Source organism: Streptomyces sp. NBC_00122, from assembly GCF_045160845.1.
In the GTDB taxonomy this organism is placed as follows: Bacteria; Actinomycetota; Actinomycetes; order Streptomycetales; family Streptomycetaceae; genus Streptomyces.
Map to the genome: position 1 here is coordinate 1,356,947 of NZ_CP108191.1, position 54,807 is coordinate 1,411,753.

Below are 54,807 nucleotides of genomic sequence, written 5' to 3' on the forward strand. Positions count from 1 at the left end.
CCGCGAGCCATGCCGTCCTCGCGATGTCCCCCGCCTGCGGCCCCACCGTGTCGAGGCAGCCGAACACCACGTCCTCCACGGCGGCCGGGTCGACGCCGGACCGCTCGACGAGCGCCCTCAGGACGTGCGCGCCGAGGTCGGCCGGGTGGATCTCGGCCAGCCCTCCCTTGCGCCGGCCGACGGGGGTGCGGACCGCTTCGACTATGTATGCCTCGGGCATCGGAACTCCTCGGGTCGGGGTCAGGCGCGTACGGCGATCCCGTCCAGCACCATCGACAGGTACTGGCGGGCGATCTCCTCGGGGCTGTGCTGGCCGCCCGGCCGGTACCAGGACGCCGCCACCCACACCGTGTCGCGCACGAAGCGGTAGGTGAGGCGGATGTCGAGGTCGGCGCGGAAGACCTTGGCGGCGACCCCCCGCTCCAGCGTCCCGAGCCAGGCCTTCTCGAACTTCACCTGCGAGTCGGAGAGGTAGTGGAAGCGGGGCTGGGCGGAGAGGGTGCGGGATTCCTTCTGGTAGATCGCGACGGCGGCGCGGTGCCGGTCGATCTCCCGGAACGATTCGGTGACGAGGGCCTCGATGGTCTCCCTGGGGCCGAGACCGGCCGCGAGGACGGTGTCGTAGCCCTCCCACAGTTCGGTGAGGAAGGCGGAGAGGATCTCGTCGAGCATCGATTCCTTGGAATCGAAGTGGTAGTAGAGGCTGCCGGCGAGCATCCCGGCGGCGTCGGCGATCTTGCGGACGGTCGTGGCGTTGTAGCCCTGCGCGGCGAACACCTCGGCGGCGGTGTCGAGGAGTTCGCGACGCCGTTCGGGCGTGGCCGTCACCTGCGGCTTCTTCTTGGCTGTCGGCTTGTTGGTTGGCACGCGTCCATTCTCGGCCTACGGGTGCTGGCTGCTGACCGACACGGTCTCGCCGGTCATGTACGACGAGTAGCCGCTGGCCAGGAAGACGATGACGTTGGCGACCTCCCAGGGCTCGGCGTAGCGGCCGAAGGCCTCGCGGGCGGTGAGTTCGGTGAGCAGGGCCTGGCTCGTGACCTTCACCAGGTGCGGGTGCATGGCCAGGCTCGGGGCGACCGCGTTGACCCGTACGCCGAACTCGGCGGCCTCCAGCGCCGCGCAGCGGGTCAGTGCCATCACCCCGGCCTTGGCGGCGGCGTAGTGGGCCTGCCCGGTCTGGGCGCGCCAGCCGACGACGGAGGCGTTGTTGACGACGACCCCGCCGGTGCCGGACGCCTTGAGCGACCGCAGCGCGGCGCGGGTGCAGCGGAAGGTGCCGTTCAGCGTGACGTCGAGGACGCGGGACCACTGTTCGTCGGTCATGTCGACGAGGTCGCAGGTGCCGCCGAGGCCGGCGTTGTTGACGACGATGTCGAGGCCGCCGTGGGTCTGCTCGGCGAGCGCGAAGAGGGCTCCCACCTGGTCCTCGTCGGTGACGTCGCAGGGCAGGGAGGCGACGCGACCGGCCCCGAACTCTGCGGCGAGCGCCTTCTCGGTCTCCTCCAGGCGGCGGGCGTGGGCGTCGCCGATGACGATGCGGGCGCCCTCCTCCAGGAAGCGGCGGGCGGTGGCGCCGCCGATCCCGGCGCCGGCGGCGGCGGTGATGACGGCGGTGCGGTCCTCCAGCAGGTGGTGACCGGCGGTGTACCGGGGCTCGTTCATGCGAACTCCTCGACGCTGCTCATGGTCGTACGTTAACCTACCAAACACTTGTTAGGGAAGTTGTCGCGGAGGGGGCGAGCACCTGATGGACCTGACCCAGACGGCGGAGGTGGAGGCCTTCCGGGCCGAGGCCCGGGCCTGGCTGGCCGCCCACGTGCCCGCCGTGCCCCTGCCCTCCCTGGAGACCGAGGAGGGCTTCGCCGCCCACCGGGAGTGGGAGGCGCTCCTGCACGCGGACCGCTGGTCGGTGGTGTCCTGGCCGCAGGAGTACGGGGGCCGGGACGCGGACATCGTGAAGTGGCTGGTGTTCGAGGAGGAGTACTGGGCGGCGGGCGCGCCGGGCCGGGTCTCGCAGAACGGCATCAGCCTCCTGGCACCCACCCTCTTCGACCACGCGACGCACGAGCAGCGGGCGCGGGTGCTGCCCTCCATGGCGAGCGGCGAGACGGTCTGGGCCCAGGCCTGGTCGGAGCCGGAATCGGGCTCCGACCTGGCCTCGCTGACGTCGCGGGCGGTACGCACCGAGGGCGGCTGGCTGCTGTCCGGGCAGAAGACCTGGTCCTCGCGGGCCGCGTTCGCCGATCGCGCCTTCGGCATCTTCCGGACGGACCCGGACGCGCCGAAACCGCACCAGGGGCTCACGTACCTGATGTTCGACCTGCGGGCGCCCGGGGTGACGGTGCGGCCCATCGGCCGCCTGGACGGCAAGCCGGCCTTCGCGGAGCTCTTCCTAGACCAGGTCTTCGTACCGGACGGGGACGTGATCGGGGAGCCGGGGCAGGGCTGGCGGATCGCGATGGCCACCACCGGCAACGAGCGAGGGCTGACACTGCGCTCGCCCGGCCGTTTCCTGGCCGCTGCCGACCGGCTCGTCGCCCTGTGGCGGGCGCAGGGCGATCCGTCCGACACCGCGCTGCGCGACCGGGTCGCGGACGCGGTGGTCGGGGCGCGCGCCTACGAGCTGTTCACCTGGGCGGGCGCCTCCCGCTTCGCGGCGGGCGGTGGGGGCACCCCCGCGCGAGCGGAGCCGAGAGTGGGGGACATCGGCGCCGAGTCCAGCCTGAACAAGGTGTTCTGGTCCGAGTACGACATCGCCCTGCACGAGACGGCCCTGGACCTGCTGGGTCCGGACGCGGAGCTCGCCGGGGGCGAGTGGGCCGAACCGTGGGTCTTCTCGCTCGCGGGGCCCATCTACGCGGGGACCAACGAGATCCAGCGCGACATCATCGCCGAGCGGCTGCTCGGCCTTCCGAAGGGCCGCCGCTGATGCGCTTCCTGCCGACCGACGAGCAGTCGGACTTCGCCCGTACGCTGCGCTCCCTGCTGGGCTCGGCGGACGTCCCGGCGGCGGTACGGGCCTGGGCGGGCGGCGGGCACGGACCGGGGCGGGCGCTGTGGGCGCGGCTCGCCGGTACGGGCCTGTTCGCGCTGGCCGTGCCGGAGGCCTGCGGCGACGCGGGAGGCCTGGGACCGCTCCCGCTGGAACTGGCCCTCGGCTTCGTGGAGCTGGGCCGGGCCGGGATGCCGGGGCCGGTGGTGGAGACGGCGGCCGTGTCGGTGCTCCTGTCCGAGCTGGGTGACGAGGGGCCGGCGAAACGCTTCCTCCCGGGGCTGGTGACGGGCGAGGCCTCGGCGACGCTGACGCTGCCGGGCGCCAGTCCGTACGCCCTGGACGCGGACGCGGCCACGTACTGCTTCACCGTGTCGGCGTCGGGCGAACTGCGCCTGGCGGACACGGCGGCGGGCGCGGCGGCGGCCTCCCTGGACCCGGCCCGCAGGCTCTCGGTCCCGTCGGGCGGCGGGGAACTGCTCGCGGCGGGCCCGGCCGTCGCGGCGGCCGCGGAGGCGGCGGGGCGCTGGGCCCGGCTGCTGACGGCGGCCCAGTGCCTGGGCGTCGGCGAGACCCTGCTGGACCGGACGGTGGAGTACGCGAAGCAGCGCACGCAGTTCGGGACGCCGATCGGGTCGTTCCAGGCGGTCAAGCACCGCCTGGCGGACACCCTGCTGGGCCTGGAGTTCGCCCGGCCCCTGCTCTGGGCGGCGGCGCTGACACTGACGCCGGGCGACGTGGCGGCGGCGAAGCTCACCGCGGGCGAGGCCTCGTACGCCGCGGCGCGGACGGCCCTCCAGCTGCACGGCGCGGTCGGCTACACGGAGGAGCTGGACCTGTCCCTGTGGCTGCGCAAGGCCCGCCCGCTGCGCGACGCGTGGGGCACTCCCGCGGCGTGCCGGGCGGAGGTCCTTCAGCCGCGGGTGCGGCGGTAGGCGGTGGTAGCTCCCTTGGCGGCGAGTGGGGAGCCGGCTCAGAAGACGGCGACGCGGAGCGTGACGACGTAGGACTCCTCGACCGTGCCGTCCGGAAAGAGGGACTCCAGCCGTGCGCGCTCGGCGTCGACGAACGCGCGGGTGCCGTCCTCGCCGAGCAGCAGGAACGCGGAGTGGCTTGTGAGGTTGGCGAGGTGCGCCGCCAACGGGACCCTCCGGGACCACCGCACTTCGCGGGTGGTGACGTCCAGCCCTGGCGACTGCCGCGCGGGGAGCCCGCTCACCCCGAAGAAGGCCCGGAGCCGCTCGTCCTGCTCGGCGATCCAGGGGACGGACATGTCCGGGTCGTTCCACCAGAGCGCGAGCGCGCCGCCGGGGCGCAGGACGCGGCGGGCCTCGGGGACGGAGCGCTCGGGGTCGGTCCAATGCCAGGCCTGGGCATAGGTGAGCAGGTCGAACGCCCCGTCGGCCAGCGGCAGTCGGTCGCCGTCCCCGCGCACGAGGGCGATCCCGGGGTTCACCCGCCGGAACTCGGCGGCCATCCCGTCCCCGGGCTCCACGGCGACGACCTCGGCCCCGCGGGCGTGCAGCAGGGCGGTGGCGATCCCGGTCCCCGCCCCCACGTCGGCCACCCTCGCCCCGGCGAGCGGCCGCCCGGCGAGTTCCTCGACGGCGTCGAAGAGCGCGGCCGGGTACCCGGGGCGGTAGGCCTGGTAGAGCTCGGCGGCGGCGTCGAATGAACGGGCTCGTTTCGTCATACGGTCATTGTTTTCGATCACGCCCTCCGGCACCAAGGTGAATAGTCGGCAGGGGATGTGATGGGATCTCCGGACACGATCGACGGATGACGCGGAACGAGGTTCGGGGACCATGCGAAGGACGATGACCGGGATGACGCTGTGCGCCGCGGTGGCGGTGCTGCTCACCGGCTGCGGAAGCGGCACCCCGAAGGCCGCCGCGGAAGGCGGCAAGCCCGCGGCGGCGTCGCAGAGCCCCGCGTCGGCGCCTGCGGCCAAGGCCGGCGGCACGACGCACGAGGTGACCCTGGAAGTCGGCGGCACGGGCAGGACGGCGGTCATGTACAGCGGCGTCGACAGCGGGTTCGAGCAGCAGACGCTGCCGTGGACGAAGACGGGCACCGTCGAACTCACCGCCGCGGAGCAGAAGGTGGGCTACCTCGTGAACGTCGTCCCGGGCACGGTCACGGGCCCCGACGGCAAGCTGCAGCAGGCCCCCTGTGTCATCAAGGTCGACGGCAAGAAGGTCGCGGAGAGCGACGGCGTCAAGACCGCGAAGGGCTGCTCTTACACCATCAAGTAGGGCGGAACTCGCGCACCACTTCGATGCGGCCGACGATGTGCGCGTTGAACTCGTCGAGTTCCTCCGCCGGGACCCACAGCTCCAGGATGGTCTCGCCGCCGGCCTGCTGCACCGGGTACCGGGCCAGGAAGGCCGAGTCGACCTCGAAGCGGGTCACGAAGCCCACCCCGGAGTGCTTGACGTTCCAGTCGCGGGCGATGCGGATCGCGTAGTCCTCGTTCAGGACCGGGTAGAAGATGGGCTGCTCGGGCAGGCGCGGCGGCCAGGCCCGCCAGTCGAGGGCGCGGACCAGGTCGAGCTCGACGGGGCCGGTGGGCCGCCAGAGGGTGGTCGTGGACATGCGGCGACCCTAGAGCCATGAGCAATGCGTCGACCAGCGGCTTTCACGCCCTGGGGCGGCGCAGCGAGAGCCGGCCGAGGGTGAGCGTCTGGAGCAGGAGCAGGGCCCCCGTGCCGACCGCGTGCCAGACCGGCGGGGCCGGGCGGGTGCCCACGGCCCAGGCCGGGCCGTCGGGGTCCGCCGTCACCGTCACGCGGGCGCCGACCGCGAGGTCCAGGGACACCGGGCCGGGCAGGTCGCGGCCGGCCGCCGTACGCAGGCGCAGCGACGGGGAGCGGCCCGAGCCGTCCTCCACCATGGTGCGCGAGGCGACCACCGCCGCCTCCTCGCGGCCCCGGTCGTGGAGGGTGTGCCGGTCCCAGGTGATCCCGCCGAGCACCGCGACGCCGACCGCGACGAGCGCGACGGCGGTGCGGGCCACGAACTCCGCGTCCGTGCCGTGCGGTACGGCGGCGCCGACGACGAACACGGCCAGCAGGACCGGGATCCAGGCGCCCTCGGGGCCCCGGAGCAGCCAGATGGCGCCGGACTCCGCCGCCAGGAGCAGGCAGTTGCGGAGCAACGCCCCCGTCACCCTCCGCACCAATTCAGTCATGGACACATCATGCCCGGGGTCCGGGCGGGAACCCCGCCCGGCCGTCATCCCGCCGTCATCCCGCCGTCCACCGCGAACTCCGCGCCCGTCACGTACGAGGACGCGTCCGAGCAGAGGAAGAGGACCAGCTCTCCGACCTCCTGCGGCCGCCCCATCCGCCCCAGCGGTACGTGGGACCAGTCCCGGCCGCAACCGCGTCGGCCACCATCGGCGTGTCGACGGCCCCCGGGTGCACGGAATTGACCCGGATCCGGTCCCCGACGCTCGCCCTCAGGTGGGCCGAGCGGTACTACGCCTCCGAGCGCGACCTGGCCGCCCGCATGCTCGACGACATCGAGGAGCTCGGCAAGCGCCCGTAGGCACGCTGCCGGGCCTCCCGTAATCTCGGCCGCATGACGGGCAGTGCGATCAACCTCCGCAAGGTCGAGGAAACGGCTCCGGCGCTCGTGAGCCTCTACAAGAGCGCCGGGGTCTCCCTGCGCAAGTACGGCCTGGAGGGCGGGCGCGCCGCCGTCTACCTGGTGCTGGACTACTCCGGTTCGATGCGCCCGTACTACGAGGACGGCAGCGTGCAGGCCCTCGCCGACCGGGTGCTGGGCCTGTCCGCGCACCTGGACGACGACGGCCGGGTGCCGGTGGTCTTCTTCTCCACGGACGTCGACGCGGTGGAGGAGATCACCCTCGCCGGGCACGCCGGGCGGGTCACCGAGATCGCCTCCCGCCTCGGCCACATGGGCAAGACGGCCTACCACGCGGCGATGGACGCGGTGATCGACCACTACCTGGACTCGGGGTCCGCGCAGCCGGCCCTGGTCGTCTTCCAGACCGACGGCGGGCCGGTCAACAAGCTCGCCGCGGAGAAGTACCTGTGCAAGGCGGCCCGCCTGCCGCTGTTCTGGCAGTTCGTCGGCTTCGGCAACACGCGCAGCACGCAGTTCGACTTCCTGCGCCGCCTGGACGAACTGCCCGTCCCGTCCCGGCGCGTGGTGGACAACGCGGGCTACTTCCACGCGGGGGCGGATCCGCGTGCCGTCCCCGATCCGGAGCTGTACGACCGCCTGGTCGGCGATTTCCCGGCCTGGCTGGCGGCGGCGCGCGGAGCGGGCATCGTGCGCGCCTGAGCGGCGGCCGTCGGACCCACACGCTTTGATGGACGCATGACGACGAACAACTGGGCAGCATTCGAGAAGGCGGAGCCGGAGTTCGCGGCGGCCGTCCGGGCCCGCTTCGCGCAGTTCCCGCACCACGTCCTGGCCACCCTGCGCAAGGACGGCTCCCCCCGGGTGGCCGGGCTGAATGTCGACTTCCGGGGCGGGGAGCTGTGGCTCGGCATGATGGCGGGCTCGATGAAGGCCAGGGACCTCCAGCGCGACCCGCGGTTCGCCCTGCACACCAATCCGGGCGCGGGCGAGGAGATGCCGGACGGCGACGTACGGATCTCCGGGCGCGCCATCGAGATCGTGGACCCGCCGGAGCTGCACCGGTACGCGGAGGAGACGGAGAGCCCCCACCCGTTCCACCTCTTCCACGCCGACCTGACGGAAGTCGTCCACATCGGCGTGGAGGGCGATGACCTGGTGGTGCGGTCGTGGACCCCGGCGCGCGGCCTGCGCACCATCCGCCGGGGCAACGACGACGAGCCGCCGCGCGAAGACCCGGCGCCGGGCGCCGGCCTTGAGGCCTAGCTGAGCGGGAAGACGGCGCCGGTCCCGAAGGCGGAGGGATCGACGTCGACCCAGTTGCGGTCGATGTTGATCCTGACCCCGCCGTAGGCCGCGTCGTGGTCGCCGCGGAACTGGTGGGCGCGGCGCGGCCCGTGCCACTGGGTCGTGCCGTTGGGCAGGCCCATGTCGGCATCGGTGACGGAGGCCGCGCCGTTCCAGCGGGCGACCCACAGTACGTCCGGCATGGCCTCGGGGGCCTGGTCGTGGTGGGCGCTCAGCGCCTGCGCCCCGGAGCTCGCCGAGACGTAGGCGGCCGAGCGGTAGCCGAGCTCGTGCAGCCGGACCGTCCAGGCGGTCAGGTAGGCGACGACGGGGGCGTCCCAGGTGTCGCGGTCGGTGTAGTTCTCCAGGTCGTTGTAGAGCACCGTGCCCGCTTCCAGGCCCAGCGACCCGGCCGCGGCCGCCGCCCCTTCGGCGGCGGACCGGCCCTGCTCGTCGGCCTCGGAGGGATCGGTGGACAGGCCGGTGCCGGAACTGTTCCAGGGCTGTCGGCCCACCCAGATCGGCATGAGGTGCCAGCCCGCCTCGGCCTGCCGGCGCACCCACGCGGCCGTGAGCTGCGGCTGGGCGCAGGCACGGGCGCCGCCGCCGATGTAGATGCCGACCGCGCCGAAGGGGGAATCGGCCCGCCAGGTGTCCATGGACTCCTGGGTCGGGGCGGTACAGGCGTCGAAGCCCTCGCCGGTGAAGGGCTCCTGGGCGTTACGGGTCCGCGCGGCGCCGGTGGCCAGTGCGGGGGCGGCGGGACGCGCGGGGGCGCCGGGGGCGGCGGGCGCGTCGGCGGACAGGGCGCGGGCGCGCGACAGGACCCTGCGGACGGCGTCGGGCGCGTCCCCGTACGAAACGGTGGCCATGACCCGGGGCCGGAGCAGGGCGTACCGCAGTTCGTTGCTGTCGGTCCGGGCCGGGGCCTCGGGCAGGGCGTCGGCGGAGTCCACGGCGACGGTGGGGATGTCGGCGCGCGGCGGGGCCGTGTCGAGGGGTTCGAGATGCAGGGTGTCGGCGCGGCGGGCGACGGCCCGGCCGGTGCATTCCGCCTGGGTGCCGGCGTGGCCGAGGTACAGGGTGGGCAGGTCGAGGCGCAGGCAGGCGCCGGGCTCGCGGTCGAGGTCGACGACCCGCCAGTCGGCGGGGACGGCCAGGCGCAGCCCGTGGTAGTCGACGGCCCGCGCGTCGGCGGCGGCGGTGGCGGCCGGCAGGACGGGGAGCAGCAGGGCGGCGCCGAGCAGCACGCTCAGCATCGTTCGGGTGGGCATGTGGCCCACTGTTACCAGACGAAATCCGCCTCAACTGCACGCATCCGCCGGGCACATGCCCCGTTCGGCCTAGCCCTTGCCCAGCACCCGTCGGCCACCTCGGGGCAGCTCCGCTGCTGGGGCTCCGGTCCGCCCCGGCGGCCAGGCCCAGTTCGTCGAGAGCCCACTGCCACCCGAACGAGGCGCCTCCCTTGCCGGGGCGCCGGTATGGTCGAGGGGCGGCCGAAGCCAGTTGCGTTGGCTTCGGCCGCCCTTCCCCCTCACCCCGCCATCAGGAGGAACGTGAGCAACTGCGCCTCGGGCCGGGCGAACCGGTGCGCCGTCCGGCCCACATCGCCTACGACGTGATGGTCATGCAGGCGGGGCGTCAGCAGTTGCGGTACGAGATCAGGCTTGAGCCTTCACAGCCCGGATGAACGGAGCCCACGCGTCCGCCGGGAACACCAGCACCGGGCTGAGGCCGGCGAGCTTGCTGTCGCGGACGGGGACGACACCGCGGAGGTCGTCGGACACCTCGACGCAGCTGCCGCCCTCTCCGTTGCTGTACGAGGACTTCCGCCAGGACAAGCCGTTCACGTCTGCGTGCATGCCGCGTACTCCTCCGCCACCGACTCGATCAGGGTCAAGGACGCCTCCGGCGACAGCGCAGCGGCCCTGGCGAGATCGTATGTTTTCCAGTGGCGTTGGACCAGGGCCGGGTAATCGAGCAGCTGCCCGGCGTGAGGCCCTTCCGTATAGGCCACGTCCGGCGCATCGGCGAACTGCATGCTGGTCATCATCGAACCCGGGGCCCCGTGGGCACCGGCCGAGAACGGCACGACCTGCGCGGTGATCCGGTGGGCCCGGACGTACGACGAGATGTGGCGCAGCTGAGCGGCCATCACGGCAGGCCCCCGACCGCCGTCCGCAGCACCGACTCGTGCAGGACAACCCACACGCCGTTCTCCATCTGTCCGACGTACGACCCGGTGGTGAAGATCCGCTCGCCCAGCCCCTCCTGGGTCAGCCCGGCCGCCTCGCGTCGCCCCCGCAGTTCCTCGCGGGCGAACTCCTCCGGTGTCTGAGCTCCACCCTCGCCCTTCGGATCAGCCATGAGCCAACTCCCCGCTTCCGCAGTGCCCTCGCTCCACGAAAAGCGTAGTCCTCGCCACCCGGAGCAGGCAGCGGAACGCAATTGGTACGGCTACGGAACGCCACAGCGCCCGCCACCCCTGGTCGGGGACGTGGCGGGCGCTGTGTCAGAGTTCCGTACGCCGTTGTACGGACCGTATGAGGGGTCTCCCCGGAGGGAGGGGCGACGGGGTTACACCGTCAGCGAGCGGTCCGTCGGCTTGACCGGGTACGGCAGGGCGCTCGCGCCCGTCAGGAAGCGGTCCACGCCGCGGGCGGCCGAGCGGCCTTCCGCGATGGCCCAGACGATCAGCGACTGGCCGCGGCCCGCGTCACCGGCGACGAAGACGCCGTCCACGTTGGTCGCGTACGAGGCGTCGCGCTCGATGTTGCCGCGTGCGTCCAGCGCCAGGCCGAACTGCTGGACCAGGCCGTTGGCCTGGTCCGTGCCCGTGAAGCCCATCGCCAGGGTGACCAGCTGCGCGGGGAGGGCGCGCTCGGTGCCGGGCTTCTGGACGAGCTTGCCGTCGACGAACTCCACCTCGACGAGGTGCAGTGCCTTGACGTTGCCGTCCTCGTCGCCCTCGAAGTGGGTGGTGGAGACGGAGTAGACCCGCTCGCCGCCCTCCTCGTGCGCCGAGGTGACCTTGTACAGCATGGGGAACGTCGGCCACGGCTGGTTGGCGTTACGGTCCTCGCCGGGCTTCGGCATGATCTCCAGCTGCGTGACCGAGGCCGCGCCCTGCCGGTGGGCGGTGCCGACGCAGTCCGCGCCGGTGTCGCCGCCGCCGATGACGACCACGTGCTTGCCCTCGGCCGTGATGGGGGGCGCCATGAAATCGCCCTCCTGGACCTTGTTCGCGAGCGGCAGGTACTCCATCGCGAAGTGGATGCCGTTCAGCTCGCGCCCCGGGACCGGCAGGTCGCGGGAGACCGTGGCACCGGCCGCGACGACGACCGCGTCGAACCGCTTGCGCAGGTCGGTGGCCGTGATGTCGCGGCCGACCTCGACGCCGGTGCGGAACTTGGTGCCCTCCGCGCGCATCTGCTCGATGCGGCGGTTGATGTGCACCTTCTCCATCTTGAACTCGGGGATGCCGTAGCGCAGCAGGCCGCCGACACGGTCGGCGCGCTCGTACACCACGACGGTGTGCCCGGCCCGGGTCAGCTGCTGGGCCGCGGCGAGACCCGCCGGGCCGGAGCCGATGACGGCGGCCGTCTTGCCCGAGAGGCGCTCGGGCGCCTGCGGGGTGACGTTGCCGTTGTCCCATGCCTTGTCGATGATCGAGACTTCGACGTTCTTGATCGTGACGGCCGGCTGGTTGATGCCGAGCACGCAGGCGGATTCGCAGGGCGCCGGGCACAGCCGCCCGGTGAACTCCGGGAAGTTGTTCGTGGCGTGGAGACGCTCGGACGCGGCGCCCCAGTCCTCGCGGTACGCGTAGTCGTTCCACTCCGGGATCAGGTTCCCGAGCGGGCACCCGTTGTGGCAGAACGGGATGCCGCAGTCCATGCAGCGGCCGGCCTGCTTGCTGATGATCGGGAGCAGCGAGCCCGGGACGTAGACCTCGTTCCAGTCCTTCAGCCGGTCGGCCACGGGACGGGTACAGGCGGTCTCGCGCGGGGTGGTGAGGAAGCCCTTCGGGTCAGCCATGGGTCGCCGCCTCCATCATCTTCTCGGTGGTCTCGGACTCCGAGAGTCCGGCCAGCTCAGCGGCGTCCTTGGCGGCGAGCACTGCCTTGTACGTGGTCGGGATGATCTTGCTGAAGCGATCCGCCGCGACGGACCAGTCAGCCAGGAGCTTCGCGGCCACGGTCGAGCCGGTCTCCTCCTCGTGGCGGCGCACCACATCGTGCAGCCACTGCTTGTCCGTGTCGGACAGGGCGGTCTCGACGGCGCCGGCGTTGCCGACGTTGACGTTGTCCGGGTCGAGGTCGATGACGTACGCGACGCCGCCCGACATGCCGGCCGCGAAGTTGCGGCCCGTCTCGCCGAGGACGACCGCGTGTCCGCCGGTCATGTACTCGCAGCCGTGGTCGCCCACGCCTTCCGAGACGACCAGGGCGCCGGAGTTGCGGACGCAGAAGCGCTCGCCGGTACGGCCGCGCAGGAACATCTCGCCGCCGGTGGCCCCGTAACCGATGGTGTTGCCGGCGATGGTCGAGTACTCGGCCAGGTGGTCGGCGGCGCGGTCCGGGCGGACCACGATCCGGCCACCGGAGAGGCCCTTGCCGACGTAGTCGTTGGCGTCGCCCTCCAGGCGGAGGGTGATGCCCTTCGGCACGAAGGCGCCGAAGGACTGGCCGGCGCTGCCGGTGAAGGTCAGGTCGATGGTGTTGTCGGGCAGGCCCGCGCCACCGAACTTCTTGGTCACCCGGTGGCCGAGCATGGTGCCGACGGTCCGGTTGATGTTGCGGATCGCGACCTGGGCGCGGACCGGCTGGGCGCTCTCGGCGGAGTCGGCGTTCAGCGCGTCGGCCGCGAGCTCGATCAGCTCGTTGTCGAGGGCCTTCTCCAGGCCGTGGTCCTGCTCGATCAGGGCGTGGCGGACCGCGCCCTCGGGCAGCTCGGGCACGTAGAAGAGCGGCTCCAGGTCGAGGCCCTGCGCCTTCCAGTGCGTGACGGCCTTGCTGGTGTCGAGGAGCTCGGCGTGGCCGACGGCCTCCTCGATCGTGCGGAAGCCCAGCTCGGCGAGGAGCTCGCGCACCTCCTCCGCGATGAACTCGAAGAAGTTGACGACGAACTCGGGCTTGCCGGAGAACCGGTCGCGCAGGACCGGGTTCTGCGTGGCGATGCCGACCGGGCAGGTGTCCAGGTGGCAGACGCGCATCATGACGCAGCCGGAGACGACGAGCGGCGCGGTCGCGAAACCGAACTCCTCGGCGCCGAGCAGCGCGGCGATGACCACGTCGCGGCCGGTCTTGAGCTGGCCGTCCGTCTGGACCACGATGCGGTCGCGCAGCCCGTTGAGCAGCAGGGTCTGCTGGGTCTCGGCGAGGCCGAGCTCCCAGGGGCCGCCCGCGTGCTTCAGCGAGGTGAGCGGGGAGGCGCCCGTACCGCCGTCGTGGCCGGAGATGAGGACGACGTCCGCGTGCGCCTTGGAGACACCCGCGGCGACCGTACCCACGCCGACCTCGGACACGAGCTTCACGTGGATGCGCGCGGCCGGGTTGGCGTTCTTGAGGTCGTGGATCAGCTGAGCCAGGTCCTCGATGGAGTAGATGTCGTGGTGCGGCGGCGGGGAGATCAGGCCGACGCCCGGGGTGGAGTGCCGGGTCTTGGCGACCCACGGGTAGACCTTGTGGCCGGGCAGCTGGCCGCCCTCGCCGGGCTTGGCGCCCTGCGCCATCTTGATCTGGATGTCGTCCGCGTTGACCAGGTACTCGCTCGTCACGCCGAAGCGGCCGGAGGCGACCTGCTTGATGGAGGAGCGGCGCGCCGGGTCGTACAGGCGGTCCGGGTCCTCGCCGCCCTCACCGGTGTTGGACTTGGCGCCCAGCTGGTTCATGGCGATGGCGAGGGTCTCGTGCGCCTCCTTGGAGATGGAGCCGTACGACATGGCGCCGGTGGAGAAGCGCTTGACGATGTCGGCGACCGACTCGACCTCGTCGATGGAGATCGACGGGCGGTCCTCGCTCTTGAACCCGAACAGGCCGCGGAGCGTCATGAGGCGCTCGGACTGCTCGTTCACCCGGTCCGTGTACTGCTTGAAGATGTCGTAGCGGCGGCCGCGCGTCGCGTGCTGGAGACGGAAGACCGTCTCCGGGTCGAACAGGTGCGGCTCGCCCTCGCGGCGCCACTGGTACTCGCCGCCGATTTCCAGCGCGCGGTGCGTGGCCGCGATGCCGGAGGCCGGGTACGCCTTGGCGTGGCGCGCGGCCACCTCCTTGGCGATGACGTCCAGGCCGGCGCCGCCGATCTTGGTGGCGGTGCCCTGGAAGTACGCCCCGACGAACTCCTCGTTCAGGCCGACGGCCTCGAAGACCTGGGCGCCGCGGTAGGAGGCGACGGTGGAGATGCCCATCTTGGACATGACCTTCAGGACGCCCTTGCCGAGCGCGTAGATCAGGTTCTTGATGGCCTGCTCCGGCTCCAGGCCGGACAGGAAGGTACCGGCGCGCAGCAGGTCCTCGACGGACTCCATGGCGAGGTACGGGTTCACGGCCGCGGCGCCGTAGCCGATCAGCAGCGCGACGTGGTGGACCTCGCGGACGTCACCGGCCTCGACCAGCAGACCCACCTGGGTGCGCTGCTTGGTGGCGATGAGGTGGTGGTGCACGGCGGAGGTGAGCAGCAGCGACGGGATCGGCGCGTGCTCGGCGTCCGAGTGGCGGTCCGAGAGGACGATCAGGCGGGCGCCGGCCGCGATGGCCGCGTCCGCCTCGGTACGGATCTCCACGAGCCGCGCGGCGAGCGCCTCGGCGCCGCCCGAGACCCGGTAGAGGCCCGAGAGGGTGGCGGCCTTCATGCCCGGCATGTCGCCGTCGTGGTTGATGTGGATGAGCTTGGCCAGCTCGTCGTTGTCGATCACCGGGAAGGGCAGCGTGACGCTGCGGCAGGACGCGGCGGTCGGCTCCAGCAGGTTGGACTCCGGGCCGATCGAGGACAGCAGCGAGGTGACGAGCTCCTCGCGGATGGCGTCCAGCGGCGGGTTGGTGACCTGCGCGAAGAGCTGCGTGAAGTAGTCGAAGAGCAGCCGGGGGCGCTCGGACAGGGCCGCGATCGGGGAGTCCGTACCCATGGAACCGAGCGGCTCGCCGCCGGTACGGGCCATCGGCGCGAGGATGACGCGCAGCTCTTCCTCGGTGTAGCCGAAGGTCTGCTGGCGGCGGGTGACCGAGGCGTGGGTGTGCACGATGTGCTCACGCTCGGGCAGGTCCGACAGCTCGATCTCGCCGGTCTCCAGCCACTCCGCGTACGGGGCGGCCGCGGCCAGCTCGTTCTTGATCTCGTCGTCCTCGATGATCCGCTTCTGGGCGGTGTCGACGAGGAACATCCTGCCGGGCTGGAGGCGGCCCTTGCGGACGACCTTGGCCGGGTCGATGTCGAGCACGCCGACCTCGGAGCCGAGGACGACGAGGCCGTCGTCGGTGACCCAGTAGCGGCCGGGGCGCAGACCGTTGCGGTCGAGGACCGCGCCGACCTGGGTGCCGTCGGTGAAGGTGACGCAGGCCGGGCCGTCCCAGGGCTCCATCATCGTGGAGTGGTACTGGTAGAACGCGCGGCGGGCCGGGTCCATGGAGGTGTGGTTCTCCCACGCCTCCGGGATCATCATCAGCACGCTGTGCGGCAGCGACCGGCCGCCGAGGTGGAGCAGCTCCAGGACCTCGTCGAAGGAGGCCGAGTCGGAGGCGTCCGGGGTGCAGATCGGGAAGATCCGGTCCAGCACGCCGTCGCCGAAGACGTCCGACGCCAGCTGGGACTCGCGGGCCTTCATCCAGTTGCGGTTGCCCTTGACCGTGTTGATCTCGCCGTTGTGCGCGACGAAGCGGTACGGGTGGGCGAGCGGCCAGGACGGGAAGGTGTTCGTCGAGAACCGCGAGTGGACCAGGGCGAGCGTCGACGCGAAGCGGCGGTCGGAGAGGTCCGGGAAGAAGGGCTCCAGCTGGCCGGTGGTCAGCATGCCCTTGTAGACGATGGTGCGGGCGGAGAGCGACGGGAAGTACACGCCGGCCTCGCGCTCGGCGCGCTTGCGCAGCACGAAGGCCTTGCGGTCCAGCTCGATGCCGGTGCTCCCGTTGCTGACGAACAGCTGCGAGAAGGCGGGCATGGTGGCGCGGGCGCCGTTGCCGAGCAGGTCCGGGCTGACCGGGACCTCGCGCCAGCCGAGGACCGTCAGGTTCTCCTCGGTGGCGATGGCCTCGATCTGCTCCACGGCGACGGCCTGTGCGGCGGCGTCGGCGGGGAGGAAGGCGATGCCGACGGCGTACGCGCCGACCTCGGGAAGATCGAAACCGGCCACCTCGCGCAGGAAGGCGTCGGGCACCTGGGACAGGATTCCGGCACCGTCGCCCGAGTCCGGCTCGGAGCCGGTCGCGCCGCGGTGCTCAAGGTTCCGCAATACGGTCAGCGCCTGCTCAACGAGGGTGTGGGTCGCCTCGCCGGTGAGGTTCGCCACGAAACCGACGCCACAGGCGTCCTTCTCGTTGCGCGGGTCGTACATGCCCTGCTGGGCGGGGCGACCGTCCATGGGCGACCAGGCGGTGGTGCTGAGGCCGGTCGCGGAGTGCGTGGATGCGGAACGCATCGGCTCTCCCGTCGTCGTCGTGGCATATGTGCATAGCCGAGGGACGACGTTGGCCCTCTGCGAAATTTCGTGCAGATTACATGATGACGACTATCCCGAGAACTGGATATGCCATTCCAACATGCGGACACTGCGCGAGGCAGAAAAGGGGGACCTTCGGGAACGTTTCACGGTTTCACGGGAACGAAGGTCCGGACGCGAGGCGGGCATCATTGCCCGGGCGCCATGGTGTGATGCCCGGCGGACACGCGATCGAAACCGCCGGGTAACGGACTACTTATGTTGCGTACCGCATAGTGTCTCACTCCGCGCCCGGTCAGCCTATGGCTCCGCCGATCCAGGTTCCCAGGACGTACGTCACACCGGCGGCCGCACCACCCAGCCCGAGCTGGCGCAGACCGCTGAACCACCAGGACCGGGCCGTGACCCGCGAGACGACCGCGCCGCAGGCGAAGAGCCCGGCCAGCGCCAGCAGCACCGCCGGCCACAGGGACGTGGCACCGAGCAGGTACGGCAGTACGGGGAGCAGCGCGCCCAGGGCGAAGGAGCCGAAGGACGAGACGGCGGCGACGAGCGGCGAGGGCAGGTCGTCGGGGTCGATCCCGAGCTCCTCGCGGGCGTGTATCTCCAGCGCCTGCTCGGGATCGCGGGACAGCTGCATGGCGACCTCGCGGGCGAGCGCGGGCTCGACGCCGCGGGAGACGTAGAGCTCGGCCAGCTCCTCCATCTCGTCGACCGGATGCTTGCGCAACTGCTGGCGCTCCACGTCCAGTTCGGCGAGGACCAGCTCACGCTGGGAGGCGACGGAGGTGTACTCGCCGGCCGCCATGGAGAAGGCGCCGGCCGCCAGGCCGGCCAGGCCGGTGATCACGATGGTGGCCGGGGCCACGGCGCCGCCGGCCACACCGGTCATCAGCGCGAGGTTGGAGACGAGCCCGTCCATCGCGCCGAAGACGGCCGGCCGCAGCCACCCGCCGTTGACGTCACGGTGGGTGTGGTTGTCACGGTGGGCGGTGTGCAGCGGTGCTTCGATGTCGATGATGGACATACGGATATCTCCCCATTTGTGCGAACGGGTGCCGCGAGACACCCCGCTCCCCCTGAACACCTCGAAACTACGCACGATTTCTGCCGCCCGCCAGCAAGGAAGGCCGTACTTACCTGGGGTTTTGGGGGTCGGCGACCGGGTGACGGGGGTGTTCGCGCGGTGTTTCGCAACGAGCGACAAACCGTATGCCATGGCACAAATCCCCCAAGGGCTCAATATGAGTCCCACCAAGTGGAGAGGCTCGCCATGGAGCTGATTGCATGCAATCCGCAGGTCCTCCTCGAACGGGCCAGGGGCGCTCTTCTGGGCCTCGCGGTGGGCGACGCGCTGGGCGCCCCCGCGGAGAACATGAAGCCGTCGGAGATCCGGGCGAAGTGGGGCCGCATCGAGGGTTTCGTGTCGGAGGACCCGGCGGGCACGGACGACACCGAGTACGCGATCTTCTCGGGGCTGCTGCTGGCCCGGCACGGCTCGGCGCTGACCGTCTCCCACGTGGAGCGGGCGTGGCACCACTGGATCGCCGACCTGGACGAGGGCCCGTTCCGCGGCGCGGGCTTCTCGGAGCGCGGCACCCTGGAGAACCTCCGCCGGGGCCTGGCGGCACCCATCTCGGCCCAGCACCGGCACGCGTGGAGCGACGGCCTGGCGATGCGGGCGGCCCCCTTCGGCGTCTTCGCGGCCGGCCGCCCCGCGGAGGCCGCGCGGCTCGTCGCCATCGACGGCTGCGTCAGCCACGACGGCGAGGGCATCTACGGCGGCCAGGCGGTGGCGGCGGGCGTGGCCGCGGCCATGGCGGGCGGCAGCCCCGCGTCGGTGGTCTCCGCCGCCCTGTCGGTCATCCCCTCCGACTCCTGGACGGCCCGCTCGCTGCGCCGGGCCGTCACCGCCGCCCCGCGCGGCGAACGGGCCGTGCGGTCGGCGGTCGTCATCGGCGGCTACCCGTGGACGGACCTGGCGCCCGAAGCCGTGGGCCTGGCCTTCGGCGCCTTCGCCGCGTGCCGGGGCGATTTCCCCACCTCGGTCCTGACCGCGGTCAACATGGGCCGCGACGCGGACACCACCGCGGCGGTGGCGGGCGCCCTGGCCGGCGCGATGTCGGGCGCCCCCGCGATCCCCGCCGACTGGGCCTCGGCCATCGGGCCGGTGCGCGGCAGCTGCCTCCCCTCGATGCGGGGCTACCACGTCCTGGACATCGCGGACCTCCTCACACCGGAAAACGAGGGCCCCCGATGACCCCCACCCCGTTCAGCCCGGACACGATCCCCGCCCCGCCGGACCCGCCCGCGCCCCGCGCCTTCGCACCCCCCGCGGCATCCCCTCCGGGCACGCGGGCCACCGGGCCGGCCCCAGGTACCCCGGACGTCGCCGCCCCTGCCGTGGGGGACACGTCCGGCCCCCGCCGGATCGAGGGGCTGCTCCTCGGACTCGCCGCGGGCGACGCCGCCGGGTGGCCCGCAGCCCGGCACCGCGCCAGCCGGATGCCCGAATGGACCCGCCGCCTGACCCGCGAGCTCGACACCTTCGCCGAGCAGAACGCCACCACCACCCTCCCCGTCCCCATCGCCCTCAACCAGCCGCCCGAACCCCTGCGCCTCGGCCCCTCCGACGACGCCGAGTGGGCCGCCTTCGTCGCCGAGTCCGTGCTCACCGCCGCCGGCGTCCTGCTCAGCGACCTCTCCCGGTCCAGGAGGATGCGCGCCGCCATCGACCTCGCCTGGAACGCCCTCGCCTCCGAAGTGGCCGCCGCGGCGGAACGCGCGCCCGAGGTCGAGTCCGCCGTCCTGCCCCTGCGCGCCCGGATCTCCGTCCGCGCCGGCCTCGGCAACCTCGCCACAGGCCTGCGCCCGCCCGCCACCGGCCACGACAACCCGCACTTCTTCGACGACGCCGCCTGCGTCCGCGCCTGCGTCCTCGCCGTCGTCCACCCCGGCGACGCCCGCGCGGCGGCCGACCTCGCCGAGTTCGACGCCCGCTACACCCAGGACGGCGACGGCGTCCACGGCGCCCGCGCCATGGCCGCCGCCCTCGCGACCGCCCTCGCCGGCGCGGACGTCGACGCCGCCGTCGACGCCGCCCTCGCACAGCTCCCCGGGACGACCGAGATCGGCCGCAACGCCCGGCACGCCGTCAAGCTCGCCCGTACCCAGACGGAGGGCGGCGGCGCCTTCGCCATCGTCCCCGTCCTCGAACACGAGATCGTCGACCACGTCTACAGCTACGGGATCGCCGCCGCCGAGACCGTCCCCGTGGCGCTCGCCCTGGCCACCGCCGCCCGCGGCAGGACGGCCGAAGCGGTCCCGGCCGCCGCCTGCCTGTCGCGCGTCGCGGACTCCGCCCCCGCCCTCGCCGGCGCGCTCACCGGCGCCCTCGGCGGCGGCGACTCGATCCCCACCGCCTGGCGGGAGGCCTGCCGCACCCTGTCCGGCTGCACCCTCCCCCGCCTCGCCGGCACCGATCTCGTGGAACTCGCCGCGCTCCTCGCTCGCACGGAACTCACCTCACCCAAGGGATGATTCGGACATGACGCTCACGTTGGAGGACCGGGCCTGCGGCGCTCTCGTCGGAGCCGCCGTCGGCGACGCGCTCGGCGGCCCGGTGGAGGGCTGGAGCCCGGACCAGATCCTGGAACGGCACGGCGGCCGGGTGCACGGCATCGTCGGCCCCTGGCACGAGGACTGGCGCACGGCCCGCCCGATCGCCCCGTACCACAAGGGAGATGGCCACGTCACCGATGACACCCTCATGACGCACGCCCTGGTAAGGGTCTACGAGACGGTACGGGACCACCTGGACGCCTACGCGGTCGCGGACCACCTGGTGCCGGACCTGATGACCAACCCGCGGTGGATCCCGGAGCTGGAGGCCGAAGCCCTCCCGCTCCAGCGGATCTTCCTCGCCGAGAAGTGGATCGTGACCCGGCTGCACTACGCGCACGCCGACCCGCGCGAGGCAGGCAGCGGCAACATCGTCAACTGCGGTGCGGCGATGTACATGGCGCCGGTGGGGATCGTCAACGCGGGCAACCCGGCGGGCGCGTACGCGGAGGCCCTGGACATCGCCGGCGCGCACCAGTCCTCGTACGGGCGGGAGGCGGCGGGCGTGTTCGCGGCGGCCGTGGCGGCCGCGTGCGTCCCCGGGGCCACGGCCGCCTCGGTGGTGGACACCGCGCTGTCCCTCGCGAAGGACGGCACGCGCGAGGCCGTCTCCGCGGTGTGCGAAGTCGCCTCCCGCCACCGGGACTTCGAGTCGGCGCTGGCACCGCTGCGCACGGCGGTGGCCCCGTACGACTCGGTCGGCCCGGACTACCGCGCCCCCTCGCTCGGCGCCCGCCGCCCGTCCCGCCTCCACTCCATCGAGGAACTCCCGGTCGCCCTCGGCATGCTGCTGATCGCGGACGGGGGGTACGAGACCTCCGTGCTCGGAGCGGTCAACTACGGCCGGGACTGCGACTCCATCGCCACGATGGCGGGCGCGATCGCCGGGGCCCTGGGCGGCGAGGCCGCGGTCCCGGCCGCCTGGGCCAAGCAGGTCGCCGAGGCCAGCCGCCTCGACCTGCACGCCCCGGCCAGGTCCCTGGCCGCCGTGGCCCGCGAGGTCTTCGCCCGCGACCGCTCCCGCCGCCGCTCCCACGAGTCGGCCTTCACCGCGATCTCGACCCCCCGATGACCCCGCCCTGCCCGGACCAGCCCGCGCCGGTACGGCTCACCTGGGCGCAGCCCGAGGACCTCGTCGGGCACGAGCTGCGCCAGGCGGCCGAGGACGGCCGGGATCCCGGGCCCGCGCTGCGGGTCTGGCTGGCGGCGGGCGGCCACCCGGCGCCGGCCCGGGCCGGCGCCTCCCCCGCCCCCGCGCCACCCGAGCTCCGCGCCCTGGCCTCCCGCATCCTGGACGAGCTGGCCGCCCTCCCGTCCCCGGCGGCCGCCACCGAGCCGCAGTCCTGGAACGCCATCCGCGCCACCTGGCTCCCGGACCCGCGGGGAACGCCCGGCGGCTCCACGGCCCGGGAGCCCACCGCCCCGGGGCCTGCGGTCCTGCCCCCGGCCCCGGAAGCGGCGCCGGCGGGGCGGGACCCCCGTCTGCGGACCCGGCTGGAGGCCGCCTGGCTGGGGCGGGCCGTCGGCTGCCTTCTCGGCAAGCCCGTCGAGAAGCTGCCCCTCCACGGGATCCGGGCACTGGCCCGTGCCGCGGGCAACTGGCCGCTGAACGACTGGTTCACGGCCCGCGGCGTGCCGCCGGAGGTACTGGCCGCGTACCCGTGGAACCGCCGCTCCGCCCCCACCTCCCTCGCCGAGAACATCGACGGCATGCCCGAGGACGACGACCTCAACTACCCCCTCCTCGGCCTGCTCCTGCTCCGGCGCCACGGCAAGGGCTTCACCACCGACGAGGTCGCCCGGCTCTGGCTCGACGAACTGCCCGCCGGGCGGACCTTCACCGCCGAGCGCGTCGCCTACCGCAACCTCCTCCTCGGGCTGGAGCCGCCCGCCACCGCCACCCACCACAACCCCTTCCGCGAGTGGATCGGCGCCCTCATCCGCGCCGACGTGCACGGCTGGACCAACCCCGGCGACCCGGCCGCCGCCGCGGCCCAGGCCTACCGCGACGCCGCCTTGACCCACACCGGCAACGGCGTCTACGCCGCCCTCTTCATCGCCGCCGCCACCGCGCGGGCCGCCACCGGCCGGGCCGACGTCCACACCGCGCTCCGGGCCGGGCTGGCCGTCGTACCGCCCCGCTCACGCCTCGCCGAGGCCGTCCGCTTCGGGATCGCCGCCGCCGCCGAACCCGACTTCGACCGCGTCGTCGACCGCCTGCACGCCCGCTACGGCCACTACCACTGGGTGCACGCCGTCCCCAACACCGCCCTCATCGCCGCCGCCCTCACCCACGCCGACGGCGACTTCACCCGCTCCGTGTGCCGCGCCGTCTCCGGCGGCTGGGACACCGACTCCAACGGCGCCACCGCCGGCGCCCTCGCCGGACTCCTCGCCGGCTCCCCGGACGCCATCCCGCACCGCTGGACCGCACCCCTCAAGAACCGTCTGGCCACCACCGTCCCCGGATTCGACGGCGTCGGCTTCGACGCCCTCGCCGACCTCACCCACCGGCTCACCGCACAGGAGGCAGCACGCTCATGACGGCCATCGCCGTGCTCGGCAGTACGAACATGGACCTCGTCGCCTACGTCCCCAAAGCCCCCCGCCTCGGCGAGACCGTCACCGGCCGCGCCTTCCGCACCGTCCCCGGCGGCAAGGGCGCCAACCAGGCCGTCGCCGCCGCCCGCTGCGGCGGGAAGGTGGTGATGATCGGCGCGGTCGGGGCGGACGAGTTCGGCGTACGGCTGCGCTCCGCGCTCACCGCCGCCGGGATCGACACCGCGGCCCTGCGCACCGTCGAGGGCGCCAGCGGCACCGCCCACATCACCGTGGACGACGAGGGCGGCAACAGCATCATCGTCATCCCCGGCGCGAACGCCACCGTCACCGGCCTGGAGTCGGGGGACGAGTCCCGGATCGCCGCCGCGGGCACCCTCCTCCTCCAGCTCGAACTCCCGCTGCGGGCCGTCCTCGCCGGGGCCCTCGCCGCCCGGTCGCGCGGCGTCCGTACGGTCCTCACCCCGGCCCCGGTACAGCCGCTGCCGGCCGAACTCCTCGCCGCCACCGACCTCCTGGTCCCCAACGAGCACGAGGCCGCCGCGCTCACCGGCCTCACCGACCCCCGCCAGGCCGCCGAGGCCCTGCTGGAGGACGTGCCCGAGGTGGTGATCACCCTCGGCGCGGCCGGAGTCCTGTACGCCGCACGCGGCCGGGAGCCGCTGACCGTGCCCGCGCCCGGGGTCCGGGCCGTGGACACGACCGCCGCCGGGGACACCTTCGTCGGCGCCCTCGCCGTGGCCCTCGGCGAGGGCCGGTCCATGCCCGAGGCGCTGCGCTGGGCCTGCGCGGCGGCCGCGCTCTCCGTCCAGCGGCCCGGCGCCCAGGACTCCATGCCGACCCGCGCCGAGACCGACGCCTTCGCCGGGCCACGGCCCGCAGCCCGGCCCGGAGCCGCCTCGTGACGACCGCCGGGCCCCTGGAAGGGCTCCGCGTCCTCGACCTCGCCACCCTCTTCGCCGGGCCGCTGGCCGCCACCCTGCTCGGCGACTTCGGCGCCGAGGTCGTCAAGGTCGAGCACCCCGGCCGTCCCGACCCCTCCCGGGGCCACGGCCCCGCCAAGGGCGGCGTCGGCCTGTGGTGGAAGCTGCTCGGCCGGAACAAGCGGACGATGACCCTCGATCTGTCCACCCCCGGCGGCCGGGACACCCTGCTGCGGCTGGCCGCCACCGCCGACGTCGTCATCGAGAACTTCCGCCCCGGCACCCTGGAGAAGTGGGGCCTGGGCTGGCCCGAGCTGTCCGCCGCCAACCCGCGGCTGGTCCTGGCCCGCGTCACGGCCTTCGGCCAGCAGGGCCCGTACGCCCGCCGCCCCGGCTTCGGCACCCTCGCCGAGGCGATGAGCGGCTTCGCCGCGATCACCGGGGAGCCGGACGGGCCGCCGACCCTGCCGCCCTTCGGGCTCGCGGACTCGATCGCCGCGCTGACCACCGCGTACGCCGTGATGACCGCGCTCGCGGGCCGCGACCGCACCGGGCACGGGCAGGTCGTCGACCTGGCCATCATCGAGCCGATCCTGACGGTGCTGGGCCCGCACCCGCTCTGGTACGACCAGCTCGGCTACGTCCAGCCGCGCACCGGCAACCGGTCCACCAACAACGCCCCCCGCAACACCTACCGCAGCGCGGACGGCCGCTGGCTGGCGGTGTCCACCTCCGCCCAGTCCGTCGCGGAGCGCGTGCTGCGGCTGGTCGGCCGGGACGAGCTGATCGCCGAGCCCTGGTTCGCGACCGGCTCCGGGCGGGCGGCCCACGCGCACGTCCTGGACGAGGCGGTCGGCGGCTGGATCGGCCGTCACAAGGCGGAGGAGGTCGTCACCGCCTTCGAGGAGGCCGAGGCGGCCGTCGCCCAGGTCTACGACGTCCGGGACGTGATGGCCGATCCCCAGTTCGCGGCCCTGGACACGGTCACGGAGGTCGAGGACCCCGAGCTCGGCCCGATCCGGATGCAGAACATCCTCTTCCGGCTCTCCGAGACCCCCGGCGGGATCCGCTGGGCCGGCCGCCCGCACGGCGCGGACACCGACGAGGTCCTGACCGAGCTCGGCCTGACCCGGGCCGAGATCACCGCTCTGCGCACCGAGGGGGCGCTGTGATCCTGACCTGGCTGTACGCGCCGGGCGACCGTCCCCAGGTGGTGGCCAAGGCCCTGGGCTGCGGGGCGGACGCCGTCATCGTGGACCTGGAGGACGCGGTACCGGCCTCCCGCAAGGAGTACGCCCGCGCGGCGACCGCCGAGCTGCTCGCCGGCCGGCCCCCGGTCCCCGTCCACGTCCGCGTCAACGCGATCGACTCCCCCTGGGGCGGCGCCGACCTCAACGCCCTCGCCGGGCTGCACGGCCTGGCGGGACTGCGGCTTCCCAAGGTCAACGCCCCGGACCAGATCGTCGCCGCCGCCGTGCGCACCGGCGGGGTGAGCCTGCACGCCCTGCTCGAATCGGCGGTGGGCGTGGAACGCGCGTACGAGATCGCCCGCGCGCACCCCGCCCTGCGCGGGCTCTCCCTCGGCGAGGCGGACCTGCGGGCCGACCTGGCAGTCAGCGCGGAGACGGGCCTGGACTGGTGCCGCTCCCGGGTGGTGGTGGCGGCCCGCGCGGCCGGCCTCGCGCCCCCGGCCCAGTCGGTGTTCCCCGACATCCGGGACCTGGAGGCGCTGGCCGTCTCCTGCGCGCGCGGCCGCTCGCTCGGCTTCCTCGGCCGGGCGGCGATCCACCCCCGTCAGCTGCCGGTGATCGAGCAGGCCTACCTCCCCGGGCCCGAGGAGGTCACGGCCGCACAGGAGGTGCTGAGCGCCGCGCGGGCCACCCCGGGGGCGCTGGCCCTGCCCGACGGCCGGTTCGTGGACCCGGCCGTCGTGGCGGCGGCCCACCGCACCCTGGCCCTGTCGCGGCGGATGGCTACGCGTTGAGCGCCGACCAGAGCCACTGGCCGCCGACCCGGACGTAGAGCCGCTTGTTGACGGAGTCCACCGCCATGGTGCCGTCCAGCGGCTGGCGGGTGAAGGAGGCGTCGGTGACCGGCCCGGGCACCAGCCGCAGGGGCGGGTTCGGCGCGTTCTTGACCGGGACCGTGCCGGTCGCCTGGGCGCCGAGGGTGCCGTAGCTGTTCTCCACGCGGAAGTCGCCGGTGGACGACTGCTCGTAGTAGATGTGGGTGCCGGTGGGCGCGGTGCCGTAGAGCCCGACGACGTTGCGCAGCACGGCGGTGGAACCGGGACCCGAGTAGAGCGCCACGCCCGCGTTGACGGTGGCCTTGTCCCGGTTGGCGATGACCACGTTCTCCAGCGCGCTGGAGCTCGCCGCCCAGCTGATGATGTTGCGCGCGGTGGCCGGGGTGCCCGCCGCGAAGTCGCCGGCGTAGCAGTAGATGTTGGTGGCGTAGACGTGCTTGCAGCCCGCGTCGGTCTTCAGGTGCGGACCGCCCTGCATCCGGGAGGTCTCGAACTTGCAGTCCGTGAGGTAGACGCCGTTGGGGTTGTTGGTGGTGACCGCGCCCTGGCCGATCCACAGGGCACCGGTACCGAAGGCCTCCAGGCGGCACCCGGTGAAGTGGATCTGGTTGATGTTGTCCTTGCTGTGGCCCCAGGCGCCCTCGGTGGCGGAGGAGGCGTTGCGCAGCCAGACGTTGGGCTGGGTGGTGCTGCCGGTGGTGCCGGTGCAGTCCTCGATGACCAGGTTGTAGAAGCGGGAGTCCCAGAACTCCACGGCGTCGATGCACATGTCGTTGTTCGATGACATGAACACGTCGCGGAAGTAGGAGTTGTTGTTGTAGTAGAGCTCCAGCAGCAGGCCGGTCTTGCGGTTGCCGTTGAACCCGAGGTTCTCGACGGAGCAGTAGCGGCGATGGGTGGCGCCGGTGGAGTAGGCCGCTCCGGTGCCGGACATCCGCAGGAGGATGCCGTCGCCGCCCTTGATCAGCGTGGAGGCCTTGGCCCCGGCGCCCGCGAGGCGGATGCCGTCCGCCTTGACGGCCAGGGCCGGCGCCCCGGCCGCGGGCTTGACCAGGTACTTCCCGACGGGGAAGTACACGGTGCCGCCGCCGGCCGCGGCCGCCGCGTCGAGGGCGCGCTGGACGGCCGCGGTGTCGTCGGTGGAGCCGTCGCCGACCGCGCCGTGGCCCTTCACGTCGAACCAGTCGGGCGTTCCCGCGGCCGTGGCCGCCGCGGCGGCCGTCCCGCCGCCGGACATCACCGCGGCCCCGGCCAGCCCGGCCACGGCTCCCGTCAGCAGTGCCCGGCGGGCGGTCTTCGGCTGTTCGGTCATGGTCTCCCCCTGATGATCAACAGACATCGGGGTTGATCATGCCAGGCGGCTCCGACAACGAGAGGGGGGTGCCGCGCGGTACGCGGCACCCCCCTCCAGCGACCCTTCGGGTCAGCGCTTCCCGGCCCCGGGAGCCTCGCCCTCGGCGCGCTCGGCGTCAGCCGACGGCGCCGCCCCGGCCTGCGCGCCCTTCGTCAGGACGGCCGCCTTCGCCTCGGCGGTCTCCGGCTTCGCCGGGTCCCCGGAGGCAGCCACGGCCTCGCCGTCCTTCGGCTCCGTCCCGGCAGGGACGTCGGTGCCCTTGCCCTCGGCGCCCGAGGCATCGGAACCGGTGTCCGGTTCGACGACCTCCTCGCGGCCCGGCCGCAGCTTCGCCGACAGCACCAGGTAGACCACGGCCAGCACGAAGACGACGATCGAGGTCCACACGTTCAGCCGGAGGCCCAGGATGTGGTGCGCCTCGTCGACCCGCATGTACTCGATCCAGCCGCGGCCCACGCAGTACGCGGCCACGTACAGGGCGAACGCCCGGCCGTGTCCGAGCGTGAAGCGGCGGTCGGCCCAGATCACCAGCAGGGCGACGCCGACGCACCACAGCGACTCGTACAGGAAGGTCGGGTGGTAGGTGCCCGCGACCCGGTTCGGGGCCTCGCTGATCTCCACCGCCCACGGCAGGTCGGTGGCCCTGCCGTACAGCTCCTGGTTGAACCAGTTGCCCCAGCGGCCGCAGGCCTGGGCCAGCGCGATGCCGGGGGCCAGGGCGTCCGCCCAGGCCGGAAGCGGGATGCCGCGCAGCCGGCAGCCGATCCAGGCTCCGACCGCGCCCAGCGCGATCGCACCCCAGATGCCGAGGCCGCCCTCCCAGATCTTGAAGGCGTCGACCCAGTTGCGGCCCTCGCCGAAGTAGAGCTGGTAGTCGGTGATCACGTGGTAGAGGCGACCGCCGACAAGGCCGAACGGCACCGCCCACACGGCGATGTCCGCGACGGTGCCGGGCTTGCCGCCGCGCGCGATCCACCGCTTGTTGCCGAGCCAGACGGCGACGAAGACGCCGATGATGATGCAGAACGCGTAGCCGCGGAGCGGGATCGGTCCGAGATGGATCACGCCGGTCGACGGACTGGGGATGTAAGCAATGTCCATGGCAGACCCGACGCTACCTTGCCGGACGGGCACCACCGCAACCCGCCCGGCAAGCCGAAACCAAATCCACACCTGCCCCAGGCGTCGCTCAGCGCTCCCCGGGCCCTGACGAGGCACTCTTCGACGGCGTCCTCGACGGGGTCCTCGACGACGCCTTCGACCCCGTCCCGGGGCCGCCGGCCGGGGACGCCGACGGCGAGGAGACGCCCTTGGCCTTGGCCTCCACCTGCTCCTTCAGCTTCTGCGGGGTCACCGGATGGGCCTGGTCGGCGAAGATGTCCTTGCCGTCCAGCAGCACGCTCGGGGTGCCCCGGAACTTCCCGGCGGCGAAGGCCTCGTGCGATTTGGCCACCCACGCGTTGTGCGTGCCGTCCTCGACGCACTTGCGGAACGCGGGGGTGTCCAGCCCGTCCACCTTGCCGGCCAGTTCCAGCAGCTTGGCGTTCTTCCCGTAGGCGTCGTCGACCTCCTGCGGCTGGTTCTGGAAGAGGACGTCGTGGTACTCCGCGAACTTGCCGGCGTCCTGCGCGCAGGCCGCTGCGTTCGCCGCTTTCAGCGATCCGCTGCCGCCCATGTTGCCGTCGATGAGCGTGACCAGGTGGTAGTCGACCTTGAGGAGCCCCGCGGCCTCCAGCTCGTGGACGGTGGCCCGGTAGTTGTCCTCGAAGGACTTGCAGGCGGGGCAGCGGAAGTCCTCCCACACGGTCAGGGTGGACTTGGCCTCGTCCTTGCCCGTACGGATGGCCAGCGCGTCCTTGCCGGTGGCCCCGGAGGGGGCGACCACCGGTCCCGCCTTGCCCGCACCGCCGTCCTTGCCGCTGTTGGCCGCGATCAGGCCGACGACGGCGGCCAGGCCGAGCACGCCGACCACCGCCGCCGACACGACGAGGGTCCGCCGGCGCTTGTCCCGGGTCTTCTGCCGCTCGCGCTCCACGAGGAGTCGCTCCCGGGCCGATCGTTTCGTCGCATCGCGGTTCGCACCGTCGTTCTTCTCGCTCACGTTCGGCCAAACGAAGCGGGGAGGCACTCGCGTGCCTCCCCGCTCCCACTTCCACCCGATCGGGCTACTGGGGGCACCTCCCAGCGTTAGCTGGGGGACCGCTCGGATATGCGCTTCACGTCAGCTCCTGCGTACGCCTTCCGCAAGCTCGCCCGCCAGCGACCGTACGGCGGCCAGCCCGGCCGGCAGGTCCGGCGCGTCCAGCAGCAGCTTGACGAAGGCCGAGCCGACGATCACCCCGTCGGCGAAGGCCGCGACCTCCTTGGCCTGGGCCGGGTTGGAGACGCCCAGGCCGACGCAGACGGGGAGCTCGGTGGTGGCGCGGGTGCGCCGCACCAGCGCCTGGGCCTCGTTGCCGACCGATTCGCGGGTGCCGGTGACACCCATGAGCGAGGCGGCGTAGACGAAGCCGGAGCCGGCCGCCGTGATGGTGGCCAGGCGCTCGTCCTTGCTGCTGGGGGCCACGACGAAGACGGTCGCCAGACCGTGCTTCTCCGCGTGCTCACGCCACAGCGCGGACTCCTGGACCGGCAGGTCGGGCAGGATGCAGCCGGCGCCGCCCGCCGCCGCGAGCTCGGCGGTGAACCGCTCGACGCCGTAGCGGTCGATGGGGTTCCAGTACGTCATCACCAGGACCGGGGCCCCGGTCGCCTCGTGCGCCTCGCGCACGGTGCGGATCACGTCGGCGATCTTGACGCCGCCGCGCAGGGCGATGTCGTCGGCGGTCTGGATGATCGCGCCGTCCAGGACCGGATCGCTGTGCGGCAGGCCGACCTCGACCACGTCCGCGCCGCCCGCGATGACGGCCTTGACCGCCTCGATGGCACCGTCGACGGTCGGGAAGCCCGCCGGGAGGTAGGCGACGAGGGCCGCGCGGTCCTCGGACTTCGCCTTGGCGAGCGTGTCGCTCAGCAGCTGGATGCGCCCGGTCTTCTCACTGGCCGTGCTCACTTCGACTCCCCCTCGGTGTTCTTGGTCGCGCTCCGCCTCGGCTGCTCGGTGGCGTCGTACAGCCCGAAGTAGCGGGCCGCCGTGTCCATGTCCTTGTCACCGCGGCCGGACAGGTTGACGACCAGCAGGCCGTCCTTGCCCAGCTCCTTGCCGAGGTCGAGCGCGCCCGCGAGGGCGTGCGCCGACTCGATCGCCGGGATGATCCCCTCCGTACGGGAGAGCAGGCGCAGGGCCTGCATCGCCGCGTCGTCGGTGACCGCGCGGTACTCGCCGCGGCCCGTGTCCTTCAGGTACGAGTGCTCCGGGCCGATGCCCGGGTAGTCCAGACCGGCCGAGATGGAGTACGGCTCGGTGATCTGGCCCTCCTCGTCCTGCAGGACGTAGGAGCGGGAGCCGTGCAGGATCCCCGGCTCGCCCGCGGTCAGCGTGGCCGCGTGCTCGCCGGTCTCCACGCCGTGCCCGGCGGGCTCGAAGCCGACCAGGCGGACGTCGGCGTCCGGGATGAAGGCGTGGAACAGGCCGATGGCGTTCGAGCCGCCGCCGACGCAGGCCGCGACGGCGTCGGGCAGCCGGCCCGCGCGCTCGATGATCTGGCGGCGGGCCTCGACGCCGATGACCCGGTGGAAGTCGCGGACCATGGCCGGGAAGGGGTGGGGGCCGGCGACCGTACCGAAGAGGTAGTGGGTCCGGTCCACATTGGCGACCCAGTCCCGGAACGCCTCGTTGATGGCGTCCTTCAGCGTCCGGGAGCCGGACTTCACCGCGATGACCTCGGCGCCCAGCATCCGCATCCGGGCCACGTTCAGCGCCTGGCGCTGGGTGTCGATCTCACCCATGTAGATGGTGCAGTCGAGGCCGAAGAGCGCGCAGGCGGTGGCGGTGGCCACGCCGTGCTGGCCGGCCCCGGTCTCGGCGATGACCCGGGTCTTGCCCATGCGCTTGGTGAGCAGCGCCTGGCCCAGCACGTTGTTGATCTTGTGCGAGCCGGTGTGGTTGAGGTCCTCGCGCTTGAGGAAGATCCGCGCGCCGCCCGCGTGCTCGGCGAACCGGGGCACCTCGGTGAGGGCGCTCGGGCGGCCGGTGTAGTTGACCATCAGGTCGTTGAGCTCGGCCGCGAAGGCCGGGTCGCCCTTGGCCTTCTCGTACTCGACGGCGACCTCGTCGACGGCGGCGACGAGCGCCTCCGGGATGAACTTGCCGCCGAAGTCACCGAAGTAACCCTCGGCGTTGGGGACGTGACCCTCCGGGTCCGGGATGAAGAATTGGCTGGACATGCCAGTGCTCCTACGGGAACGGAATGCGACGAGTGGTTTTCACCGTATTGCGCCGTCCGCCCGCGACACGCACACCACTCCACGACGGGGTGGCCGGTGCTGCCTGCGGGAAGGAGGACCCGCGCCCGGAGCCGGTCGGCCCGGGCGGTGGGCCGTACGGGGACCGGCGGGACGGTACGTCTCGTACCGTCGGCCGCAGCCCTCGTTACAGCGCGCCTCCGGGACGCCATCGCATGCCGTTGACCTGACCGGGCTCGGAGCCGATCACGTACCGGACCCGCCGCCCGTGCACACGCCGGGCCGGGGCGCGGCAGCCGCGAGGGCGGCAGCCGCGCGCCAGGGGCGCGTGCGCCGTCGGCACGGCGACCGGGCCGCGGCGAGCTGCCTGCGGCGCGTGCGTCGTGCTGACGGAGGGGCGGTCGTGGGCCATGGGAGCGGTCAGCTCCGCCCGTGGCGCAGGGCGGGGTGGGCGCCGGCGGCGACGAGGTCGGCCACGGCCGCCTTCGGGTCGCGGCCGGTCACCAGGGACTCCCCGACGAGGACGGCGTCGGCACCCTCGTTGGCGTAGGCGATCAGGTCGTGCGGCCCGCGGATGCCGGACTCGGCGACCTTGACGATGTGGGCCGGGATCTCGCCGACGACGCGCTCGAAGGTGGAGCGGTCGACCTTGAGGTCCTTCAGGTTGCGGGCGTTGACACCGATGATCTTGGCGCCGGCCGCAACCGCACGCTCGACCTCTTCCTCGTCGTGGACCTCGACGAGCGGGGTGAGACCGATGGACTCGGCCCGCTCGATGAGGGAGACGAGGGCCTCCTGCTCCAGGGCCGCGACGATCAGCAGCGCGAGGTCGGCGCCGTAGGCGCGGGCCTCCCAGAGCTGGTACGCCGTGACGATGAAGTCCTTGCGCAGGATCGGGATGTCCACGCGTGCGCGGACGGCCTCCAGGTCGGCCAGCGAGCCACCGAAGCGGCGCTGTTCGGTGAGGACGGAGATGACCGCCGCACCACCCGCTTCGTAGTCGGCGGCGAGCCCGGCCGGATCGGCGATCGCGGCCAGCGCGCCCTTGGACGGGCTGGAACGCTTGACCTCGCAGATCACCTTGACGCTGTCGCCGCGCAGGGCAGCGACGCCGTCCTTGGCCTGGGGCGCCTTGGCGGCACGCTCCTTGAGCTCGTCGAGGCTCACGCGGGCCTGCCGTTCGGCAAGGTCTTCGCGGACCCCTTCGATGATCTCGTCGAGCACACTCACGCGAGCGGCCCCCTTCCGGGTCGATGACGGTCGGCCGCCTTGCAGACACGTACAACTGCAAGGTCAGCAATCAAATGGTATCCGCAGGAGGCGTTGCGCTCCGCACGCGGTTGACGGCGTCCCAGTAACTGGACATTCGGAATCCGGGCTTCATCCGGGCCCCGCACGGGACTCAGGGCGCCAGCGCCGAGCCGAAAGAAAGATTTCGGACAACGGCGAATGTCAGGCCCACCACGCCGATGGCCCACCAGTACGGCGGCCGCAAGGCGAGGCGGGGTACGGGCCCGCCGCGGTAGGCGCGAACCAGCCACAGGGTCATGAATCCCGCGAAGACGAAGTAGCCGACGACAGCGAGGGCATTTGCCCCGAAAGCTGTGGTCAGATCGCCGTGGGCGAACGCGTGCGCGCTGCGCAGACCGCCACATCCGGGACACAGGATTCCGGTCAGCCGCAGCAGCGGGCAGACCGGGTAATGGCCCGGCTCGTTGGGGTCCACTGTGCCCACATACGCAAAGGCCGCCGCGGCCGCGGCCAGGGTGAGCACCGGGGCCGCGAGCCACCGGGCCCGGGAGACCCGTACGGCGGCGGGCGCGGTCCGCGGCGGCGCGGCGTCGGGGGTGTGAGAGGCGTCCACCCGCCGATTCTCGCCGATCATGACGACGGGCGCAGCACGACGGAGCGGGATGACAAAAGGCGCAGCCCGACCGGGCCGCGCCTTTCGGATCCGCGGTACCGCGCTCAGACCTTGGCGGGGACCTTGGAGGCGGCGATGACCTCGGCGAGGTCCTTGTGGGCAGCCTTCGGCATGCCCATGCCCGCGGCCTTCATCGCCATGCCGACGACACCGCCGAGCGCGACGACGACGAGACCGGCCCAGAAGCCCAGCGGGTTCGCGAGCACCATGAAGGCGCCGGAGATGCAGAAACCGATGAAGGCGATGATGACACCGGTCCAGGCGGCCGGGGTGTGTCCGTGGCTAGTGCCCGCCATGAGTTGCTCCTCGTTGGTCTGTCGCTGTGCTGTGTCGAAACGCGCGGCCTGTGTCGAACGCTCGGAGCCCATTGTCCCGCACAGGGCGGGGCCGCCGTCCACGGGGGGTCCGTCAGCGGGTCGGGTCCTCGCCCCGGTCCAGAGCCTTCCACAGATCCTCCGGGCGGTCCGGGTCCACCGCCGCGGGCCTGCGCGCACGGGGGCTGCCGTCCCGCTCGTAGCGCCCGCCCATCGCGGGCCAGCTGCGGCCGAAGCGCAGGGCCAGCAGCCCGGCCGTCAGGATCAGGGCCGCCCCGGCGGCCGTGACGTACGGCCACGCCGTATGGGTCAGCCCCACCACCTGGGCCGCGGTGTCCGCGGTCGTACGGGCGGCCTCCGCGTCCAGGGCCCGGCGGCCGTCGGCGGCGAAGACCGCGGTCAGCGCGGCGCCCAGGCCGCTGAGCGCCAGCAGCCCCGACACCAGCAGCCGCCCCTTGCCGCGTACGGCGAAGACGGCGACCAGGGCGGCGAGCCCGACGATGGCCAGGGCGGCGGGGAGTCCGGTGACGGCCCGCCCGTCCGCGGTCAGGGCGAGCGAATCGCCGCCCATCGCGGTGGTGCCCCGGGCCCAGATCCGGCCGGAGGCGAGCAGGACGACGGTGGAGCCGAGCGTGCCGAGCAGCAGGGCGACGGCCACGCTGCGGCGGCCGCCCTTGCTCTCGGGAGCCTCGGCGTCGGCATCGGTTCGGGGCGGGGGTACGGCACTCACGTACCCCACTATCCCCTACGCCCTCAGGAGCCGTGGAGGCGGTTCGCCGCTCCCACCGCGCGCAGCACCGCGGCCGCCTTGTTGCGGCACTCGTTGTCCTCCAGCTCGGGCACCGAGTCGGCCACGACCCCGGCGCCGGCCTGCACGTACGCCGTCCCGTCGCGCAGCAGCGCGGTGCGGATGGCGATGGCCGTGTCGGAGTCCCCCGCGAAGTCCAGATAGCCCACGCAGCCGCCGTACAGCCCGCGGCGGGTGGGCTCCAGCTCCTCGATGATCTGCATCGCGCGGGGCTTGGGCGCCCCCGAGAGGGTGCCCGCCGGGAAGCAGGCGGTGAGCACGTCGAAGGCGGTCCGGCCCTCGGCGACCCGCCCGGTGACGGTGGACACGATGTGCATGACGTGCGAGTACCGCTCGATGCTCATGAAGTCGACGACCTCCACGGAGCCCGGCTCGCAGACCCGGCCGAGGTCGTTGCGGCCCAGGTCGACGAGCATCAGGTGCTCGGCGCGCTCCTTGGGGTCGGCCAGCAGTTCCTCGGCGAGGTCGTTGTCCTCCTGCGGCGTGGCTCCGCGGTGGCGGGTGCCTGCGATGGGGTGGACCATGGCCCGGCCGTCCTCGACCTTGACCAGCGCCTCGGGGCTGGACCCGACCACGTCGAAGCCGTTCTCGAAGCGGAAGAGGTACATGTACGGGGACGGGTTGGTGGCCCGGAGCACCCGGTAGACGTCCAGCGCGGAGGCCTGGCAGGGGGTCTCGAACCGCTGCGAGGGCACGACCTGGAAGGCCTCGCCGGCGCGGATCCGCTCCTTGACGTCCTCGACGGCGGCCTGGTACTTCTCGCCGCCCCACAGCGCGGAGAACTCCGGCAGCTCGGAGGCGGGCAGCGGGGCCGGGACGTAGGGGGCGGGCCGCGCCAGGTCGGCCTCCATGGCGTCGAGGCGGGCCACCGCGTCGGCGTACGCCTCGTCCACACCCGATTCGAGGTCGTTGTGGTTGATGGCGTTGGCGATGAGCAGGACGGTGCCGTCCCAGTGGTCCATGACCGCCAGGTCCGAGGTGAGCAGCATCGTCAGCTCGGGCAGCTTCAGGTCGTCGGCGGCGTGCTCCCCGATGCGCTCCAGGCGGCGCACGATGTCGTAGCCGAGGTAGCCGACCATGCCGCCGGTGAAGGGCGGCATCCCGCCCGCGAGGTCGCGCGGGGTGTGCAGGGCCTCGACGGTGGCGCGCAGGGCTTCGAGGGGGTCGCCGTCGGTGGGCACGCCCACGGGCGGGGTACCGATCCAGTGCGCCTGGCCATCCCGGACGGTCAGCGTGGCGTCGCTGCGCACGCCGACGAAGGAGTACCTCGACCAGGAGCGGCCGTTCTCGGCGGACTCCAGCAGGAAAGTGCCGGGGCGTTCGGCGGCCAGCTTGCGGTAGAGCCCGACGGGGGTGTCCCCGTCGGCCAGCAGCCTGCGGCTCACGGGGATGACGCGGCGGTCGGCCGCGAGCTTGCGGAACGAATCGAGATCCATGTGCGTGGGACCTGTCTAGTCGGCGTCGCGGAGGAGGACATCGTCGTCGAAGCAGGTGCGGGCGCCGGTGTGGCAGGCGGCTCCGACCTGGTCGACCTTGACGAGCACGGTGTCGGCATCACAGTCGAGGGCGACGGACTTCACGTGCTGGAAGTGGCCGGAAGTATCCCCCTTCACCCAGTACTCCTGGCGGCTGCGGGACCAGTAGGTACAGCGGCCGGTGGTCAGGGTGCGGTGCAGGGCCTCGTCGTCCATCCATCCGAGCATGAGCACCTCACCGGTGTCGTACTGCTGGGCGATGGCCGGTACCAGGCCGTCGGCGGAGCGCTTGAGGCGCGCGGCGACGGCGGGATCGAGGTTGCCGGGGCGGGGGGACGTACTCATGCCGCCATTGTGCCGGGCCGGAATGCCTGTTAAGGATCTCTGTCCGCCTGATGGGCAGGCGCGCGGCGGTATCCGGCCGTAGGCTGACCCGTATGTCTACCCATGCGAAGCGCGAACGACTGCTGCTGGCCGACCTGTTGGAGGCGGCCGGGCCGGAGGCGCCGACGCTGTGCGACGGCTGGAGCTGCCGGGAGCTGGCGGCGCACGTGGTCGTCCGGGAGCGCCGGCCGGACGCGGCGGGGGGCCTGCTGCTGAATGTGCTCAAGGCGCGGCTGGACAAGGCGATGGAGGAGTACACGGCCAAGCCGTACGAGGAGCTCATCCAGCTGATCCGGACCGGGCCGCCGAAGCTGTCGGTGTACGCCCTGAAGCCGATCGACGAGGCGGCGAACGCGGTGGAGTTCTTCGTCCACGCGGAGGACGTCCGGCGGGCCCAGCCGGACTGGTCGCCGCGGGAGCTGGACCCCGTGTTCGCGGACTCCCTGTGGACCCGGCTGGAGAGGCTGGCCCGGCTGACGGGCCGACGCTCGCCGGTGGGCCTGGTCCTGCGGCGGCCCGACGGCCGTACGGCGGTGGCGCACAAAGGCGTGCCCGTGGTGACCGTGACGGGAGAGCCGGGCGAGCTGACCCTGTTCTGCTTCGGCCGCCAGGACGCTGCCGCGGTGAACCTGGACGGTGACAAGGAGGCCGTCGCGATGCTGACGAGGGCACGACTGGGCATCTAGGAAGCCTGGCGTCGGGGCGGGTGCACTTGGCGTGAACATTCCCTTGCCCTTGTGACATCGGGCGAGCTTAATGAAGCCTCGCGCGGTCACATCGTCGACAACGCACGGGGGAAATCATGGAATCCGGCCCGGTCCCACCGCCACCGTTACCGCCCCGGCCACCGGCGGCGCCACCGCCTGCGCCACCGCCCAGAGCATCCGAGCCCGGTGTGGAGCTGCGGGTGGGCAAACGGCTGCTGTGGGTGGACGGCGCGGCCTATCCGCTGCACAACGTCGTCCGGGTGCGCACCTTCCAGATCAAGCCCGACCGCGGGGAAGCCTTCCTCCAGTTCCTGAAGTGGCTCGGTGCCACGGCAGCGCTGATCATCGTGCTCCAGGTCGCCTCTGCGGACGCGGGGTCGTCCAGCAGCTCGGACTACCGCTCGGGCAACGCCGCGGACAGCCTGTGGACCCTCGGCGCCATCATGGCGGTCATCCTCCTCGTCCGGCTGGTCACCCAGCTGGCCGCGCCGTCCCGGCACGTTCTGTCCGTGGAGACGTCGGGCCCCTCCACCGCCCTGGTGACGCTGCCCGACAAGGAGCAGCTGCGGCAGCTGGTCCGGCAGATCGTCCACGCCATCGAGCACCCGGAGACCGAGTTCGCCGTACGCGTCGAACGTCTGAGCATCAATCCGAGCAACTACCACCTCGGCGACACCGTGAACATGTACGGCGGCATCGGGAACACGGGGGTCGTGAAGAAATGACCGGTGGCAACCACTACGGCGACATCGTCAACATGAACCAGGGAAGCGGCAACACCGGAATCGTGAAGAACCAGTTCCCGGCCGTCGCCCCGCAGCTGCCCGCCGACCAGCGGGAGGCCATCGCCGAGCTGATCCGGCTGCTCGAAGAGGTGCGCGGCCAGCTCCCGCCCGCCGCCGTAGAGACCGTCGACGGCTCCCTGCGCACGATCTCCTCCGCCGGCAGCACCCCGCAGGAGCGCCACGGCGCCCTGATGACCGTGGCCGGCGTCGCGGCGGTGATCGGCCCGCTCGCCCAGCCGGTCGTCGACGCGGTCCAGGCGATCCTTCGGCTGCTGGGTGCGGGATGAGGTGCGGGCCCGGCCACAGGCCGGGCCCGTCCGGTCTCAGCGGACCGGGTGACCCGCCTCCCGGAGCGTGGCCTTGACCTCGGAGATCCGCAGGTCGCCGAAGTGGAACACCGAGGCCGCGAGCACCGCGTCGGCGCCGGCCGCGATCGCCGGCGGGAAGTGCTCCAGCTTGCCGGCGCCGCCCGAGGCGATCACCGGGACCGTGACGTGCCCCCGCACCGCCGCGATCATCTCGGTGTCGTACCCGTCCTTGGTGCCGTCGGCGTCCATCGAATTCAGCAGGATCTCCCCGGCGCCCAGTTCGGCCGCCCGGTGGGCCCACTCGACGGCGTCGATGCCGGTGCCCCGGCGGCCGCCGTGGGTGGTGACCTCGAAGGAGCCCGACGCGGTCCGGCGGGCGTCGACCGACAGGACGAGGACCTGGCGGCCGAAGCGCTCGGCGATCTCCTGGATGAGCTCGGGGCGGGCGATGGCGGCGGTGTTCACGCCCACCTTGTCCGCTCCGGCCCGCAGCAGCTTGTCCACGTCGTCGGCGGCGCGCACGCCGCCGCCGACGGTCAGCGGGATGAAGACCTGCTCGGCGGTGCGGCGCACCACGTCGTAGGTGGTCTCCCGGTTCCCGGAGGACGCGGTGATGTCGAGGAAGGTCAGCTCGTCGGCGCCCTCGGCGTCGTACAGCTTGGCCATCTCCACCGGGTCGCCGGCGTCGCGCAGGTTCTGGAAGTTGACGCCCTTGACGACCCGGCCGTTGTCCACGTCCAGGCAGGGGATCACCCGTACGGCGAGGGTCATGCCGCACCTCCGTACGCTTCCACCTCGACCTCGACGACCATGCTGGGGTCGACGAAGCCGGAGACGATGATCATTGATGCGGCGGGGCGGACCGCGTCGAACAGTTCCTTGTGGGCGCGGCCCACCTCGTCCACGTCCCGGGCGTGGGTGAGGTACATCCGGGTGCGGACCACCTGCTCCGGGCCGAGACCGGCCTGGGCGAGGGCCTTGAAGGCGACGCCGAAGGCGGCGACGGCCTGGTCGTACGGGCCGTTGGCGTCGGCCGCGGTGCAGCCGGAGACCAGGACGAGGCCGTTCGGGAGCTGGACGGCGCGGGAGTAGCCGATGACATCCTCGTAGGCGCCACCGGAGGAGATGCGGCGCACATCGGAAGTGCTGCTCATGCGGAGACCACCTTCAGGGCTTCTTCCAGCGTGAAGGCCTTGGCGTACAGGGCCTTCCCGACGATCGCGCCCTCGACGCCCAGCGGGACCAGCTCGGCCAGCGCCCGCAGGTCGTCCAGGGAGGAGATGCCGCCGGAGGCCACGACGGGCCGGTCGGTGGCGGCGCAGACGTTCTTCAGCAGCTCCAGGTTGGGGCCGGTCAGCGTGCCGTCCCTGCCGATGTCGGTCACGACGTACCGGGCGCAGCCCTCGGAGTCCAGGCGGGCGAGGGTCTCGTACAGGTCGCCGCCCTCGCTGGTCCAGCCGCGGCCCTTGAGGGTGGTGCCGCGGACGTCGAGGCCGATCGCGATCTTGTCGCCGTGCTCGGCGATCGCCTTGGCGGCCCACTCGGGGGTCTCCAGGGCGGCGGTGCCGAGGTTGACGCGGGTACAGCCGGTGGCGAGGGCCGCGGCGAGCGAGGCGTCGTCGCGGATGCCGCCGGACAGCTCGACCTTGATGTCCATGGCGGCGGTGATCCCGGCGACCAGGGCGCGGTTGTCGCCGGTGCCGAAGGCGGCGTCCAGGTCGACCAGGTGCAGCCACTCGGCGCCGGAGCGCTGCCAGGCGAGGGCCGCCTCCAGCGGGGAGCCGTAGGAGGTCTCGCTGCCGGACACCCCGTGCACGAGGCGGACGGCCTGTCCGTCGCGGACGTCGACCGCGGGGAGGAGCTCAAGCGTCTTGTGCATCAGAGGGTCTCGATCCAGTTGGTGAGGAGCTGGGCTCCGGCGTCGCCGGACTTCTCGGGGTGGAACTGGGTCGCCCACAGGGCGCCGTTCTCCACCGCCGCGACGAACGGCTCACCGTGGGTGGCCCACGTGACGCGGGGGGCGCGGATCGCCGGGTTGGTGACCTCCAGGGTCCACTCGCGCGCCGCGTAGGAGTGCACGAAGTAGAACCGGGCGTCGGCGTCCAGGCCGACGAAGGCCTGGCTGTCGGCCGGGGCCTCGACGGTGTTCCAGCCCATGTGGGGGACGATCGGGGCCCTCAGCGGGCCGACCGTGCCGGGCCACTCGTCGAGGCCCTCGGTCTCGACGCCGTGCTCGATGCCGCGCTCGAAGAGGATCTGCATGCCGACGCAGATGCCCATGACCGGGCGGCCGCCGGAGAGCCGGCGGCCGATGATCCAGTCGCCGCGGGCGTCCTTGAGGCCCTGCATGCAGGCGGAGAAGGCGCCGACGCCGGGGACGAGGAGTCCGTCGGCGTCCATGGCCTTGTCGTAGTCGCGGGTGATCTCGACGTCGGCGCCGACGCGCGCCAGGGCGCGCTCGGCGGACCGGACGTTGCCGAAGCCGTAGTCGAAGACGACGACGGTCTTGGTGGGACGGGTGGTTGCGGCAGTGCTCATGCCCAGATTCCTTGGATTCGCAGGACCCCGGCGGCCAGACACATCGCCGAGGCGATGGCGAGCAGGAAGACGACCGACCTGGGCATCTGCTGCTTCTGGAAGGAGTAGACACCTCCGGCCAGGAACAGGCCGAGGACGATCAGGATCGTGTTGAGCCCGTTCACGGTTAGAGGGCGCCCTTCGTGGAGGGCAGGATGCCGGCCGCGCGCGGGTCGAACTCGGCCGCGTAGCGCAGGGCGCGCGCGAGCGCCTTGAACTGGCACTCCACGATGTGGTGGGCGTTGCGGCCGTACGGGACGTGGATGTGCAGGGCGATCTGGGCCTGCGCGACGAAGGACTCGAAGATGTGCCGGGTCATCGTCGTGTCGTAGGTGCCGATCATCGGCGCCATGTTCTCGGGCTCGGTGTGCACGAGGTAGGGGCGGCCGGACAGGTCGACGGTGACCTGGGCGAGGGACTCGTCGAGCGGCACGGTGCAGTTGCCGAAGCGGTAGATGCCCACCTTGTCGCCCAGGGCCTGCTTGAAGGCGGCGCCGAGCGCGAGGGCGGTGTCCTCGATGGTGTGGTGGGTGTCGATGTGCAGGTCGCCGTCGGTCTTGACGGTCAGGTCGAAGAGGCCGTGGCGGCCGAGCTGGTCGAGCATGTGGTCGTAGAAGCCCACGCCCGTCGAGACGTCGACCTGGCCGGTGCCGTCGAGGTTTATCTCGACGACGACCGAGGTCTCCTTCGTGGTCCGTTCGACCCGTCCGATGCGGCTCATGCGTGCTGCTCCTTCTTCAGTGCGCGAACCGCTTCCAGGAACGCGTCGTTCTCGGCCGGGGTGCCCGCGGTGACCCGCAGCCAGCCCGGTACGCCGTTGTCCCGGACCAGGACACCCTGGTCGAGGATCTTCTGCCAGGCGGTGTGGGAGTCCTCGAACCTGCCGAACTGGATGAAGTTCGCGTCGGACTCGGTGACCTCGTAGCCGATGGCCCGCAGTTCGACGACCAGCCGGTCCCGCTCGGCCTTGAGCTGTTCGACGTAGCCGAGCAGGGTGTCGGTGTGCTCCAGGGCGGCCAGCGCGGTCGCCTGGGTGACGGCCGACAGGTGGTACGGCAGGCGCACCAGCTGGACGGCGTCGACGACGGCGGGGTGCGCGGCCAGGTATCCCAGGCGCAGTCCGGCGGCGCCGAAGGCCTTGGACATGGTCCGGGAGACCACCAGGTTCGGGCGGCCCTCGATGAGGGGCAGCAGCGAGTCGCGGTGGCTGAACTCCACGTACGCCTCGTCCACGATGACCAGGGACGGCTTGGCCGCCTGCGCGGCCTCGTACAGGGCGAGGACCGTCTCGGCCCCGACCGCCGTGCCCGTGGGGTTGTTGGGCGAGGTGATGAAGACGACGTCGGGGGCGTTCTCGGCGATCGCCTGCTCCGCCGCCTCCACGTCGATCGTGAAGTCGTCCCGGCGCGGGCCGGAGATCCAGCCGGTGCCGGTGCCGCGGGAGATCAGCGCGTGCATCGAGTACGAGGGCTCGAAGCCGATCGCGGTGCGGCCGGGCCCGCCGAAGGTCTGCAGCAGCTGCTGGATGACCTCGTTGGAGCCGTTGGCGGCCCATACGTTCTCCCGCGCGACCGGGTGCTTGGCCGTACGGGTGAGGTAGGCGGCCAGCTGGGTGCGCAGCTCGACCGCGTCCCGGTCGGGGTAGCGGTTGAGGGTGCGGGCGGCGTCGGCGACGCGCTCGGCGATGCGCCGGACCAGCTCCTCGGGCAGCTCGTACGGGTTCTCGTTGGTGTTCAGCTGGACGGGTACGTCGAGCTGGGGGGCGCCGTACGGGGTCTTGCCGCGCAGCTCGTCCCGGATGGGGAGGTCGTCGATTCCGGTCACGCCTGGGGGACCTTCCATCCGAAGCGCGCCTTCAGGGCGGCGCCGTGCGCGGGCAGGTCCTCGGCCTCGGCCAGCGTCACCACGTGGTGGGTGACCTCGGCGAGGGCGTCGCGGGTGTAGTCGACGATGTGGATGCCGCGCAGGAAGGACTGCACGGACAGGCCGGAGGAGTGGCAGGCGCAGCCGCCGGTGGGCAGCACGTGGTTCGACCCGGCGCAGTAGTCGCCGAGCGAGACCGGGGACCACGGGCCGACGAAGATCGCGCCGGCGTTGCGTACGCGGGCGGCCCAGGCGGCGGCGTCGGCCGTCTGGATCTCCAGGTGCTCGGCGCCGTACGCGTCGACGACCTTGAGGCCGTCCTCCAGGCTGTCGACCAGCACGATCGCGGACTGCTTGCCCGCGAGGGCCGGCTTGATCCGGTCGTGGACGTGCTTGGAGGCCGCGACCTGCGGCTCCAGCTCGCGCTCGACGGCGTCCGCGAGCTCGGCGGAGTCCGTGACGAGGACGGCTGCGGCCAGCGGGTCGTGCTCGGCCTGGCTGATCAGGTCGGCGGCCACGTGTACCGGGTCGGCGGTGGAGTCGGCGAGGACCGCGATCTCGGTCGGGCCGGCCTCGGTGTCGATGCCGATCTTCCCGGTGAAGTAGCGCTTCGCGGCGGCGACCCAGATGTTGCCCGGGCCGGTCACCATGTTGACGGGCAGGCAGTCCTCCGTGCCGTACGCGAACATCGCGACGGCCACGGCGCCGCCCGCCGCGTACACCTCGTCCACGCCGAGCAGCGCGCACGCGGCGAGGATCGTCGGGTGCGGCAGGCCGCCGAACTCCTTCTGCGGCGGGGAGGCCAGCGCGATCGACTCGACGCCCGCCTCCTGCGCCGGTACGACGTTCATCACGACGGAGGACGGGTAGACCGAGCGGCCGCCCGGGGCGTACAGCCCCACGCGCTCCACCGGAACCCACTTCTCGGTCACCGTGCCGCCGGGGACCACCTGGGTGGTGTGCTCGGTGCGGCGCTGGTTCCGGTGCACGATCCGGGCGCGCCGGATCGACTCCTCCAGGGCGGCGCGGACGGCCGGGTCGAGCTCGTCGAGGGCGGTCTTGAGCGCCTCGGCAGGCACCCTGACCTGCTCCAGCGTCACCCCGTCGAACTTCTGCGCGTACTCGATCAGCGCCGCCGTGCCACGATGATGGACGTCCTCGCAGATGGGCCGCACCTTGTCCAGGGCAGCTTCTACGTCGAACTCGGCACGGGGCAGCAGATCGCGCAGGGCGCCGCCCTCGGGGAGGGCGTCACCGCGCAGGTCGATACGAGAGATCACCCCCCAATTCTCTCAGACCGTCTCGTGCCACCGTTCGCCCGTATCACTGGCTGATACACGCCCCGGATGTCACAGGCGCCCGTTAGCTTGGATCTACACGTAATGACAGCGGAGGGGGGCCGCCATGACCGAGGCACGCGCGGGTACCGAGGCACTGGTGGGCGAGGAGCCGGCCGACCTCTCCGCCTCCGAGCGCCGCATGTGGACCGCGTACCGCACGGGCAGCATCTGCGACCTGAGCGTCCGCGCCGCCGACCGGGACGATCCGCACGGTCGGCACGTCTGGGGCCCCGAGCGCAGCGTGCGTGCCCGGGTGGTGGCGCTGCTACTGCTCCACGGGCCGCCGCCGGTGCCGGGCCGGGTGGCCTCGCTGAAGCTGCGCGGCGTACGGATCACCGGGCGGCTCGACCTGTCCGGGGGCACGGTGAGCCCGTACGTGGAGCTGCAGTCCTGCAGCTTCGACAGCGAGATCCAGCTGTCCGAGGCCCGTTTCGGCACCCTGCGCCTGGTGAACTGCGCGATCCCCCGGCTGGAGGCGGCCCGCCTGCACACCGAGGGCGATCTGCACATGCCGCGCTGCCGGGTGGCCCGTGGCGTCCGGCTGACCGACGCGCAGATCGGCACCGACCTGCTGATCAGCCAGGCAGTGGTGCAGAAGGACTCCAAGGGCCGGGCGATCGCCGCCGACGGGATGTCGGTGGCGCAGGACTTCCAGGGCGAGCTGCTGGAGACGTACGGCGAGGTGAGCCTGCGCGGCGCGAAGGTCGGCGTGTCGATGAACCTGCGCGGGGCCCGCCTGCGCAACCCGAACGGGCGGTACGCGCTGAACGCGCCGCAGCTGACCGTCGAGCGGACCCTGTACCTGACCTCGATCGCCCTGGACTACGTCCCCGGGTCGAACTCCTCCACTCCCCCGTACGGACTGGGGCTGACGCCGACGCGCGGTCAGCCCTCGCAGCGCTTCGAGTGCCGGGGCGGGCTGCGGATGGACGACGGCCGCTTCGGTGACGCCATCGACTTCTACGGGGCGCGCTTCGTGCTCACCGACGAGCAGGAGATATCCCTGCGCCGGATCCAGACCCCCGAGTTCCGCTTCGTCGGCGAGCGGCCGGAGCACGGCCGGGTCGTGGTGTCGGGGTCCAAGGTGGTCAAGCTCGTCGACACCTCCACCAGCTGGCCGGGGCCGGGCGGGGTGTCGATCGAGGGCTTCGTCTACGAGAACCTCGCCCCCCGGGGCCACTTCCCCCTCGCCCGCCGGCTGGCGTGGGTGGAGGCGGCCACGCCCGAGTACTCGCCGGAGCCGTACGAGCGGCTGGCCGCCGTACTGCGGGCCAGCGGTGAGGACGCGGACGCCCGCGAGGTGCTGCTGGCCAAGCAGCGCCGCCGCCGGGCCACCCTGCCTCCCGCGGCCAAGGCCTGGGGCTACGTCCAGGACTGGACGGTGGTCTACGGGTACCGCCCGGGCCGGGCCGCGCTGTGGATGCTGGTCCTGTGGGCGGCGGGCGCACTGCTGTTCTCCCGGCACCAGCCGCCCCCGATCAAGGCGGACGAACATCCGACGTGGGATGCCGCCCTGTACGCCCTGGACCTCCTGCTCCCGGTGATCGACCTGGGCCAGCAGGGCCAGTGGAAGGTGGAGGGCGGCTGGCAGTGGGCGGCGGCGGCGCTGGTCCTGCTGGGATGGATCCTGGCCACCACGGTGGCGGCGGGCGCCTCAAGGCTGCTGCGGCGGGGGTGACGGGGGATAGGGCGGGTCGGCCCTCGGCCATTACCCTGTGCCTCGTGACCACCGTTCGTCTGCCCCTCTTTCCCCTGAACTCGGTGCTGTTCCCGGGACTCGTCCTCCCGCTGAACATCTTCGAGGAGCGTTATCGCGCCATGATGCGCGAGCTGCTGAAGACGAGCGAGGACGAGCCGCGCCGTTTCGCGGTCGTCGCCATCCGCGACGGCCGCGAGGTCGCCCCGACCGCGCCCGGCCTGCCCGACCAGACGGCCCTGCCCGAGCGCGGCCCCGCCGCGGGCTTCGGCCCGGACCCGGTCCAGGCCTTCCACCGCGTGGGCTGCATCGCGGACGCGGCGACGATCCGGGAGCGGGAGGACGGCAGCTACGAGGTCCTCGCGACGGGCACCTCACGGGTCCGGCTGATCTCGGTCGACGCCTCGGGCCCCTTCCTCACCGCGGAGCTGGAAGAGCTCCCGGAGGAGGCGGGCGAGGGCGCCGGGGCCCTGGCCGAAGGGGTGCTGCGGGCTTTCCGCACCTACCAGAAGCGGCTGGCCGGAGCCCGCGAGCGGTCCCTGACCGGCGCGGAACTCCCCGACGAGCCGTCGGTGGTCTCGTACCTGGTGGCAGCGGCGGCGGTGCTGGACATCCCGGCGAAGCAGCGGCTGCTCCAGGCCCCGGACACGGCGACCCGCCTGGCGGAGGAGCTGAAGCTGCTGCGCGCGGAGACCGCGGTGATCCGCCACCTCCCCTCGCTGCCCGCGGTGGACCTGACCCGTACCCCGACGAGCCCGAACTGACCGATGGCGAAAAAGAAACCGGCCGGGACCCCGGCGATCGTGGCCCTCACCGCGGCGGGCGCCGAGTTCACCACGCACGCCTACGAACACGACCCGGCGCATCCCTCGTACGGCGAGGAAGCCGCCTCGGCGATGGGCGTCTCGCCCGACCGGGTCTTCAAGACGCTCGTCGCGGAGGTGGACGGAGTCCTGACGGTGGCGGTGGTCCCGGTCTCGGGCTCGCTGGACCTGAAGGCCCTCGCCTCGGCGGTGGGCGGCAAGCGGGCGGTGATGGCCGATCCCGCACTGGCGGAGCGCACGACGGGCTACGTCCTGGGCGGCATCTCCCCGCTCGGCCAGCGCAAGCGCCTGCGCACGGTGATCGACGCCTCGGCCCGCAACCACCCGACCATCTGCTGCTCGGCGGGCCGCCGCGGCCTGGAGGTCGAGCTCTCCCCGTCGGCCCTGACCGCCTTGACCGGGGCCACGCTGGCCCCCATCGCCCGCCCGTAGCGTCCGCGGAGCCCGGGGGCGCGGCGGGTCAGGTGCGCGGCGGGTTCGGGGCCTGCGGATCGGGAGCCGGCGGGTTCGGGGCCTGCGGGTCGGGAGCCTGCGGGTCGGCGTGGACGTGCGGCGGCGGGTAGACGGCCCAGGCGGGCTCCGGGTCCGGGTCCCGCGGGGACCAGAGGGCGGTCAGGCCCAGGTGCACCAGGACGGCCGTCATCGGCCAGACCAGCAGCACCCCGTGTGCCAGCATCTGCAGCGGCGCGTCGAACGGGACGCCCTTCCCCGCCTTCAGCGCGGCGGCCAGCAGGTCCGAGGACGGCCCCAGCCACAGCCCGAACCGCCACCCCACCAGCGCGGCGAAGAGGGACCCGAGCCCGAGCCCGATCACCAGCGGCACACCGCCGGCCCGGCGCCACAGGAAGACACCGACGGCACTCAGGACGCCCAGCCCCACGGACAGCAGGAAGAAGGTCCCGTCGGCCCCGATCCGCGCCTCGCTCTCGCTGTTGCGCAGGAACACCGCCTCCCCGTTGGAGACGTACTGCACCCGCGGCGCCAGCCACATCCACAGCAGTCCGAGGAGCAGGCCCGCCACCCCGACCGCCAGGGCGACGACGGCCCCGTCCCGGATGTCCTGCGGGGTGATGGCCGCGTCGGCGGCCCCCGGCTTCTCGGGCGGGAGCGAGGGCGGGTCGAAAGGAGACGGCGGGGTCACGGCTTCGGTCACCCCCACATCGTGCCAGGTGCGTCCGCCGTCGGCGTCAGCGGACCGCCGCCCGCCGGTACGCCCACGTGGCGACGGCCAGCGACAGGACCCCGACGGCCCCGCACACGCCGAGGTCGAAGGCGACCGCGGACCAGTCCGGATCCGGGGCGAAGGTCCGCGCGAACGCCTCCACCCCGTAGGTGGAGGGCAGCAGGTCCCGCGCCCACACGATCACCTCCGGCATCCGCTCGGGCGGCAGCACTCCCAGCAGCAGCGCCGCCGACATGCCGAGCTGCCCGGCCAGCGTGGCCAGCTCCTGTCGCGGCGCCAGCAGCCCCAGCGCCGCGCCGAGTCCGGCCAGCGCGGCCCCGGCGAGCGGCACCACCGCGGCCAGGATCCACAGCCCGCCCATCGGCAGCCCGAAGAGCACGGACCCGAAGACGGCGGTGACCAGGGTCCCCGGCAGCGTGAAGGAGGCGTACGCGGAGGCCGCGCCCAGCACCACCGACGCGGGCGGCACCGGCAGGGTGGCGTAGTGGTCGAGGCCGCCGCCCGCCCGCAGCTGCCCGAAGTACTGCGCGAGCAGGTTCAGCGCGACGAAGGCCACGACGAGGACGGAGGAGCCGGCCACGACGGCCCGGGCCTCGGAGCCCCCGTCCACCACGCCCCGCATCAGGATCATGATCCCGACGGACTGGAAGGTGGCCACGAACAGCAGCGGGATCCGCGCCACCCGGGCCCGGGACAGCTGCGCCCGGTACACGGCGGCCAGCGCGGGGAAGAACCGCGCCTTCGGAGCCAGCTCGGCGGGAGCACATGCGGAGCCCGTGGCGTCCACGGCACCCGCGGTGCCCACGGCAGCGGTAGTCACGACTTGACCAGACCCTTCATCCGCCCGCCCAGCGCCAGGTAGACGTCCTCCAGGCTCGGCGTCGCCAGCGTGAAATCGTCGAGGGCGGCGAAGGCCGGCCCCCCGGTGACGGCGGCCACCGCGGCGCGCGCCTCCTCGGGCGGCAGCCGCAGCACCCAGCGGCGCCCGGACTCGGTGGCCAGCGGGGCGAGCGCCGCGACCTCGGGCACCTCCAGCGGCGGGGCGGACCGCCACACCAGCTCCAGCCGGACCTCGCCCGAGACCTTGGCCTTCAGTCCGGCCGGGGTGTCGCAGGCGATGACCTTGCCCTGGTCGATGACGGCGACGCGGTCGAGGACCGTCTCGGCCTCGATGACGTTGTGGGTGACGAGCAGGACGGTGGCGCCGTGCCGCTCGCGCCGCCGGTCCACGGCGGACCACACCGCGCGGCGGGCCACCGGGTCCATGCCGGTGGTCGGCTCGTCGAGGACCAGTACCGGCCGCTCCCCCACCAGCGCGGCGGCGAAGCAGGCCAGGCGCCGCTGTCCGCCGGAAAGTTTCTTCAGGGGCCGCCCGGCGATGGCGGTCAGCCCGAGCTCCTCCAGTACGGCGTCGCGCGCCGCCCGCGCCGCCCGCGCGTCGAGCCCGCGCAGCCGGCCGGTGGTCTCGGCGGCCAGCGACACGGTGAGCTCGTCCAGCGCGGTGGACTCCTGCCCCAGGTAGGCGAGCAGCCGCGCCGCACGCCCGGGGTGGCGTACGAGGTCGTGGCCGAGCAGGGTCACGCTGCCCGCGTCGGGGCGCATCAGCCCGGTGAGCTGGCGGACCAGGGTGGACTTGCCGGCGCCGTTGGGGCCGAGCAGACCGAAGATCTCGCCGCGCCGGACGTCCAGGGACACGCCGTCGTTGGCACGGGTCTCGGGCAGGGCCGGAGCCCCGCGCCGGCCCCGTACGGCGGGATACGTCTTGACCAGGTCACGCACGGCGCAGACGACGTCGGAGGCCGCTGCCGCTGTCGCCGACGACTCCGGCGTCCCGCGGGGTCCTGCCTGTGCTGTGCCCGTACTCACGAGGGAGCAGCCTACGCGGCTCCCGCCCCTACTCGGCCGCCGGGGTCGACGGCGCGGCCGCGCCCAGGGGCGGTGATCCCGGCGCCGCGGCCGGTACGGCGGCCACGTGTTCGGCGGCCGCCCGGACGTCGATCTCCCGCCAGAACCCGGCGCGGATGGCGTACCGGTCGTGCTCGTCGATCTGGTCGTCCTTGTGCGCGAGCAGCCCGAACCGGGCGGCGTAGCGCAGCAGCTCCCCGTCGATCCGGTGCGGGATGCGCGGGTACATCGTGGCCAGCTTTTGCAGGTGGACGGTCTCCGGGAGCCGCTCCATCCAGCGCCGGGCGAACACCTGTCCCACCTCGAACGGGTCGCCGCCGACGGTGGTGATGTCCTCCTCCCGGTCGGCCCAGCGCTGCTCGGCGCTGGTGAGCTGGGCGAGGGTGGGCAGCGAGGCGGTCTCGGCGGGTTCGCCGAGCGGTCCGGCGCGGTCGATCCAGCCCTTGTCGGAGGACCAGCGCAGGGCGCTGCCGGCGGGGGGCTGGCTCCCGTTGGAGCCGGGCGCGGCCTGCTGCCCGGGTGCGCGCAGCGAGCCGGCGAGGTCCTTGGGCGTGGGCACGGCCCGGCCCCCGGGGGTGGCGGGCGCGGGTACGGGGACCCCGTCGGCCTCGTCCTCCCGGGCGTCGGCGGAGCCGTTGCGGGCGGCTTCGGCGAGCGCCGCCTCGGGCAGCGGGGCGGAGAGGATGGCGGCGATGTCGGGGCGCGGGGCCGGCGGCGGGGAGCACAGCCCGGTGAGGTCCTTGGCGCGGACGGCCCGGGTGATCCAGGCCCGGTCGAGGACGCGGCGTTCGTCGGCCTCCGCGACGAGGTCCTCGGACTGGTTGTAGTCCCCGTCGGCGGCCTGTACGGCCCACAGGTGGACGGCGACCCCGTGCTCCTTGGCGGACATCAGGCCGGGCAGCAGGTCTCCGTCGCCGGTCACCAGGACCACGTCGGAGCAGGCGCGGTTGCGGGCCAGCTCGGTGAGTTCCGCGTGCATGGCGGCGTCGACGCCCTTCTGCGCCCAGCGGCCGTCGCTGCGGGTCAGGGCGCCGAGCCGGACGGTGACGCGGGGCATGACGCGCAGCCGCCGGTGCTCGGGCTGGGGCACCCGGTCGGGTGCGCCGTCGAACCAGTAGATGCGCAGCAGGGGCTGCTCGGTATCCGCTTCGGCGCGCTCACGCAGGCCCTGGATGAGGGCGGCGTGGTCGACGGTGATGCGGGATCGGGAGGGCTCTCCTGCGAGAAGGCTCGCGGCGGCGCCCAGCAGATAGCCGGCGTCCACCAGGACGACGCAGCGGTCCACGCGTACCACCCTCTTCCCTGGGGGTCCTCGATAGGTTTTCCCCGAGTCTGCCCGACCGCAAGGGTGTTGACGGCCGGAACTCGATCATCGGCGTGGCGGATCTCACAGGCGGGAAGGGGACGGACTCCGACTACGCGCGGTAATGATCCAAAATGCGCGGTTTCTGGCGTTGTGTGAGTGTGAAGGCGGTCCTGGCCCCTAGACCCTCACGGAGGCTCCACCATGGCCAAGAACAAGCAGCAGAAGCAGCCGAAGCAGCAGCAGACCCGTTCGTCCGCGTCGGACCCGTCGCGGAGCTCCTCGGGATCCTCGCCCGAGTCGACCTCGCAGGCGCCGAGTCCGATGGACATGGCCCACAAGAGCAAGACGAAGAAGTTCGGCCACAACTGACGCCTTCGCGTCCCGTGACCGGAAAAGGGCCTGCCCGGCGGCGCCGGGCAGGCCCTTCCGTACGCGGTGCGACCCCGCCTACCTGCCTCGTCCGGCCCTATCCGGCCAGGCAGGACGGGCCGAGCAGCACCTTGAGGTCGCCGAAGAGGGCGGGGTCGGGCTGCACCCGGTGGCGGTCGAGGCGCAGCACGGTGGTGGTCCGCGGCCCCTGGAGCTTGATCCGTACCTCGGTGTTGCCCTTGTGGTGGCGCAGGATCTCCCCCAGTCGGGTCACCATCGGCGGCGTGACCTTGACGGTGGGGATGGTGAGGACCACGGGGGCGTTGGTGCCGGCCGAGGAGAGGTCGGGGACCATCATCTCCATGGCGACCAGACGGGGGACGTCCTCGCGCTTGTCGAGGCGGCCCTTGACGAAGACGACGGTGTCCTCGACCAGCTGGGTGGAGACGAGCTGGTAGGTCGCGGGGAAGAACATGCACTCGATGGAGCCGGCGAGGTCCTCGACGGTGGCGATGGCCCAGGCGTTGCCCTGCTTGGTCATCTTGCGCTGGAGGCCCGAGATGATGCCGCCGATGGTGACGACGGCGCCGTCCGAGTGCTCACCGCCGGTCAGCTGGGAGATCCCGGCGTCCGTCTTGTCGGAGAGGACGTGCTCCAGGCCGAAGAGCGGGTGGTCGGAGACGTAGAGACCCAGCATCTCGCGCTCCTGGGCGAGCAGGTAGGACTTCTCCCACTCGACGTCGGAGAATTCGACGTCGAGACCGAAGCCCGGCTCGTCGCTCGCGCCCTCGTCGCCCATTCCGCCGAACAGGTCGAACTGGCCCTCGGCCTCCTTGCGCTTCACGGCGACCACGTTGTCGATCATCGACTCGTGGTGTGCGACCAGGCCCTTGCGGGTGTGGCCCATCTCGTCGAAGGCCCCGGCCTTGATCAGCGACTCGACGGTCCGCTTGTTGCAGACGACGGCCTCGACCTTGTCCAGGAAGTCGGGGAAGGTCGAGTACTTCCCCTTGCCCTTCCGGGTCTTGATGATCGACTCCACGACGTTCTGGCCCACGTTGCGCACCGCGGTGAGGCCGAAGAGGATCACGTCGTCGCCCTGGGCGGCGAAGTTCGGCTCCGACTCGTTCACGTTCGGAGGGAGCACCTTGATGCCCATCCGGCGGCACTCGTTCAGGTAGATCGCGGACTTGTCCTTGTCGTCCTTGACCGAGGTGAGCAGGCCGGCCATGTACTCGGCCGGGAAGTTCGCCTTGAGATAGGCGGTCCAGTAGGAGACCAGGCCGTACGCGGCCGAGTGGGCCTTGTTGAAGGCGTAGCCGGCGAAGGGGACCAGCACGTCCCACAGGGCCTGGATCGCCTTGTCGGAGTAGCCGTTCTTCTTCGCGCCCTCCTGGAAGATGACGAAGTTCTTCGCCAGCTCCTCGGGCTTCTTCTTGCCCATCACGCGGCGCAGGATGTCGGCCTCGCCCAGCGAGTACCCGGCGATGATCTGGGCGGCCTTCTGCACCTGCTCCTGGTAGACGATCAGACCGTAGGTGACCGCGAGCACCTCTTCGAGGGGCTCCTCCAGCTCCGGGTGGATCGGGGTGATCTCCTGCTGCTTGTTCTTGCGCAGGGCGTAGTTCGTGTGCGAGTTCATGCCCATCGGGCCCGGCCGGTACAGGGCCGAGACGGCGGAGATGTCCTCGAAGTTGTCGGGCTTCATCAGGCGCAGCAGCGAGCGCATGGGGCCGCCGTCGAACTGGAAGACGCCGAGGGTGTCACCGCGGCCGAGCAGTTCGAAGGTCTTGGGGTCGTCGAGCGGCAGGGCCAGGAGATCGATGTCGATCCCCTTGTTGGCCTTCACCATCTTGACGGCGTCGTCCATGATCGTGAGGTTGCGCAGGCCCAGGAAGTCCATCTTCAGCAGGCCGAGCGACTCGCAGCTCGGGTAGTCCCACTGGGTGATGGTGACGCCGTCGGTGTGCCGCACCCAGACGGGTACGTGGTCGGTGATCGTCTCGCTGGACATGATCACGCCGGCGGCGTGCACGCCCATCTGGCGGACCAGGCCCTCCACACCGCGGGCGGTGTCGATGACCTTCTTCACGTCCGGCTCGTTCTCGTACATCCCGCGGATCTCGCCGGCCTCGCCGTAGCGGGGGTGCTGCGGGTCGAGGATGCCGGAGAGCGGGATGCCCTTGCCGAGGACGTCGGCGGGCATCGCCTTGGTGAGCCGGTCGCCCATGGCGTACGGGTAGCCCAGGACGCGCGCCGAGTCCTTGATCGCGTTCTTGGCCTTGATCGTGCCGTAGGTGCCGATCATGGCGACCTTGTCGGCGCCGTACTTCTCGGTCACGTACCGGATCACCTCGACGCGCCGACGCTCGTCGAAGTCGATGTCGACATCGGGCATGGAGACGCGCTCGGGGTTCAGGAAGCGCTCGAAGATCAGGCCGTGGGTGAGCGGGTCGAGGTCGGTGATGCCCATGGCGTACGCGACGATCGAGCCGGCCGCGGAGCCTCGGCCCGGGCCGACCGCGATGCCCTGGTTCTTGGCCCACATGATGAAGTCGGCGACCACGAGGAAGTAGCCGGGGAAGCCCATCGAGATGATCGTGTCCATCTCGTACTCGGCCTGCTTCATCCGGTCGTCCGGAATGCCTCCCGGGTAGCGGCGGTGCATGCCGCGCATGGTCTCCTCGCGGAACCAGGTGACCTCGGTGTAGCCGTCCGGGATGTCGAACTTCGGCATCAGGTTCCGGAACTTGAACATGCCCTCGGTGTCGATCTGGTCCGCGACCAGCCGCGTGTTGGCGCAGCCCTCCTGCCAGGCGTCCGAGGAGTCGATGGCGTACATCTCGTCCGTGGACTTCAGGTAGTAGCCGGTTCCGTCGAAGCGGAAGCGGTCCGGGTCCGAGAGGTTCTTGCCGGTCTGGATGCAGAGCAGGGCGTCGTGGGCGCCGGCCTCGCTCGCGTACGTGTAGTGCGAGTCGTTCGTCACGAGCGGCGGGATGCCGAGCTTCTTGCCGATCTCCAGCAGCCCGTCGCGGACCCGGCGCTCGATCTCGATGCCGTGGTCCATCAGCTCCAGGAAGTAGCGCCCCTCGCCGAAGATGTCCTTGTAGTCGGAGGCGGCCTGCACGGCCTCGTCGAACTGGCCGAGCCGCAGCCTGGTCTGCACCTCGCCGGACGGGCAGCCGGTGGAGGCGATCAGGCCCTCGGACCACTTGGAGATGGTCTCCTTGTCCATCCGCGGCCACTTCGTGAGCCAGCCCTCGGCGTAGGCGTCGGAGGACAGCCGGAAGATGTTGTGCAGACCGGTGGCGTTCGACGCCCAGATCGTCTTGTGGGTGTAACCGCCGGAACCGGAGACGTCGTCCCGCTTCTGGTGCGGCTGGCCCCACTGGATGCGCCGCTTGTTGCGCCGGGACTCGGGGGCGACGTACGCCTCGATGCCGATGATCGGCGTGATCCCGGCCTTCTGGGCGGTGTGGAAGAAGTCGTAGGCCCCGTGGAGGTTGCCGTGGTCGGACATGGCGATGTGCGTCATGCCCATCTCGTTGCACGCGTTGAACATGTCCTTCAGCCGCGCGGCACCGTCCAGCAGCGAGTACTGGGTGTGGACGTGCAGGTGCGTGAACGGCGGCTTGGTCACGGTGGGAGTCCTCCGGGGGGAGAGAGGG

General features: G+C 72.4%; 58 protein-coding genes (1 of these 58 running past the window's edge). 19 read left to right on the plus strand and 39 right to left on the minus strand.

All coding sequences use genetic code 11. From position 1 onward, the window contains the following. The 3 genes in view from OG737_RS06415 to OG737_RS06425 are tightly spaced (at most 20 nt apart) and all read right to left on the minus strand, a layout consistent with a single transcriptional unit that may run on beyond the window. Positions 1 to 220 carry the beginning of an acetyl-CoA C-acetyltransferase gene (locus OG737_RS06415; RefSeq protein ID WP_405921267.1) on the minus strand. It extends 938 nt beyond the left edge of the window, so the window shows 220 of its 1,158 coding nt (coding positions 1-220); its start codon is at positions 218 to 220; its stop codon lies beyond the left edge, outside the window. 20 nt (positions 221 to 240) lie between these two features. Continuing rightward, complete coding sequence (locus tag OG737_RS06420; RefSeq protein ID WP_328925162.1) at positions 241 to 867, minus strand: TetR/AcrR family transcriptional regulator; 627 nt, start codon at positions 865 to 867, stop codon at positions 241 to 243. Positions 868 to 882: 15 nt separating this feature from the next. After that, positions 883 to 1,665, minus strand: a complete 783-nt coding sequence (locus OG737_RS06425) for an SDR family oxidoreductase (protein ID WP_328925163.1) — start codon at positions 1,663 to 1,665, stop codon at positions 883 to 885. An 85-nt stretch (positions 1,666 to 1,750) separates the two neighbouring features. Here OG737_RS06425 and OG737_RS06430 point away from each other — a divergent pair, with 85 nt between their 5' ends. Together OG737_RS06430 and OG737_RS06435 are read left to right on the plus strand one after the other, a co-directional pair. Beyond that, a complete protein-coding gene (locus OG737_RS06430) occupies positions 1,751 to 2,932 on the plus strand; it encodes an acyl-CoA dehydrogenase family protein (RefSeq protein WP_405921268.1) in 1,182 nt (393 codons plus the stop codon). Further along, on the plus strand, positions 2,932 to 3,930 hold the full coding sequence (locus OG737_RS06435; protein ID WP_328925165.1) for an acyl-CoA dehydrogenase family protein: 999 nt from the start codon (positions 2,932 to 2,934) through the stop codon (positions 3,928 to 3,930). Before OG737_RS06430 ends, OG737_RS06435 begins: the two co-directional genes overlap by 1 nt. Positions 3,931 to 3,968: 38 nt before the next feature. On the opposite strand, the gene OG737_RS06440 is transcribed toward OG737_RS06435, so the two are convergent. Continuing rightward, positions 3,969 to 4,688 (minus strand): class I SAM-dependent methyltransferase, encoded by a 720-nt coding sequence (locus OG737_RS06440; RefSeq protein WP_405921269.1) that lies wholly within the window; start codon positions 4,686 to 4,688, stop codon positions 3,969 to 3,971. Positions 4,689 to 4,812: 124 nt separating this feature from the next. Here OG737_RS06440 and OG737_RS06445 point away from each other — a divergent pair, with 124 nt between their 5' ends. Beyond that, entirely contained in the window at positions 4,813 to 5,250 is a 438-nt protein-coding gene (locus OG737_RS06445; RefSeq protein WP_405921270.1) for a hypothetical protein, read from the plus strand. Here OG737_RS06445 and OG737_RS06450 read toward each other — a convergent pair. Genes OG737_RS06450 through OG737_RS06460 form a run of 3 tightly spaced genes read right to left on the minus strand, consistent with a single transcriptional unit; the run spans position 5,243 to position 6,340 of the window. Next, positions 5,243 to 5,590: a hypothetical protein gene (locus OG737_RS06450; RefSeq protein ID WP_405921271.1), complete on the minus strand. Its 348-nt coding sequence runs from the start codon at positions 5,588 to 5,590 to the stop codon at positions 5,243 to 5,245. The genes OG737_RS06445 and OG737_RS06450 overlap by 8 nt on opposite strands. A 43-nt stretch (positions 5,591 to 5,633) precedes the next feature. After that, entirely contained in the window at positions 5,634 to 6,185 is a 552-nt protein-coding gene (locus tag OG737_RS06455; protein WP_328925169.1) for a hypothetical protein, read from the minus strand. Positions 6,186 to 6,229: 44 nt separating this feature from the next. Continuing rightward, positions 6,230 to 6,340 carry an SDR family oxidoreductase gene (locus OG737_RS06460; protein ID WP_405921272.1) on the minus strand — a complete coding sequence of 37 codons (111 nt, stop codon included), beginning with the start codon at positions 6,338 to 6,340 and terminating at the stop codon, positions 6,230 to 6,232. Positions 6,341 to 6,577: 237 nt separating this feature from the next. Here OG737_RS06460 and OG737_RS06465 point away from each other — a divergent pair, with 237 nt between their 5' ends. Next, entirely contained in the window at positions 6,578 to 7,306 is a 729-nt protein-coding gene (locus OG737_RS06465; RefSeq protein WP_328925170.1) for a VWA domain-containing protein, read from the plus strand. Between the two features lie 36 nt (positions 7,307 to 7,342). Next, positions 7,343 to 7,870 carry a pyridoxamine 5'-phosphate oxidase family protein gene (locus tag OG737_RS06470; RefSeq protein ID WP_328925171.1) on the plus strand — a complete coding sequence of 176 codons (528 nt, stop codon included), beginning with the start codon at positions 7,343 to 7,345 and terminating at the stop codon, positions 7,868 to 7,870. On the opposite strand, the gene OG737_RS06475 is transcribed toward OG737_RS06470, so the two are convergent. The 7 genes from OG737_RS06475 to OG737_RS06505 form a co-directional block, all read right to left on the minus strand. Beyond that, positions 7,867 to 9,165 carry a DUF1906 domain-containing protein gene (locus tag OG737_RS06475; RefSeq protein ID WP_405921273.1) on the minus strand — a complete coding sequence of 433 codons (1,299 nt, stop codon included), beginning with the start codon at positions 9,163 to 9,165 and terminating at the stop codon, positions 7,867 to 7,869. The genes OG737_RS06470 and OG737_RS06475 overlap by 4 nt on opposite strands. A gap of 387 nt (positions 9,166 to 9,552) precedes the next feature. After that, positions 9,553 to 9,753 carry a DUF397 domain-containing protein gene (locus tag OG737_RS06480; protein ID WP_328925173.1) on the minus strand — a complete coding sequence of 67 codons (201 nt, stop codon included), beginning with the start codon at positions 9,751 to 9,753 and terminating at the stop codon, positions 9,553 to 9,555. Next, positions 9,738 to 10,046, minus strand: coding sequence for a Scr1 family TA system antitoxin-like transcriptional regulator (locus OG737_RS06485; RefSeq protein ID WP_405921274.1), 309 nt, complete (start codon positions 10,044 to 10,046; stop codon positions 9,738 to 9,740). Before OG737_RS06485 ends, OG737_RS06480 begins: the two co-directional genes overlap by 16 nt. Then, positions 10,046 to 10,258 (minus strand): helix-turn-helix transcriptional regulator, encoded by a 213-nt coding sequence (locus OG737_RS06490; protein ID WP_328925175.1) that lies wholly within the window; start codon positions 10,256 to 10,258, stop codon positions 10,046 to 10,048. Before OG737_RS06490 ends, OG737_RS06485 begins: the two co-directional genes overlap by 1 nt. 210 nt (positions 10,259 to 10,468) lie before the next feature. Next, complete coding sequence (locus tag OG737_RS06495) at positions 10,469 to 11,929, minus strand: glutamate synthase subunit beta (protein ID WP_328925176.1); 1,461 nt, start codon at positions 11,927 to 11,929, stop codon at positions 10,469 to 10,471. After that, positions 11,922 to 16,523, minus strand: coding sequence for a glutamate synthase large subunit (gene gltB, locus OG737_RS06500; protein WP_328925177.1), 4,602 nt, complete (start codon positions 16,521 to 16,523; stop codon positions 11,922 to 11,924). Before gltB ends, OG737_RS06495 begins: the two co-directional genes overlap by 8 nt. Before the next feature lie 316 nt (positions 16,524 to 16,839). Then, positions 16,840 to 17,571: a VIT1/CCC1 transporter family protein gene (locus OG737_RS06505; protein WP_328925178.1), complete on the minus strand. Its 732-nt coding sequence runs from the start codon at positions 17,569 to 17,571 to the stop codon at positions 16,840 to 16,842. 246 nt (positions 17,572 to 17,817) lie between these two features. Here OG737_RS06505 and OG737_RS06510 point away from each other — a divergent pair, with 246 nt between their 5' ends. The 7 genes from OG737_RS06510 to OG737_RS06540 are packed head-to-tail and all read left to right on the plus strand — an operon-like array spanning position 17,818 to position 25,631. Next, positions 17,818 to 18,804: an ADP-ribosylglycohydrolase family protein gene (locus OG737_RS06510; RefSeq protein ID WP_328925179.1), complete on the plus strand. Its 987-nt coding sequence runs from the start codon at positions 17,818 to 17,820 to the stop codon at positions 18,802 to 18,804. Next, positions 18,801 to 20,084, plus strand: coding sequence for an ADP-ribosylglycohydrolase family protein (locus OG737_RS06515; RefSeq protein WP_328925180.1), 1,284 nt, complete (start codon positions 18,801 to 18,803; stop codon positions 20,082 to 20,084). Before OG737_RS06510 ends, OG737_RS06515 begins: the two co-directional genes overlap by 4 nt. A 7-nt stretch (positions 20,085 to 20,091) precedes the next feature. After that, positions 20,092 to 21,237 carry an ADP-ribosylglycohydrolase family protein gene (locus OG737_RS06520; protein WP_328925181.1) on the plus strand — a complete coding sequence of 382 codons (1,146 nt, stop codon included), beginning with the start codon at positions 20,092 to 20,094 and terminating at the stop codon, positions 21,235 to 21,237. Next, positions 21,234 to 22,709, plus strand: a complete 1,476-nt coding sequence (locus OG737_RS06525) for an ADP-ribosylglycohydrolase family protein (RefSeq protein ID WP_328925182.1) — start codon at positions 21,234 to 21,236, stop codon at positions 22,707 to 22,709. The genes OG737_RS06520 and OG737_RS06525 overlap by 4 nt, the downstream gene beginning before the upstream one ends. Next, complete coding sequence (gene rbsK, locus OG737_RS06530) at positions 22,706 to 23,629, plus strand: ribokinase (RefSeq protein ID WP_405921275.1); 924 nt, start codon at positions 22,706 to 22,708, stop codon at positions 23,627 to 23,629. Before OG737_RS06525 ends, rbsK begins: the two co-directional genes overlap by 4 nt. After that, a complete protein-coding gene (locus OG737_RS06535; protein ID WP_328925184.1) occupies positions 23,626 to 24,819 on the plus strand; it encodes a CoA transferase in 1,194 nt (397 codons plus the stop codon). The genes rbsK and OG737_RS06535 overlap by 4 nt, the downstream gene beginning before the upstream one ends. Continuing rightward, positions 24,816 to 25,631, plus strand: coding sequence for a CoA ester lyase (locus OG737_RS06540; protein WP_328925185.1), 816 nt, complete (start codon positions 24,816 to 24,818; stop codon positions 25,629 to 25,631). Before OG737_RS06535 ends, OG737_RS06540 begins: the two co-directional genes overlap by 4 nt. Here OG737_RS06540 and OG737_RS06545 read toward each other — a convergent pair. The 12 genes from OG737_RS06545 to hisI all read right to left on the minus strand — a co-directional run bounded on the left by OG737_RS06545 (position 25,621) and on the right by hisI (position 36,237). After that, positions 25,621 to 26,985 carry a glycosyl hydrolase family 28-related protein gene (locus tag OG737_RS06545; protein ID WP_405921276.1) on the minus strand — a complete coding sequence of 455 codons (1,365 nt, stop codon included), beginning with the start codon at positions 26,983 to 26,985 and terminating at the stop codon, positions 25,621 to 25,623. The genes OG737_RS06540 and OG737_RS06545 overlap by 11 nt on opposite strands. A gap of 111 nt (positions 26,986 to 27,096) precedes the next feature. Then, entirely contained in the window at positions 27,097 to 28,128 is a 1,032-nt protein-coding gene (gene lgt / locus OG737_RS06550; protein ID WP_405921277.1) for a prolipoprotein diacylglyceryl transferase, read from the minus strand. A gap of 88 nt (positions 28,129 to 28,216) precedes the next feature. Beyond that, positions 28,217 to 29,128: a DsbA family protein gene (locus tag OG737_RS06555; RefSeq protein ID WP_405921278.1), complete on the minus strand. Its 912-nt coding sequence runs from the start codon at positions 29,126 to 29,128 to the stop codon at positions 28,217 to 28,219. 120 nt (positions 29,129 to 29,248) lie between these two features. Further along, positions 29,249 to 30,079, minus strand: coding sequence for a tryptophan synthase subunit alpha (gene trpA, locus OG737_RS06560; protein ID WP_328925189.1), 831 nt, complete (start codon positions 30,077 to 30,079; stop codon positions 29,249 to 29,251). Beyond that, positions 30,076 to 31,353 (minus strand): tryptophan synthase subunit beta, encoded by a 1,278-nt coding sequence (gene trpB, locus OG737_RS06565; protein ID WP_328925190.1) that lies wholly within the window; start codon positions 31,351 to 31,353, stop codon positions 30,076 to 30,078. Before trpB ends, trpA begins: the two co-directional genes overlap by 4 nt. Before the next feature lie 205 nt (positions 31,354 to 31,558). Continuing rightward, positions 31,559 to 31,783, minus strand: coding sequence for a tryptophan biosynthesis modulator TrpM (gene trpM / locus OG737_RS06570; protein ID WP_328925191.1), 225 nt, complete (start codon positions 31,781 to 31,783; stop codon positions 31,559 to 31,561). Positions 31,784 to 31,791: 8 nt separating this feature from the next. After that, on the minus strand, positions 31,792 to 32,601 hold the full coding sequence (gene trpC / locus OG737_RS06575) for an indole-3-glycerol phosphate synthase TrpC (protein ID WP_214932893.1): 810 nt from the start codon (positions 32,599 to 32,601) through the stop codon (positions 31,792 to 31,794). A 172-nt stretch (positions 32,602 to 32,773) separates the two neighbouring features. Beyond that, entirely contained in the window at positions 32,774 to 33,256 is a 483-nt protein-coding gene (locus OG737_RS06580) for a DUF2752 domain-containing protein (RefSeq protein WP_405921279.1), read from the minus strand. Between the two features lie 83 nt (positions 33,257 to 33,339). Continuing rightward, on the minus strand, positions 33,340 to 33,591 hold the full coding sequence (locus OG737_RS06585) for an HGxxPAAW family protein (RefSeq protein ID WP_328925193.1): 252 nt from the start codon (positions 33,589 to 33,591) through the stop codon (positions 33,340 to 33,342). Positions 33,592 to 33,703: 112 nt separating this feature from the next. Beyond that, complete coding sequence (locus OG737_RS06590; RefSeq protein WP_328925194.1) at positions 33,704 to 34,348, minus strand: TIGR02234 family membrane protein; 645 nt, start codon at positions 34,346 to 34,348, stop codon at positions 33,704 to 33,706. A 14-nt stretch (positions 34,349 to 34,362) separates the two neighbouring features. Further along, entirely contained in the window at positions 34,363 to 35,853 is a 1,491-nt protein-coding gene (locus tag OG737_RS06595) for an anthranilate synthase component I (RefSeq protein WP_328925195.1), read from the minus strand. A gap of 15 nt (positions 35,854 to 35,868) precedes the next feature. Continuing rightward, complete coding sequence (hisI, locus tag OG737_RS06600) at positions 35,869 to 36,237, minus strand: phosphoribosyl-AMP cyclohydrolase (RefSeq protein ID WP_388554647.1); 369 nt, start codon at positions 36,235 to 36,237, stop codon at positions 35,869 to 35,871. A gap of 92 nt (positions 36,238 to 36,329) precedes the next feature. Between hisI and OG737_RS06605 the strand changes: the two genes are divergently transcribed. The 3 genes from OG737_RS06605 (at position 36,330) to OG737_RS06615 (ending at position 38,055) form a co-directional block, all read left to right on the plus strand. Continuing rightward, positions 36,330 to 36,962, plus strand: a complete 633-nt coding sequence (locus tag OG737_RS06605; protein ID WP_328925197.1) for a TIGR03085 family metal-binding protein — start codon at positions 36,330 to 36,332, stop codon at positions 36,960 to 36,962. A 221-nt stretch (positions 36,963 to 37,183) separates the two neighbouring features. Continuing rightward, positions 37,184 to 37,708 carry a DUF6232 family protein gene (locus OG737_RS06610; protein WP_328925198.1) on the plus strand — a complete coding sequence of 175 codons (525 nt, stop codon included), beginning with the start codon at positions 37,184 to 37,186 and terminating at the stop codon, positions 37,706 to 37,708. Continuing rightward, a complete protein-coding gene (locus tag OG737_RS06615; RefSeq protein WP_328925199.1) occupies positions 37,705 to 38,055 on the plus strand; it encodes a hypothetical protein in 351 nt (116 codons plus the stop codon). Before OG737_RS06610 ends, OG737_RS06615 begins: the two co-directional genes overlap by 4 nt. A gap of 36 nt (positions 38,056 to 38,091) precedes the next feature. On the opposite strand, the gene hisF is transcribed toward OG737_RS06615, so the two are convergent. The 8 genes from hisF to hisD are packed head-to-tail and all read right to left on the minus strand — an operon-like array spanning position 38,092 to position 43,796. Beyond that, the gene (hisF, locus tag OG737_RS06620) at positions 38,092 to 38,847 is read right to left on the minus strand and encodes an imidazole glycerol phosphate synthase subunit HisF (protein ID WP_328925200.1); all 756 of its coding nucleotides are present in this window, start codon (positions 38,845 to 38,847) and stop codon (positions 38,092 to 38,094) included. Further along, a complete protein-coding gene (locus OG737_RS06625; protein ID WP_328925201.1) occupies positions 38,844 to 39,230 on the minus strand; it encodes a RidA family protein in 387 nt (128 codons plus the stop codon). The genes hisF and OG737_RS06625 overlap by 4 nt, the downstream gene beginning before the upstream one ends. Then, entirely contained in the window at positions 39,227 to 39,955 is a 729-nt protein-coding gene (priA, locus tag OG737_RS06630; RefSeq protein ID WP_328925202.1) for a bifunctional 1-(5-phosphoribosyl)-5-((5-phosphoribosylamino)methylideneamino)imidazole-4-carboxamide isomerase/phosphoribosylanthranilate isomerase PriA, read from the minus strand. Before priA ends, OG737_RS06625 begins: the two co-directional genes overlap by 4 nt. After that, a complete protein-coding gene (gene hisH / locus OG737_RS06635) occupies positions 39,955 to 40,614 on the minus strand; it encodes an imidazole glycerol phosphate synthase subunit HisH (protein WP_328925203.1) in 660 nt (219 codons plus the stop codon). Before hisH ends, priA begins: the two co-directional genes overlap by 1 nt. Further along, positions 40,611 to 40,778, minus strand: a complete 168-nt coding sequence (locus tag OG737_RS06640) for a hypothetical protein (protein ID WP_328925204.1) — start codon at positions 40,776 to 40,778, stop codon at positions 40,611 to 40,613. Before OG737_RS06640 ends, hisH begins: the two co-directional genes overlap by 4 nt. A 2-nt stretch (positions 40,779 to 40,780) precedes the next feature. Next, positions 40,781 to 41,374, minus strand: coding sequence for an imidazoleglycerol-phosphate dehydratase HisB (gene hisB, locus OG737_RS06645; RefSeq protein ID WP_326591415.1), 594 nt, complete (start codon positions 41,372 to 41,374; stop codon positions 40,781 to 40,783). Beyond that, positions 41,371 to 42,477 carry a histidinol-phosphate transaminase gene (locus OG737_RS06650; protein WP_328925205.1) on the minus strand — a complete coding sequence of 369 codons (1,107 nt, stop codon included), beginning with the start codon at positions 42,475 to 42,477 and terminating at the stop codon, positions 41,371 to 41,373. Before OG737_RS06650 ends, hisB begins: the two co-directional genes overlap by 4 nt. Next, positions 42,474 to 43,796 carry a histidinol dehydrogenase gene (hisD, locus tag OG737_RS06655; RefSeq protein ID WP_328925206.1) on the minus strand — a complete coding sequence of 441 codons (1,323 nt, stop codon included), beginning with the start codon at positions 43,794 to 43,796 and terminating at the stop codon, positions 42,474 to 42,476. The genes OG737_RS06650 and hisD overlap by 4 nt, the downstream gene beginning before the upstream one ends. Before the next feature lie 124 nt (positions 43,797 to 43,920). Between hisD and OG737_RS06660 the strand changes: the two genes are divergently transcribed. From OG737_RS06660 to ybaK, 3 genes are read left to right on the plus strand one after another with little or no spacing between them, the layout of a single operon-like run. Further along, on the plus strand, positions 43,921 to 45,534 hold the full coding sequence (locus OG737_RS06660) for an oxidoreductase (protein ID WP_328925207.1): 1,614 nt from the start codon (positions 43,921 to 43,923) through the stop codon (positions 45,532 to 45,534). A gap of 44 nt (positions 45,535 to 45,578) precedes the next feature. Beyond that, complete coding sequence (locus tag OG737_RS06665) at positions 45,579 to 46,316, plus strand: LON peptidase substrate-binding domain-containing protein (RefSeq protein WP_328925208.1); 738 nt, start codon at positions 45,579 to 45,581, stop codon at positions 46,314 to 46,316. Positions 46,317 to 46,319: 3 nt separating this feature from the next. Further along, positions 46,320 to 46,808 carry a Cys-tRNA(Pro) deacylase gene (gene ybaK / locus OG737_RS06670; RefSeq protein ID WP_405680055.1) on the plus strand — a complete coding sequence of 163 codons (489 nt, stop codon included), beginning with the start codon at positions 46,320 to 46,322 and terminating at the stop codon, positions 46,806 to 46,808. A gap of 28 nt (positions 46,809 to 46,836) precedes the next feature. On the opposite strand, the gene OG737_RS06675 is transcribed toward ybaK, so the two are convergent. From OG737_RS06675 to OG737_RS06690, 4 genes are read right to left on the minus strand one after another with little or no spacing between them, the layout of a single operon-like run. Continuing rightward, positions 46,837 to 47,529, minus strand: coding sequence for a hypothetical protein (locus OG737_RS06675; RefSeq protein ID WP_328925210.1), 693 nt, complete (start codon positions 47,527 to 47,529; stop codon positions 46,837 to 46,839). A 34-nt stretch (positions 47,530 to 47,563) separates the two neighbouring features. Then, a complete protein-coding gene (locus OG737_RS06680; RefSeq protein WP_405680054.1) occupies positions 47,564 to 48,379 on the minus strand; it encodes an ABC transporter permease in 816 nt (271 codons plus the stop codon). Further along, positions 48,376 to 49,425, minus strand: coding sequence for an ABC transporter ATP-binding protein (locus tag OG737_RS06685; protein ID WP_405680053.1), 1,050 nt, complete (start codon positions 49,423 to 49,425; stop codon positions 48,376 to 48,378). The genes OG737_RS06680 and OG737_RS06685 overlap by 4 nt, the downstream gene beginning before the upstream one ends. Positions 49,426 to 49,453: 28 nt before the next feature. Next, positions 49,454 to 50,749, minus strand: coding sequence for an NYN domain-containing protein (locus OG737_RS06690; RefSeq protein ID WP_405680052.1), 1,296 nt, complete (start codon positions 50,747 to 50,749; stop codon positions 49,454 to 49,456). Between the two features lie 222 nt (positions 50,750 to 50,971). On the opposite strand from OG737_RS06690, the gene OG737_RS06695 reads away from it, so the two are divergent. Continuing rightward, positions 50,972 to 51,139: a hypothetical protein gene (locus tag OG737_RS06695; protein ID WP_328925212.1), complete on the plus strand. Its 168-nt coding sequence runs from the start codon at positions 50,972 to 50,974 to the stop codon at positions 51,137 to 51,139. Positions 51,140 to 51,236: 97 nt separating this feature from the next. On the opposite strand, the gene dnaE is transcribed toward OG737_RS06695, so the two are convergent. Then, positions 51,237 to 54,779, minus strand: coding sequence for a DNA polymerase III subunit alpha (gene dnaE / locus OG737_RS06700; protein WP_328925213.1), 3,543 nt, complete (start codon positions 54,777 to 54,779; stop codon positions 51,237 to 51,239). Positions 54,780 to 54,807 lie beyond the last annotated feature (28 nt).

Bases quoted from the DNA above. Each gene is read 5' to 3' on its own strand.
- OG737_RS06595 (WP_328925195.1), bottom strand. From the start codon at position 35,853: ATGGATCTCGATTCGTTCCGCAAGCTCGCGGCCGACCGCCGCGTCATC.
- OG737_RS06445 (WP_405921270.1), top strand. From the start codon at position 4,813: ATGACCGGGATGACGCTGTGCGCCGCGGTGGCGGTGCTGCTCACCGGC.
- OG737_RS06520 (WP_328925181.1), top strand. From the start codon at position 20,092: ATGACGCTCACGTTGGAGGACCGGGCCTGCGGCGCTCTCGTCGGAGCC.
- trpB (WP_328925190.1), bottom strand. From the start codon at position 31,353: ATGTCCAGCCAATTCTTCATCCCGGACCCGGAGGGTCACGTCCCCAAC.
- OG737_RS06435 (WP_328925165.1), top strand. From the start codon at position 2,932: ATGCGCTTCCTGCCGACCGACGAGCAGTCGGACTTCGCCCGTACGCTG.
- OG737_RS06585 (WP_328925193.1), bottom strand. From the start codon at position 33,591: ATGGCGGGCACTAGCCACGGACACACCCCGGCCGCCTGGACCGGTGTC.
- OG737_RS06695 (WP_328925212.1), top strand. From the start codon at position 50,972: ATGGCCAAGAACAAGCAGCAGAAGCAGCCGAAGCAGCAGCAGACCCGT.
- OG737_RS06660 (WP_328925207.1), top strand. From the start codon at position 43,921: ATGACCGAGGCACGCGCGGGTACCGAGGCACTGGTGGGCGAGGAGCCG.
- hisI (WP_388554647.1), bottom strand. From the start codon at position 36,237: ATGAGTACGTCCCCCCGCCCCGGCAACCTCGATCCCGCCGTCGCCGCG.
- OG737_RS06440 (WP_405921269.1), bottom strand. From the start codon at position 4,688: ATGACGAAACGAGCCCGTTCATTCGACGCCGCCGCCGAGCTCTACCAG.
- OG737_RS06625 (WP_328925201.1), bottom strand. From the start codon at position 39,230: ATGAGCAGCACTTCCGATGTGCGCCGCATCTCCTCCGGTGGCGCCTAC.
- OG737_RS06515 (WP_328925180.1), top strand. From the start codon at position 18,801: ATGACCCCCACCCCGTTCAGCCCGGACACGATCCCCGCCCCGCCGGAC.
- trpM (WP_328925191.1), bottom strand. From the start codon at position 31,783: ATGGCCCACGACCGCCCCTCCGTCAGCACGACGCACGCGCCGCAGGCA.
- OG737_RS06430 (WP_405921268.1), top strand. From the start codon at position 1,751: ATGGACCTGACCCAGACGGCGGAGGTGGAGGCCTTCCGGGCCGAGGCC.
- OG737_RS06470 (WP_328925171.1), top strand. From the start codon at position 7,343: ATGACGACGAACAACTGGGCAGCATTCGAGAAGGCGGAGCCGGAGTTC.
- OG737_RS06425 (WP_328925163.1), bottom strand. From the start codon at position 1,665: ATGAACGAGCCCCGGTACACCGCCGGTCACCACCTGCTGGAGGACCGC.
- OG737_RS06615 (WP_328925199.1), top strand. From the start codon at position 37,705: ATGACCGGTGGCAACCACTACGGCGACATCGTCAACATGAACCAGGGA.
- ybaK (WP_405680055.1), top strand. From the start codon at position 46,320: ATGGCGAAAAAGAAACCGGCCGGGACCCCGGCGATCGTGGCCCTCACC.
- OG737_RS06510 (WP_328925179.1), top strand. From the start codon at position 17,818: ATGGAGCTGATTGCATGCAATCCGCAGGTCCTCCTCGAACGGGCCAGG.
- OG737_RS06495 (WP_328925176.1), bottom strand. From the start codon at position 11,929: ATGGCTGACCCGAAGGGCTTCCTCACCACCCCGCGCGAGACCGCCTGT.
- OG737_RS06525 (WP_328925182.1), top strand. From the start codon at position 21,234: ATGACCCCGCCCTGCCCGGACCAGCCCGCGCCGGTACGGCTCACCTGG.
- hisH (WP_328925203.1), bottom strand. From the start codon at position 40,614: ATGAGCACTGCCGCAACCACCCGTCCCACCAAGACCGTCGTCGTCTTC.
- OG737_RS06465 (WP_328925170.1), top strand. From the start codon at position 6,578: ATGACGGGCAGTGCGATCAACCTCCGCAAGGTCGAGGAAACGGCTCCG.
- OG737_RS06455 (WP_328925169.1), bottom strand. From the start codon at position 6,185: ATGACTGAATTGGTGCGGAGGGTGACGGGGGCGTTGCTCCGCAACTGC.
- hisF (WP_328925200.1), bottom strand. From the start codon at position 38,847: ATGACCCTCGCCGTACGGGTGATCCCCTGCCTGGACGTGGACAACGGC.
- OG737_RS06480 (WP_328925173.1), bottom strand. From the start codon at position 9,753: ATGCACGCAGACGTGAACGGCTTGTCCTGGCGGAAGTCCTCGTACAGC.
- OG737_RS06505 (WP_328925178.1), bottom strand. From the start codon at position 17,571: ATGTCCATCATCGACATCGAAGCACCGCTGCACACCGCCCACCGTGAC.
- OG737_RS06490 (WP_328925175.1), bottom strand. From the start codon at position 10,258: ATGGCTGATCCGAAGGGCGAGGGTGGAGCTCAGACACCGGAGGAGTTC.
- OG737_RS06485 (WP_405921274.1), bottom strand. From the start codon at position 10,046: ATGGCCGCTCAGCTGCGCCACATCTCGTCGTACGTCCGGGCCCACCGG.
- priA (WP_328925202.1), bottom strand. From the start codon at position 39,955: ATGCACAAGACGCTTGAGCTCCTCCCCGCGGTCGACGTCCGCGACGGA.
- hisB (WP_326591415.1), bottom strand. From the start codon at position 41,374: ATGAGCCGCATCGGACGGGTCGAACGGACCACGAAGGAGACCTCGGTC.
- lgt (WP_405921277.1), bottom strand. From the start codon at position 28,128: ATGGACATTGCTTACATCCCCAGTCCGTCGACCGGCGTGATCCATCTC.
- OG737_RS06605 (WP_328925197.1), top strand. From the start codon at position 36,330: ATGTCTACCCATGCGAAGCGCGAACGACTGCTGCTGGCCGACCTGTTG.
- OG737_RS06460 (WP_405921272.1), bottom strand. From the start codon at position 6,340: ATGGGGCGGCCGCAGGAGGTCGGAGAGCTGGTCCTCTTCCTCTGCTCG.
- OG737_RS06475 (WP_405921273.1), bottom strand. From the start codon at position 9,165: ATGCCCACCCGAACGATGCTGAGCGTGCTGCTCGGCGCCGCCCTGCTG.
- OG737_RS06545 (WP_405921276.1), bottom strand. From the start codon at position 26,985: ATGACCGAACAGCCGAAGACCGCCCGCCGGGCACTGCTGACGGGAGCC.
- rbsK (WP_405921275.1), top strand. From the start codon at position 22,706: ATGACGGCCATCGCCGTGCTCGGCAGTACGAACATGGACCTCGTCGCC.
- gltB (WP_328925177.1), bottom strand. From the start codon at position 16,523: ATGCGTTCCGCATCCACGCACTCCGCGACCGGCCTCAGCACCACCGCC.
- OG737_RS06580 (WP_405921279.1), bottom strand. From the start codon at position 33,256: ATGATCGGCGAGAATCGGCGGGTGGACGCCTCTCACACCCCCGACGCC.
- OG737_RS06450 (WP_405921271.1), bottom strand. From the start codon at position 5,590: ATGTCCACGACCACCCTCTGGCGGCCCACCGGCCCCGTCGAGCTCGAC.